At 60.9% G+C, this 57,310-nt stretch carries 43 protein-coding genes, 1 tRNA gene and 1 pseudogene (1 of these 45 only partly in view); 11 read left to right on the top strand and 34 right to left on the bottom strand.

What is annotated here, in order from left to right; translation table 11 throughout:
- Positions 1-81: 81 nt before the first annotated feature.
- Both ACFQND_RS03845 and ACFQND_RS03840 read left to right on the top strand, forming a co-directional pair.
- Positions 82-654: pseudogene (locus tag ACFQND_RS03845) on the top strand (LuxR C-terminal-related transcriptional regulator); the annotation flags it as partial.
- 134 nt (positions 655-788) lie between these two features.
- On the top strand, positions 789-2,042 hold the full coding sequence (locus tag ACFQND_RS03840; protein WP_377412346.1) for a sensor histidine kinase: 1,254 nt from the start codon (positions 789-791) through the stop codon (positions 2,040-2,042).
- 113 nt (positions 2,043-2,155) lie between these two features.
- Here the strand turns inward: ACFQND_RS03840 and ACFQND_RS03835 are convergent.
- The 10 genes from ACFQND_RS03835 to uvrB form a co-directional block, all read right to left on the bottom strand.
- A tRNA-Val gene (locus ACFQND_RS03835) sits at positions 2,156-2,230 on the bottom strand.
- Positions 2,231-2,282: 52 nt separating this feature from the next.
- A complete protein-coding gene (gene dnaQ, locus ACFQND_RS03830; RefSeq protein ID WP_371437396.1) occupies positions 2,283-2,987 on the bottom strand; it encodes a DNA polymerase III subunit epsilon in 705 nt (234 codons plus the stop codon).
- Between the two features lie 102 nt (positions 2,988-3,089).
- Positions 3,090-3,428: an ISC system 2Fe-2S type ferredoxin gene (gene fdx / locus ACFQND_RS03825; protein ID WP_371437397.1), complete on the bottom strand. Its 339-nt coding sequence runs from the start codon at positions 3,426-3,428 to the stop codon at positions 3,090-3,092.
- Positions 3,429-3,465: 37 nt separating this feature from the next.
- Positions 3,466-5,328 (bottom strand): Fe-S protein assembly chaperone HscA, encoded by a 1,863-nt coding sequence (gene hscA / locus ACFQND_RS03820; protein WP_371437398.1) that lies wholly within the window; start codon positions 5,326-5,328, stop codon positions 3,466-3,468.
- A gap of 25 nt (positions 5,329-5,353) precedes the next feature.
- Entirely contained in the window at positions 5,354-5,875 is a 522-nt protein-coding gene (gene hscB, locus ACFQND_RS03815) for a Fe-S protein assembly co-chaperone HscB (protein WP_371437399.1), read from the bottom strand.
- Between the two features lie 153 nt (positions 5,876-6,028).
- Positions 6,029-6,352 carry an iron-sulfur cluster assembly protein IscA gene (gene iscA, locus ACFQND_RS03810; protein WP_074575253.1) on the bottom strand — a complete coding sequence of 108 codons (324 nt, stop codon included), beginning with the start codon at positions 6,350-6,352 and terminating at the stop codon, positions 6,029-6,031.
- Positions 6,353-6,391: 39 nt separating this feature from the next.
- Entirely contained in the window at positions 6,392-6,790 is a 399-nt protein-coding gene (gene iscU, locus ACFQND_RS03805) for a Fe-S cluster assembly scaffold IscU (protein ID WP_371437400.1), read from the bottom strand.
- Between the two features lie 42 nt (positions 6,791-6,832).
- Positions 6,833-8,050: an IscS subfamily cysteine desulfurase gene (locus ACFQND_RS03800; protein WP_371437401.1), complete on the bottom strand. Its 1,218-nt coding sequence runs from the start codon at positions 8,048-8,050 to the stop codon at positions 6,833-6,835.
- A gap of 105 nt (positions 8,051-8,155) precedes the next feature.
- Complete coding sequence (iscR, locus tag ACFQND_RS03795) at positions 8,156-8,692, bottom strand: Fe-S cluster assembly transcriptional regulator IscR (RefSeq protein WP_371437402.1); 537 nt, start codon at positions 8,690-8,692, stop codon at positions 8,156-8,158.
- A 258-nt stretch (positions 8,693-8,950) separates the two neighbouring features.
- On the bottom strand, positions 8,951-11,080 hold the full coding sequence (gene uvrB, locus ACFQND_RS03790; protein ID WP_371437403.1) for an excinuclease ABC subunit UvrB: 2,130 nt from the start codon (positions 11,078-11,080) through the stop codon (positions 8,951-8,953).
- 76 nt (positions 11,081-11,156) lie between these two features.
- On the opposite strand from uvrB, the gene ACFQND_RS03785 reads away from it, so the two are divergent.
- Positions 11,157-12,353, top strand: coding sequence for an amino acid aminotransferase (locus tag ACFQND_RS03785; protein ID WP_371437404.1), 1,197 nt, complete (start codon positions 11,157-11,159; stop codon positions 12,351-12,353).
- 155 nt (positions 12,354-12,508) lie between these two features.
- On the opposite strand, the gene ygiD is transcribed toward ACFQND_RS03785, so the two are convergent.
- Positions 12,509-13,363 (bottom strand): 4,5-DOPA-extradiol-dioxygenase, encoded by an 855-nt coding sequence (ygiD, locus tag ACFQND_RS03780; protein WP_371437405.1) that lies wholly within the window; start codon positions 13,361-13,363, stop codon positions 12,509-12,511.
- Positions 13,364-13,678: 315 nt separating this feature from the next.
- Here ygiD and ACFQND_RS03775 point away from each other — a divergent pair, with 315 nt between their 5' ends.
- Both ACFQND_RS03775 and rsxB read left to right on the top strand, forming a co-directional pair.
- The gene (locus ACFQND_RS03775; RefSeq protein ID WP_371437406.1) at positions 13,679-15,109 is read left to right on the top strand and encodes a polyhydroxyalkanoate depolymerase; all 1,431 of its coding nucleotides are present in this window, start codon (positions 13,679-13,681) and stop codon (positions 15,107-15,109) included.
- A 40-nt stretch (positions 15,110-15,149) separates the two neighbouring features.
- The gene (gene rsxB, locus ACFQND_RS03770; RefSeq protein ID WP_371437407.1) at positions 15,150-15,833 is read left to right on the top strand and encodes an electron transport complex subunit RsxB; all 684 of its coding nucleotides are present in this window, start codon (positions 15,150-15,152) and stop codon (positions 15,831-15,833) included.
- A 24-nt stretch (positions 15,834-15,857) separates the two neighbouring features.
- Here rsxB and ACFQND_RS03765 read toward each other — a convergent pair whose 3' ends face one another.
- From ACFQND_RS03765 to ACFQND_RS03740, 6 genes are all read right to left on the bottom strand, one after another.
- Positions 15,858-16,298, bottom strand: coding sequence for a CBS domain-containing protein (locus ACFQND_RS03765; protein ID WP_371437408.1), 441 nt, complete (start codon positions 16,296-16,298; stop codon positions 15,858-15,860).
- A gap of 25 nt (positions 16,299-16,323) precedes the next feature.
- Positions 16,324-17,379 carry a 2-oxoacid:ferredoxin oxidoreductase subunit beta gene (locus ACFQND_RS03760; protein ID WP_371437409.1) on the bottom strand — a complete coding sequence of 352 codons (1,056 nt, stop codon included), beginning with the start codon at positions 17,377-17,379 and terminating at the stop codon, positions 16,324-16,326.
- Positions 17,376-19,223 carry a 2-oxoacid:acceptor oxidoreductase subunit alpha gene (locus ACFQND_RS03755; protein ID WP_371437410.1) on the bottom strand — a complete coding sequence of 616 codons (1,848 nt, stop codon included), beginning with the start codon at positions 19,221-19,223 and terminating at the stop codon, positions 17,376-17,378. Before ACFQND_RS03755 ends, ACFQND_RS03760 begins: the two co-directional genes overlap by 4 nt.
- Positions 19,220-21,070, bottom strand: a complete 1,851-nt coding sequence (locus ACFQND_RS03750; protein ID WP_371437411.1) for an FAD-dependent oxidoreductase — start codon at positions 21,068-21,070, stop codon at positions 19,220-19,222. The genes ACFQND_RS03755 and ACFQND_RS03750 overlap by 4 nt, the downstream gene beginning before the upstream one ends.
- Positions 21,071-21,182: 112 nt before the next feature.
- Positions 21,183-22,220 carry a D-cysteine desulfhydrase gene (locus tag ACFQND_RS03745; RefSeq protein ID WP_371437412.1) on the bottom strand — a complete coding sequence of 346 codons (1,038 nt, stop codon included), beginning with the start codon at positions 22,218-22,220 and terminating at the stop codon, positions 21,183-21,185.
- Positions 22,221-22,262: 42 nt separating this feature from the next.
- Positions 22,263-22,898, bottom strand: a complete 636-nt coding sequence (locus ACFQND_RS03740) for a response regulator (protein ID WP_371437413.1) — start codon at positions 22,896-22,898, stop codon at positions 22,263-22,265.
- A gap of 107 nt (positions 22,899-23,005) precedes the next feature.
- Here ACFQND_RS03740 and ACFQND_RS03735 point away from each other — a divergent pair, with 107 nt between their 5' ends.
- Together ACFQND_RS03735 and ACFQND_RS03730 are read left to right on the top strand one after the other, a co-directional pair.
- A complete protein-coding gene (locus tag ACFQND_RS03735; RefSeq protein ID WP_371437414.1) occupies positions 23,006-24,829 on the top strand; it encodes an ATP-binding protein in 1,824 nt (607 codons plus the stop codon).
- A 212-nt stretch (positions 24,830-25,041) separates the two neighbouring features.
- Entirely contained in the window at positions 25,042-29,349 is a 4,308-nt protein-coding gene (locus ACFQND_RS03730; protein ID WP_371437415.1) for an autotransporter domain-containing protein, read from the top strand.
- Here the strand turns inward: ACFQND_RS03730 and ACFQND_RS03725 are convergent, their stop codons facing one another.
- The 8 genes from ACFQND_RS03725 to scpA form a co-directional block, all read right to left on the bottom strand.
- On the bottom strand, positions 29,350-29,853 hold the full coding sequence (locus tag ACFQND_RS03725; protein ID WP_371437416.1) for a VOC family protein: 504 nt from the start codon (positions 29,851-29,853) through the stop codon (positions 29,350-29,352).
- Positions 29,850-30,884, bottom strand: a complete 1,035-nt coding sequence (gene bioB, locus ACFQND_RS03720; RefSeq protein ID WP_371437417.1) for a biotin synthase BioB — start codon at positions 30,882-30,884, stop codon at positions 29,850-29,852. Before bioB ends, ACFQND_RS03725 begins: the two co-directional genes overlap by 4 nt.
- The gene (locus ACFQND_RS03715; protein ID WP_371437418.1) at positions 30,881-32,929 is read right to left on the bottom strand and encodes an acetyl-CoA carboxylase biotin carboxylase subunit; all 2,049 of its coding nucleotides are present in this window, start codon (positions 32,927-32,929) and stop codon (positions 30,881-30,883) included. The genes bioB and ACFQND_RS03715 overlap by 4 nt, the downstream gene beginning before the upstream one ends.
- 63 nt (positions 32,930-32,992) lie before the next feature.
- Entirely contained in the window at positions 32,993-34,399 is a 1,407-nt protein-coding gene (locus ACFQND_RS03710; protein ID WP_371437419.1) for a DUF389 domain-containing protein, read from the bottom strand.
- An 84-nt stretch (positions 34,400-34,483) separates the two neighbouring features.
- Positions 34,484-35,104, bottom strand: coding sequence for a glutathione S-transferase family protein (locus tag ACFQND_RS03705; protein ID WP_371437420.1), 621 nt, complete (start codon positions 35,102-35,104; stop codon positions 34,484-34,486).
- Positions 35,105-35,143: 39 nt separating this feature from the next.
- On the bottom strand, positions 35,144-36,676 hold the full coding sequence (locus ACFQND_RS03700) for an acyl-CoA carboxylase subunit beta (RefSeq protein ID WP_371437421.1): 1,533 nt from the start codon (positions 36,674-36,676) through the stop codon (positions 35,144-35,146).
- Between the two features lie 32 nt (positions 36,677-36,708).
- On the bottom strand, positions 36,709-37,746 hold the full coding sequence (gene meaB, locus ACFQND_RS03695) for a methylmalonyl Co-A mutase-associated GTPase MeaB (protein ID WP_371437422.1): 1,038 nt from the start codon (positions 37,744-37,746) through the stop codon (positions 36,709-36,711).
- Positions 37,743-39,911: a methylmalonyl-CoA mutase gene (gene scpA, locus ACFQND_RS03690; protein ID WP_371437423.1), complete on the bottom strand. Its 2,169-nt coding sequence runs from the start codon at positions 39,909-39,911 to the stop codon at positions 37,743-37,745. Before scpA ends, meaB begins: the two co-directional genes overlap by 4 nt.
- 217 nt (positions 39,912-40,128) lie before the next feature.
- Here scpA and ACFQND_RS03685 point away from each other — a divergent pair, with 217 nt between their 5' ends.
- Positions 40,129-40,764 (top strand): GntR family transcriptional regulator, encoded by a 636-nt coding sequence (locus tag ACFQND_RS03685; RefSeq protein WP_371437424.1) that lies wholly within the window; start codon positions 40,129-40,131, stop codon positions 40,762-40,764.
- Between the two features lie 251 nt (positions 40,765-41,015).
- Entirely contained in the window at positions 41,016-42,866 is a 1,851-nt protein-coding gene (locus ACFQND_RS03680; RefSeq protein WP_371437425.1) for an AMP-dependent synthetase/ligase, read from the top strand.
- A 12-nt stretch (positions 42,867-42,878) separates the two neighbouring features.
- On the opposite strand, the gene ACFQND_RS03675 is transcribed toward ACFQND_RS03680, so the two are convergent.
- The 5 genes from ACFQND_RS03675 to dusA form a co-directional block, all read right to left on the bottom strand.
- Positions 42,879-44,441: a SpoVR family protein gene (locus ACFQND_RS03675; RefSeq protein ID WP_371437426.1), complete on the bottom strand. Its 1,563-nt coding sequence runs from the start codon at positions 44,439-44,441 to the stop codon at positions 42,879-42,881.
- Positions 44,438-45,712 (bottom strand): YeaH/YhbH family protein, encoded by a 1,275-nt coding sequence (locus ACFQND_RS03670; protein ID WP_371437427.1) that lies wholly within the window; start codon positions 45,710-45,712, stop codon positions 44,438-44,440. Before ACFQND_RS03670 ends, ACFQND_RS03675 begins: the two co-directional genes overlap by 4 nt.
- 52 nt (positions 45,713-45,764) lie before the next feature.
- Complete coding sequence (locus tag ACFQND_RS03665) at positions 45,765-47,687, bottom strand: PrkA family serine protein kinase (RefSeq protein WP_371437428.1); 1,923 nt, start codon at positions 47,685-47,687, stop codon at positions 45,765-45,767.
- Positions 47,688-48,161: 474 nt separating this feature from the next.
- Positions 48,162-49,112 carry a DMT family transporter gene (locus tag ACFQND_RS03660; RefSeq protein ID WP_371437429.1) on the bottom strand — a complete coding sequence of 317 codons (951 nt, stop codon included), beginning with the start codon at positions 49,110-49,112 and terminating at the stop codon, positions 48,162-48,164.
- Complete coding sequence (dusA, locus tag ACFQND_RS03655) at positions 49,105-50,157, bottom strand: tRNA dihydrouridine(20/20a) synthase DusA (protein ID WP_371437430.1); 1,053 nt, start codon at positions 50,155-50,157, stop codon at positions 49,105-49,107. Before dusA ends, ACFQND_RS03660 begins: the two co-directional genes overlap by 8 nt.
- A gap of 135 nt (positions 50,158-50,292) precedes the next feature.
- On the opposite strand from dusA, the gene ACFQND_RS03650 reads away from it, so the two are divergent.
- Positions 50,293-52,116 (top strand): M14 family metallopeptidase, encoded by a 1,824-nt coding sequence (locus ACFQND_RS03650; RefSeq protein ID WP_371437431.1) that lies wholly within the window; start codon positions 50,293-50,295, stop codon positions 52,114-52,116.
- A gap of 30 nt (positions 52,117-52,146) precedes the next feature.
- Here the strand turns inward: ACFQND_RS03650 and ACFQND_RS03645 are convergent, their stop codons facing one another.
- A complete protein-coding gene (locus tag ACFQND_RS03645) occupies positions 52,147-53,235 on the bottom strand; it encodes a PA0069 family radical SAM protein (RefSeq protein WP_371437432.1) in 1,089 nt (362 codons plus the stop codon).
- Positions 53,236-53,398: 163 nt separating this feature from the next.
- Between ACFQND_RS03645 and ACFQND_RS03640 the strand changes: the two genes are divergently transcribed.
- Positions 53,399-53,746, top strand: a complete 348-nt coding sequence (locus ACFQND_RS03640) for a DOPA 4,5-dioxygenase family protein (protein ID WP_371437433.1) — start codon at positions 53,399-53,401, stop codon at positions 53,744-53,746.
- 111 nt (positions 53,747-53,857) lie between these two features.
- On the opposite strand, the gene ACFQND_RS03635 is transcribed toward ACFQND_RS03640, so the two are convergent.
- The 3 genes from ACFQND_RS03635 to ACFQND_RS03625 all read right to left on the bottom strand — a co-directional run.
- The gene (locus ACFQND_RS03635; RefSeq protein WP_371437434.1) at positions 53,858-54,943 is read right to left on the bottom strand and encodes an acyltransferase family protein; all 1,086 of its coding nucleotides are present in this window, start codon (positions 54,941-54,943) and stop codon (positions 53,858-53,860) included.
- Between the two features lie 22 nt (positions 54,944-54,965).
- Positions 54,966-55,919: an NAD(P)H-dependent flavin oxidoreductase gene (locus tag ACFQND_RS03630; protein ID WP_371437435.1), complete on the bottom strand. Its 954-nt coding sequence runs from the start codon at positions 55,917-55,919 to the stop codon at positions 54,966-54,968.
- A gap of 93 nt (positions 55,920-56,012) precedes the next feature.
- Positions 56,013-57,310, bottom strand: partial view of an acyl-CoA dehydrogenase gene (locus ACFQND_RS03625; RefSeq protein WP_371437436.1) — the 3' portion only. It continues 493 nt past the right edge of the window; 1,298 of the gene's 1,791 nt are visible here — the last part of the coding sequence; its start codon lies beyond the right edge, outside the window; it ends in the stop codon at positions 56,013-56,015.

Below are 57,310 nucleotides of genomic sequence, written 5' to 3'. Positions count from 1 at the left end.
CTTGACCTTCTGAGCCCGCTGGCATTCGAGCAGCTTCGTACTGGAAGCTGAAATGTGTCTACGAAAACGGGTCAAGTCCACACTGATATCGTTGCACAAGGTGGTAGCCTGCGCGAAGGTCGGCACCTGATCGCACAGCACGCATTCGACGTCATGCTGGTCGACCTTAACCTGGGTGATGGCAACGGCTTTGATCTCATCAAATACATGAAGGTTCTGCACCCCAATGCAGAAGCAGTGGTTATATCTGTCCTGGAAGACGAACAACAGGCACTGCACGCCTTTGAGCTGGGCGCCACCGGCTATCTGGTCAAGAACTCCTGGTTTGGCAATTTTCCGGAGGCGGTGCTTCAGGTTGTAAACGGCGGCGCCTCGATCACGCCCAATCTTGCCCGGCGCCTTCTACGGAAACTGCAAAGCTCAGCCGAAGGTGTGTCCTCCTCCGAGCATGGACACCAGAAAGACCAGTTATCCGAGCGCGAGAAATGTGTTCTGACGATGATTACCGCCGGCTACACCAGCGTGGAAATCAGCTCAAAACTCAAGATCAGTGCCGAGACAGTCAACACCCATATCAAACACATTTACGGCAAGCTGCATGTCCATAACCGGGCGCAGGCCGTGAGTTCTGCAGCCCATCGCGGGCTGATTTAGGGCTGCATATGCTGGCGATAAACCAAAAAGTTTCAGTGCTGGCCGGAGGCCTGGTCAGCACGGCACTTTCAATGCTTGCATCCAAAACACCCCCTGCAACACAACCTGCCCGCCCCAGGTTGTACGACCTTGCCATGGGCGTGACGGTTGTCATGTGGCTGCTTTATTTGCTGGTCACCGAGTCGCGGCACCTGGCGATTAGTTCTCCGCTGGCAGGACAGGCGCTTTCGGCCTACGCTGCTTACGCGGCGCATCTGTTTTATCAGCTGTCAATCATCGGCATCGCTTTTGTGCTACTGGCTTGCGCAGGCATCACGCAGCTCAGGTTCTGCCTGATACTGGCGGCACAGGCTGTTGTTGGCATTGCAGTGCTGGACTGGTATCAGTCGTACGGCGCTTATGCCGATGACCTGTCAAACAAGGCCAGCCAGGCATGGGCGTACGAGGTCTGGGCTACAGTCAATCTGGCCACGGCGGTATGGCTGACCGTGGTTGTGGCGACCAGAATGCATGGCATTAACAGCCCCCGCGGCTGGCTCGTCCTGGCGGGATGCCTTGCTGGTTTTGGCCTGGGCCTGAATCATGTTCTGGTGATGAGCCAATTTGGAACCCATGCAACGGTCTCCGACTACCTGTACGCAATATGTGTAGTTGTCATCTGGTATCTGGTGACCCGAAAGTTCGCTTCAGTTTCCAGTCTGGCTGGCCCAGCATCAGACTTTCAGTCATCCTCTGTTTTTGGGCCGGACACGGACTACGGCCCGATTCAAAATGAAGTTGCTTTGGCATTAGCCCTGGAACGTCACCGTATTTCGCAGGATCTGCACGACGGCGTCGGCTCGCAAATTGTGGGGATTTTGTCGTCTCTGGAAAACAGCGCTCCAGAGCAGCAGCACCTGGTCCTTGCGCTGGAGCAATGCCTGATCGACCTGAAAATGACGGTGGATGCGCTGGACGGTGCCGATGAAAATATTGTCGAAGCGCTGGGCGGCCTGCGTTACAGGTTTCAGCATACCCTCGACAGGCTCAACATCAACATGATCTGGAACCTTGAACCCTGCCGCCAGCTTGAAGAAGTGCGCGGAGTGGAAAGCCAGCAGGCCCTGCGCATCGCCCAGGAATGCCTGGCCAATGTGATACGCCACGCGCAAGCCTCCATCGTTGAGGTCGCATGCATGTTTGATCCGCAGACCAACCACATGATCCTGGACGTGCGCGACAACGGGAAAGGCATCGCCTACATTCCCGAGGGAACACACACAGGAAAAGGACTTCAGGGCATGCGCCAGCGCGCGCACCACATGGGCGGAAAGCTCATGATTTCAAGCAAAACCGGGGCGGGTACATGCGTCCGGCTTATCCTGCCGTTAAGAAGCACGCTTGCCTGACCAAGGAGGGACAAGCGAAAAGTCATCAGGGCATGCCTGGCAGCACTTCACCCCAGGAAGCCAGAAACAAAAAAACCTCACAAATCAAACATTTGTGAGGTCTCTTTTCTTAATGGTGGGCGGTGCAAGTTTCGAACTTGCGACCCCTGCAGTGTGAATGCAGTGCTCTACCCCTGAGCTAACCGCCCTATCGGTCAGCCTATGATTATATGCTGTTTCATGCCGTTTTTTTTAAAAAAATCAGGCCGGCACAGCACGCCAAACCGTTTTTCCTTTGCTGGCTTTGTCGATATCGGCCAGTAGCTTCTCGTGATCGGCAATTTCCTGCTCATTGGCCACAAGCAGGGGAAGCTCAAACTTGCTCAGATCTACGACCGGCAGATCCTCTCCAGTTTGCGTCGCGCCACCAACATCCATCATCAGGCTGTTTTGCCCGCGTGTCAGGTTGATGTAGACATCAGCCAGCAGCTCGGCATCCAGCAAAGCGCCGTGCAGCGTACGCCCTGAATTGTCAACTTCCAGGCGATCACACAGGGCATCCAGCGAGTTGCGTTTGCCCGGGAACATCTCCTTGGCCATCATCAGGCTGTCGGTGACCTTCGCCACACAGTGCTTGATGCCCTGCCGGCCTATCAGCTCCAGCTCCTTGTTCAGGAAACTCACGTCAAACGGCGCGTTGTGGATGATGATCTCGGCATCCTGAAGGTAGTCCAGCAATTCGTCCGCAATGGCGGCGAACTTCGGTTTGTCCTTCAGGAATTCATTGCTGATCCCGTGAACCTTGAGGGCATCCTCATGGCTGTCGCGCCCGGGGTTCAGGTAGAAATGTTTGTTGTTGCCTGTCAGCTTGCGGGCCATCAGCTCAACGCAGCCGATTTCAATAATGCGGTCGCCGTTTTCAGCGGACAAACCGGTGGTTTCAGTGTCTAGAACAATTTGGCGCATTGTGTGATGGTAACGGAGCGATGAAGGGTCGCCGCCGGGCCGCCCCAAGGCGACCGAGCCCCCTCGGGGAGCAACGAGGACACGCAGTGCCGAGCGTGGGGGCTAATGAAGCTCTTTGGCATGGTTGATGGAGTACTTCGGTATCTCCACCGTCACGTCCGCCTGCGCCAGGATGGCCTGGCAGCTCAGGCGCGAATTGGGCTCCAGGCCCCAGGCACGGTCGAGCAGGTCTTCTTCGGTCTCATCAGGCTCGTTGAGCGAGTTGAAGCCTGCGCGCACCACCACATGGCAGGTGGTGCAGGCGGCGCTCATATCGCACGCATGCTCGATATTGATCTTGTTGTCGAGCAGGGCCTCGCAAATGGACGTGCCGGCGGGCGCGCTTATTTCAGCGCCCTGCGGACAATATTCGGGATGGGGCAATATCTTGATGATGGGCATGCTGTCTGTCCTTTTATGGCCTGTGGCTGGCAAGCACCTAGACGGCCTCTATGTTTTTTCCGGCCAGGGCTTTTTGGATGCCCCGGTTCATGCGTTGCGCGGCAAAGGCCTCCGTGCCTTTGGCCAGCGCCTGGGTCGCCGCTTCAATGGCTGCGGCATCGCCGTGAGTACGCGTATCGGCCAGGCCCGCCATCAGGCTGTCAATCTGCGCCCGCTCATTCGGGTTGAGCAGGTCGGCGTCTGCTGCCAAGGCGCTCTGTGTGGCCAGGATCATGCGGTCCGCATCTACCTGCGCCTCGGCCAGCGCGCGTGCCTGCACGTCCTGTTGGGCGGTTGAAAAACTGTCCTGCAACATGCGGGCAATTTCCTCGTCCGACAGGCCATAGGACGGTTTCACGTCAATGCGGGCTTCAACGCCGCTGACCTGCTCTTTCGCGCTGACGCTGAGCAGGCCATCGGCATCGACAGTGAAAGTCACGCGTATGCGCGCCGCGCCCGCGACCATGGGCGGTATGCCGCGCAGCTCAAAACGGGCCAGGCTGCGGCAATCGGCCACCAGGTCGCGCTCGCCCTGCACCACATGCAGGGCCAGTGCGGTCTGGCCGTCCTGGTAAGTGGTGAAATCCTGCGCCATCGCTGTGGGAATTGTCTGGTTGCGCGGCACTATGCGCTCGACCAGTCCACCCATGGTTTCAATGCCGAGTGACAAGGGGATTACATCAAGCAACAGCAGGTCGGCGCCGGTATTGTTGCCTGCCAGCTGGTTGGCAGAAATCGCGGCGCCCAATGCCACCACTTCGTCGGGATTGAGGTTGGTCAACGGCTCACGACCGAAGAAACTGGCAACCGCCTTGCGTACCTGAGGCATGCGCGTTGCCCCCCCCACCAGCACAACACCCTGAACCTCGTCCTTGAGCAGTCCGGCATCACGCAAGGCCTTGCGTGCCGCAGCGAGCGTGCGCTGGGTAAGGTGCGCCGTAGCGGTTTCAAAGTCTTCCGCTTTCATTTCAAAATTAAGCTGTGCCTTGGCAAGTTGCACCGAAAACGGCACAGACCCTGTGGCCGACAGCGCCTCCTTGCAGGCGCGTGCGGCGCGCAGCAGCGCCGCCTTGTCGGTGGGCGTCAGGGTATCAGCAGCCAGGCCAGCCTTGGCCAGCGTCCACTCGACCAGCGCACGGTCATAGTCATCACCGCCCAGTGCGGAGTCGCCACCGGTGGCCACCACCTCAAACACGCCCTGCGTCAGGCGCAGGATGGAAATATCGAAGGTTCCACCGCCCAGGTCGTAAATGGCGTAAATGCCCTCACTGGCGTTGTCCAGGCCATAGGCGATCGCAGCCGCCGTGGGCTCGTTGATCAGGCGCAGAACATTCAGGCCCGCCAGTTGCGCGGCATCCTTGGTGGCCTGGCGCTGGGCGTCGTCAAAGTACGCGGGCACGGTGATGACCGCGCCGTAGATGTCCTCATCAAAGGTGTCTTCTGCCCGGAAACGCAAGGTGGCGAGAATTTCAGCGCTGATCTCGACCGGGCTTTTCTCGCCGGCAACGGTTTGCAGCGTGACCATGCCGGGTTTGTCGATCAACTGGTAGGGCAACTGTGAGCGGTTGCCTATGTCGTTAATGCCACGCCCCATCAGGCGCTTGACGGAAGAAATGGTATTGCGTGGGTCCTCGACCTGCGCGGCCAGAGCCTCAAAGCCGATTTGGCGGCGCTCCGCATCAAGGTAGCGCACCACGCTGGGCAGGATCACACGGCCTTCAGCGTCGGGAAGGCATTCGGACACGCCATTGCGCACGCTGGCGACCAGCGAATGTGTGGTGCCGAGGTCTATGCCAACGGCAATGCGTCGCTGGTGTGGGTCCGGCGTCTGGCCGGGTTCGGATATCTGGAGAAGTGCCATGTCGTTTTCTTGGGGGGACTCGTGCTTATTGTCCCAGTTGGTCGATGCGCGCATCGACCTCGCTGGCAAAACGCTCTATAAACATAAGGCTTCTGACCTGCTGGGCCGCCGCCTGGAAATCTTTTTTGACGTCAATCATTTGCTCTATTTTTGATAGCTGCTCGCGCCCGTTGGACGCCGACCGGGAGGCTATTTCATCCAGATCTTCAATGGTTTCGGCATCATCGAGCGCTTCCCGCAACTCCATTTGCCGCATCAGGAAATCAGCCGGCATGGCGGTATTGGTCTCCGCATTGATCGGTGCGCCATGCAGCTCGCACAAATAGCTGGCCCGCTTCAGGGGATTCCGTAGCCGCTGGTATGCCTCGTTGATGCGCACCGACCACTGCAGGGCCACGCGCTGGGCTGCGGCGCCCTGCGCGGCAAACCGGTCGGGATGCGCCTCGCGCTGCAGCTCTTTCCAGCGCGCGTCGAGGGCGGCCGGGTCCTGTGCAAATTGCACAGGCAGGTCAAAGAGTTCGAAATCGTTGGATTGGAGGGAAGGCACGCTGGGCAGGAAATTTTTGTGATGGAAAGCGTAGCGAGCGGAAGTCAGGCTAGGCGCTCAGCGCGCAGAAACCGGAACGTACTCAGGTACGTGAGGATTTCGAGCACTGCGCAACGACGCATGACGGCCGCGCAGTAGCTTTGCACACAAAAATCAAACCCGGAAGCTTTCTCCACACCCGCAGCGGTCGCGCTCATTGGGGTTGATGAACTTGAAGCCTTCGTTCAGGCCTTCGCGCACAAAATCAAGCTTGGTGCCATCGATATAGGCCATGCTTTTGGGATCGACCAGCACCTTGACGCCATTGTCTTCAAACACCACGTCTTCGGGTGCGATCTCGTCGGCATACTCAAGCTTGTAAGCCAGGCCCGAGCAGCCAGTGGTCTTGACGCCCAAGCGCACGCCCACACCCTTGCCGCGCTTGGTCATGTAGCGGGTCACGTGGCGGGCTGCGGCGTCGGTAAGGGTTACGGACATTGGATCACCCGAAAATCAGTTCACGTTGCCTTGAGCAGCTCACGCCGCAACAGCTTGCGCGTGTTTTTGCTTGTAATCATTCACAGCGGCCTTGATGGCGTCTTCCGCCAGGATGGAGCAGTGAATCTTGACGGGCGGCAAGGCCAACTCTTCAGCGATGGCGCTGTTCTTGATGCTTGCTGCTTCGTCCAGCGTTTTGCCCTTGACCCACTCGGTCACGAGCGAGCTGGAGGCAATCGCCGAGCCGCAGCCGTAAGTCTTGAAGCGTGCGTCCTCGATCACGCCGGTGACCGGGTTGACCTTGATCTGCAACTTCATCACGTCGCCGCAAGCGGGGGCGCCGACCATGCCGGTGCCTACCGTTTCGTCGCCCTTTTCGAAGGAGCCGACATTGCGGGGGTGTTCATAGTGGTCTACCACTTTTTCGCTGTATGCCATTTTGTGTACCTCTTAAAGCTGTTTGCGCTGCGCCAATGCTGCCTAGTGAGCAGCCCACTGGATGGTGGACAGGTCCACACCATCCTTGAACATCTCCCACAGCGGGGAGAGCTCACGCAGCTTGGCCACGTTTTCCTTGATAGTGGCGACCGCGTAATCAATCTCTTCTTCGGTGCTCCAGCGGCCAATCGTCATGCGCAAGCTGCTGTGTGCCAGTTCGTCGCTGCGGCCCAGGGCACGCAACACATAGCTGGGCTCCAGGCTTGCCGAGGTGCAGGCCGACCCGCTCGACACGGCAAGGCCCTTGATGCCCATGATCAGCGATTCGCCCTCGACGTAGTTGAAGCTCATGTTCAGGTTGTGCGGAACACGCTTGTCGGCATGGCCGTTGAGGAAAACTTCCTCGACATCCTTCAGGCCATTGAGCATGCGCTCATGCAGGACCCGGATGCGCTTGTTCTCTTCGTGCATTTCAGCCTTGGCGATGCGGTAGGCCTCGCCCATGCCCACGCACTGGTGCGTCGGCAGCGTACCCGAACGCATGCCGCGCTCATGGCCGCCGCCGTGCATTTGCGCTTCCAGGCGAACGCGCGGCTTGCGGCGCACGTACAGCGCGCCTATGCCCTTGGGTCCGTAGGTCTTGTGCGAGGTCAGGCTCATCAGGTCCACCTGCAAAGTCGCCAGGTCGATATCTACCCTGCCGGTCGCCTGCGCCGCATCGACGTGGAAAATAATGCCCTTTTCACGGCACAGGGCGCCTATCGCGGCGATGTCCTGGATCACGCCGATTTCGTTGTTGACGAACATCACGCTGACCAGGATGGTGTCGGGCCGGATGGCGGCCTTGAGCACATCCAGATCGAGCAAGCCATCGGCCTGCACGTCAAGATAGCTCACCTCGAAACCCTGGCGCTCCAGCTCACGGCAGGTGTCCAGCACAGCCTTGTGCTCGGTCTTGACCGTGATGATGTGCTTGCCTTTGCTCTTGTAGAAATGCGCTGCGCCCTTGAGCGCAAGGTTGTTGGACTCGGTCGCGCCGCTGGTCCAGACAATCTCGCGCGGATCCGCGCCAATCAGGTCGGCAATCTGCTCGCGGGCTTTTTCAACCGCGGCTTCTGCTTCCCAGCCCCAGGCATGGCTACGCGATGCCGGATTGCCGAAATGCTCGCGCAACCAGGGAATCATGGCATCCACCACCCGCGGGTCGCACGGGTTCGTGGCGCTGTAGTCCATGTAAATGGGGAAATGTGGAGTTTCCATCTGGCTAGCTCTTTAATATGAACGGCTGGCTGGCAGCTTCTTAAAAAAACAGGGGTAATGCAGGCAGGTCAAAACCGGCAGGGCTCACCGAGAGCCCCACCACGATCAGGATTTTGAAAAGGCATTACCCAAAGCGAACACGGAATTCGGCGCATTCACGCGCATGGGCTTGGCCACAGGCGCTGTAAAAATGGCCTTTTTCACCATGGGGGTGTTCTCGATCACCACGCCTTTGGCCAACTGGTCTTCAACCAGCTTTTGCAAGGTCACGGAATCCAGAAACTCGACCATGCGGCTGTTCAGCGATGCCCACAGCTCGTGCGTCATGCAGCGGCCGGCTTCACCCAGACAGTTTTCCTTGCCGCCGCATTGCGTGGCGTCAATGGGTTCATCGACCGACACAATGATGTCAGCTACGGTGATGTCGGAAGCCTTGCGGCCCAAGGTGTAACCGCCGCCCGGCCCACGGGTGGACTCGACCAGTTCATGGCGGCGAAGCTTGCCGAACAACTGCTCAAGATAAGACAGGGAAATTTGCTGGCGCTGGCTGATGGCAGCCAGGGTGACAGGGCCATTGTTCTGGCGCAGACCCAGATCAATCATGGCAGTGACCGCAAAGCGGCCTTTGGTTGTGAGGCGCATAACAAGCTCCTTTAAATGGCTTGACTGTCATCAACTTTCGTTGTGGCCCTGAAAACTTGTGGCTCCCAGGGAACTCTTCCTCCAGCCGCCCAGGCCAGTCAACCGTGCATCGCGGGGGCTTTTTGTTATGTAAGTGTTCCTGACTGAATTCGTCAAGTATACCACCGACGACTGTTCGATGCTGCGGAGCAGCCAAAAAAGTGCGGGCTAACCCGTAGAAGCACCTTAACTTTGCACCAAATAGGTGCAAATATGGCATCAGCCCCGGTTCGAGCCCGCAGCAGGCAGCGGCACCACATTGTCCGTTCCGGGCGCGCCAAAAGCCTGCTCCTTGAGGACATGCAACTGGTCCCTGAACTTGGCGGCCTTTTCAAACTCGAGGTTTTTCGCGTGCTCGACCATCTGCTTTTCAAGCCGCTTGATCTCGCGCGCGATGTCTTTCTCACTCATGTCCTCGACCAGCGCCTTTTGCATCTGCAGTTTGTCCGCTTCCTTGCCGGATTTTTCGCTGTAGACCCCGTCGATCAGGTCCTTGATGCGCTTGACCACGCTGCGCGGCGTGATGCCGTGCTCCAGGTTGAACGCAATCTGCTTGTTGCGCCGGCGCTCGGTCTCGCCCATGGCTTTTTTCATTGAGTCGGTGATCCGGTCAGCGTACAAAATCGCCCTGCCGTTCAGGTTGCGCGCGGCCCGGCCAATGGTCTGGATCAGGCTGCGCTCGGCGCGCAAAAAGCCTTCCTTGTCGGCGTCCAGGATGGCCACCAGCGACACCTCGGGAATATCCAGGCCCTCACGCAGCAAATTGATGCCCACCAGCACGTCAAAGGCGCCCAGGCGCAGGTCACGCAGGATCTCCACGCGTTCGACCGTGTCCACATCGCTGTGCAGGTAACGAACTTTTACACCGTTGTCCGTCAGGTAATCGGTCAGCTGCTCGGCCATGCGTTTGGTCAGCGTCGTGATCAGCACACGCTCGTTTTTATCCACGCGTATGCGGATTTCCTGCAGGACGTCATCCACCTGGTTGGTCGCTGGCCGGACTTCAACCTCCGGATCCACCAAGCCGGTGGGGCGCACCACCTGCTCGACCACCTGGCCGGAGTGCTCCTGCTCATAGGCGGCCGGGGTGGCGGAGACAAAAATCGCCTGCCGCATCTTGGTTTCAAATTCTTCAAACTTGAGCGGACGGTTGTCCAGCGCGCTGGGCAGGCGAAAGCCGTATTCCACCAGCGTGGTCTTGCGTGCCCGGTCGCCGTTGTACATGGCATTGAGCTGGCCGATCATGACGTGGCTCTCGTCCAGGAACATCACAGAATCCTTCGGCAGGTAGTCGCACAGTGTGGACGGCGGCGAACCCGGCGCCGCACCGCTCAAATGGCGGGTGTAGTTTTCGATGCCCTTGCAATGGCCGATTTCGCTGAGCATTTCCAGGTCAAAGCGCGTGCGCTGCTCGATGCGCTGCGCTTCGACCAGCTTGCCTTCCGAAATGAACTGGGCCACACGCTCGGACAGTTCCAGCTTGATGGTTTCAACCGCCATCATGACCTTGTCACGCGGCGTCACGTAGTGGCTTTTCGGGTAGACCACAAAACGCGGCACCTTTTGCCGGATACGGCCCGTCAGCGGGTCAAACAGCTGCAGAGACTCGATCTCGTCATCAAACAGCTCTATGCGCAGCGCCAGTTCGGAATGCTCGGCCGGGAAAACATCAATCACATCGCCGCGCACCCTGAAGGTGCCGCGTGAAAAGTCCTGGTCATTACGCGAGTACTGCATGCGGATCAGGCGCGAAATCACGTCACGCTGCCCCATCTTGTCGCTGACGCGGGCGATAAAACGCATCTGCGTGTAATCCTCGGGCGCGCCAATGCCGTAAATGGCGCTGACCGTGCCGACAATGATGGTGTCGCGGCGCTCCAGCACGCTTTTGGTGGCCGACAGGCGCATCTGCTCTATGTGCTCGTTGATCGCCGAGTCCTTTTCGATGAACAGGTCACGCTGCGGCACATAGGCCTCGGGCTGGTAATAGTCGTAATAACTGACGAAATATTCCACCGCGTTTTTCGGGAAAAACTCGCGAAACTCACTGTAAAGCTGCGCCGCCAGCGTCTTGTTGGGCGCAAACACAATGGCCGGACGCCCCAGGCGCGCGATCACATTAGCCATGGTGTAGGTCTTGCCGGAGCCCGTCACGCCCAGCAGGGTCTGGAACACCTCACCGTCATTGACACCCTCGACCAGCTTTTCAATCGCCACGGGCTGGTCGCCTGCGGGCATATAGGGCTGGAACAGCTCGAACGGCGAGTCGGGAAAGGTGGCAAACGTGCCCGCAGGCGGTGAATTGGGTGAATCAAAGGTATCAGTAATGATTTCCAAAGCTTCTGGCATAAAAACCTCTGTCAAGCCCCGCTAAAATTGAGAGCAACCGAGCAGCATACGACTTTTTTACTTTTTAAGGATATCCATGTCTTTGTTTACCGCAGTCGAAATGGCCCCACGCGACCCCATCCTGGGTCTCAACGAGCAATTCAATGCCGACACCAACCCCAACAAGGTCAACCTGGGCGTGGGCGTGTATTACGACGACAACGGCAAGCTCCCCCTGCTGGCCTGCGTGCAGGCTGCCGAAAAACTGATGATGGAATCCCCCAAGGCACGCGGCTATCTGCCGATCGACGGGATTGCCGCCTATGACGCTGCCGTCAAGTCGCTGGTGTTCGGCGCCGACAGCGAGCCTGTCAAAAGCGGCCGCGTGGCCACCGCCCAGGGCATTGGCGGCACCGGCGGCCTGAAAATCGGCGCCGACTTCCTGAAAAAGCTGCTGCCCACTGCCAAGGTGCTGATTTCCGACCCGAGCTGGGAAAACCACCGCGCCCTGTTCACCCAGGCCGGTTTTGTCGTTGAAACCCACCCCTACTACGACGCAGCCAAACGCGGTGTCAATTTCGAAGGCATGCTGGCCGCCCTGAATGCCGCCGAAGCCGGCACCATCGTGGTACTGCACGCCTGCTGCCACAACCCGACCGGCTACGATATCACCGCCGCGCAGTGGGATGAAGTGATTGCCGTCGTCAAGGCCCGCAAGCTCACGCCTTTCCTCGACATGGCCTACCAGGGCTTCGGCCACGGCATCAAGGAGGACGGCGCCGTGGTCGGCAAGTTTGTCGCCGCCGGCCTGTGCTTTTTTGTATCGACGTCGTTTTCCAAAAGCTTCAGCCTCTACGGTGAGCGCGTGGGCGCGCTGTCCGTTTTGTGCGAAAACAAGGAAGAGGCCGACCGCGTGCTGTCCAACCTCAAGCTGGTCATTCGCGCCAACTACAGCAACCCGCAAATCCACGGCGGCACTGTCGTCGCAACCGTGCTGAATACGCCCGCCCTGCGCGCGCAGTGGGAGCAGGAACTGACCGAGATGCGCGTGCGCATCAAGGCCATGCGCCAGAAGCTGGTCGACGGCCTGAAAGCCGCCGGCGTCAAGCAGGACATGAGCTTCATCACCACGCAGATCGGCATGTTCAGCTACTCGGGTTTGAACAAGGACCAGATGGTGCGCCTGCGCAGCGAATTCGGCATTTACGGCACCGACACCGGCCGTATGTGCGTGGCTGCGCTGAACAGCAAAAACATCGATTACGTCTGCGCATCGATTGCCAAGGTCATCTGACCCGGCGTTTCCGGCGCCTGCCGGAGCCCTGAACGCCTGAAAACAGCCTTTCAGGCAACAAAAAACCGCCCCAAAAGGCGGTTTTTTACATTAAATCGGCCCTTGACCCTTGATTAGCAAGCGCAGCCAGCTATCAAAAATATAGCGACCTCAACTCATCCCCAGATGGCGGAGCGCATGGAAATCGAGCCACCCTGGAAGTTGGTGTTGAAAAACCGCATCGGCTCCTTCGCATCCACGGCGCCTGCCGCATACAGCAGGGGCAGGTAGTGCTCGTGGGTTGGGTGCGCCATTTTGGCCACCTGCCCCAGTTTCTGGAAATTCTGCAAAGCCGCCAGGTTGCCCTGCTGCAGGTAGCCGCCAATCGTCTGGTCAAACTCCAGCGCCCAGTCGTAGGCCTGGTTGCCGGACGCGCCGCGCTGCATCTGGCGCAGGTTGTGCACGATGTTGCCGCTGCCCACGATGAGCACTCCGCGGTCGCGCAGCGCCATCAGCTGCCGCGCCAGCGCGTAATGCTCCTCGGGCGCACGGCTGTAGTCCATGCTGAGCTGGATCACCGGTATGTCGGCATCCGGGAACATGGGCTTGAGCACCGACCAGGTGCCGTGGTCCAGGCCCCATTCGTTCATGTCAAGGCCCAGCGGCGCCGAGGCGCGCTGCCGGACCAGATGGCTGATGGCCTGCGCCGCTGCCGTGTCACCGGGCGCGGGGTACTGCTGGTCAAACAGCTCCTGCGGGAAACCGCCGAAGTCATGGATGGTTTTGGGCTTGTCCATTCCGGTCAGCCACCAGCCCTCGGTCAGCCAGTGGGCCGAGATGCACAGGATCAGCTGCGGCCTTGGCATTCTCGAGCCGAACTCAGCCCCCAGCGCCTGCCAGCTGCGCCTGTACTCGTTATCGCCAATCGCGTTCATGGGGCTGCCGTGGCCCAGGAACAGCACCGGCATCCGGTCGGATTTCCTGAGGGAGGCAATGCGCTCTATGGCGGTGGTGTCATGGATGGGAAGCATGGTCATTTTCCTGGGGCGGTGTAGTAATCAGGGAAGCGCGCCCCATATCTGTTGATATTGCGGGGCATTTGTAATGCTGGAATGTTAAGCCGTTCAGATAAAACCGGGTCAGCAGAGGACAAGGCATGGACGACCATTTAGTGCACCAGAAAGCGGCAAAAGTGGCCGCCGGGACGCGACAGCGTTAAAAACGCCCTTGTTCGGCCATTGAATTGGTAGTTATCCTCAATCTGGTGCGGCCAGCGCCTGTTATATTGCACTGCAACATAATCTGTTTGCTTATTAATTTAAACCAGAACTTCCCAAGGTTTGCCCATGCTGTATCAAGTTTATGAAACCCAGCGCACGCTGATGGAACCCTTTGTTGACTTTGCACAAGCCGCGGCAAAGCTCTACGGCAATCCCCTGTCGCCCATGGGGCAAAACCCGTTTGCCCAGCGCATGGCCGCCGGTTACAGCCTGATTTACAGGCTCGGCAAGGACTACGAAAAGCCGGCCTTCGACATCCAGACCATCGATGTGGACGGCACCAATATTGCCATTCACGAACGGGTTGAAATCGACAAGCCGTTTTGCGAGCTGCGCCGCTTCAAGCGCTTCTCCGATGACACCGCCACGCTCGCAAAACTCAAGGGTCAGCCTGCAGTGCTGATCGTGGCTCCCCTGTCCGGCCACTACGCCACCTTGCTGCGCGACACCGTCAAGACCATGCTGAAAGACCACAAGGTCTATATCACCGACTGGAAAAACGCACGCACCGTACCCCTGTCCGACGGCGAGTTCCACCTTGATGACTATGTCAACTATGTGCAGGAGTTCATCCGCCACCTGCAGGAAATCTACGGCAACTGCCACGTCATCAGCGTATGCCAGCCCACCGTTCCGGTGTTTGCAGCCATTTCCCTGATGGCCTCGCGCGGCGAAACCACGCCGCTGTCCATGACCATGATGGGCGGCCCCATCGATGCGCGCAAGTCGCCAACCGCCGTCAACAACCTGGCCATGAACAAGAGCTACGAGTGGTTTGAAAACAATGTGATTTACCGCGTGCCCAGCAACTTTGCCGGTGCCGGGCGCCGCGTCTACCCGGGCTTTTTGCAGCACACCGGTTTTGTGGCCATGAACCCGGACCACCATGCCAAGAGCCACTTCGACTATTTCAAGCACCTGGTCGCGGGCGACGATGCCAGTGCTGAAGTACACCGCAAGTTCTACGACGAGTACAACGCCGTGCTTGACATGGACGCCGATTACTACCTGGAAACCATCAAAACCGTGTTCCAGGAGTTCCAGCTCGTCAACGGCACCTGGGACGTCAAATCGGTGGACGGCAAAGTCGAGCGCGTCAAACCCGGCGACATCAAGACCACCGCCGTGATGACCGTAGAAGGCGAGCTGGACGACATTTCAGGCTCAGGCCAGACCCGCGCAGCACTCGACATGTGCAGCGGCGTACCGGCTGGCCAGAAAACACACTTTGAAGTCAAGGGTGCCGGCCACTACGGCATTTTCAGCGGCCGCCGCTGGCGCGAACTGGTCTACCCGGAGATCAAAGCCTTCATTCTTGCGCATAACCAGGCTCCAGCCCAGGTAAAACGTGCGCAACCAGCTATCAAAAAAGTAGCAAAACCCGCTACCCGCGCCACCGTCAAGCCAACGGCCAAACCGGTTGCCAGCGCGCCGGCCAAAACAGCCGTGCGGTCCGCCGGCAAACGCGCAACGGCAAAGACAGCAAGCAGCAGCTAATTGTTGAAGCGCACCAGGCGGACTGCCCGACAATAGCCGGGTGAACGCCACGGACCAAAGCACTCTCTTCAGCCGCATCCACGCTGCACTGCCGCAAACGCAGTGCACGCGCTGCGGCTACCCCGACTGCGCGGCCTACGCGCAGGCTGTTGCGGCCGGCGAGGCCGCCATCAACCAGTGCCCTCCCGGCGGCGCAGAAGGCGTTGAGCGCCTTGCAGCCATCACCGGCCTGCCCGCCCTGCCCCTGAACCCCGCCAACGGCAGCGAAGGCCCACGTTCGGTCGCCGTCATCGACGAAGCCTGGTGCATAGGCTGCACCCTGTGCCTGCCCGTCTGCCCAACGGACGCCATCCTGGGCAGCAACAAGATGATGCATACCGTCATTGAGCCCTACTGCACCGGCTGCGAGTTGTGCATCCCGGTGTGCCCGGTCGATTGCATCAGCCTGGAAAACGTTACGGGCGAGCGCACCGGCTGGGCAGCCTGGTCAGAGCCCGACGCCGTTCTGGCCAGAACCCGCTATGAAATCCATAGCTTACGGCGCATACGCAGCAAGGACGAGAATGATAAACGGCTTGAAGAAAAGGCGCAGGCCAAGCTCGCCGACCTGCCGGCCCACACACAACACACCGATCCGGCCGTGATCGACAAGAAGCGCGCCGTGATCGAAGCCGCCCTGGCCCGCGCACGCGCCAAACGCGATCCCGGCACAAGCGGCGGTTAGGCCTCTTAGGCAGCCCGCCTGCGCTCAACCCAGCGCATCGTTGAGCGAATCCCGAAATTCAGCCAGGCTGGCGGCGCTGTCAATCTCGCGCGGCAAGGCATCACGGATAGAAAAAACACCCAGGATCTGGCCGGCCGAAGAAACAATCGGCAGATGCCGGAAGCCGCGCTCCAGCAGGATCAGCACGGCATCCGACACGGTCATCTCGGGCGGGACACATTGCGGGTGGTGCGTCATCACCTCGGACACCAGCGTCTTCGCGGCATCCAGGGACTTGGCCAGCACGCGGGTCATCAGGTCGCGCTCGGTCAGGATGCCCTGCATGACGCCAGTTGCATCGATGATCAGCACGCTGCCGCAGTTGGCCCGGGTCATGACACAGGCAGCCTCCCAGACGTTGGCCTGCGGCGGCAGGCTGACCACATGCCGGTGCGGGATGGATTGAAACACGGTACGTTCAGCCATGGTGGCCCTCCTGTCGAGAGACAACTCAGCGCAGGGATTGGTTGACCTTGTCCAGGGCCTGCGCACCCGGGCACAGCGAGCTGGCGTCCAGCCGGTTCAGCGGCGTCTCGCTGGTGTTCAGCGCCACATGCAAATCGGTCGCCAGCGGGTCCAGGTAAAGCAGCCCGGTGACCACCTCGCCGCGGGCCTGGTGCGCATTCATGTAGCTCAGGGCCGCATACCGGTCGGTCGGATCGTAGTCCTCCCGCAGCTTGCGAAAACGCAGGCTGGAGCCGTCGTGTTGCACCACCTCGACCACCTCGCCCGGTGCATAGCTGGTGGTGATCTCGTCACGCGCACTGATGAAGTCGATGCGGCTGACCGCCTCATTGTGCTCGCGCACATAGTCGTAGCTCTTGGTGCTGCCTGCATGGTTGTTGAAGGCCACACAGGGGCTGACGATGTCAATGAAGGCCGCTCCGCCGTGCGCGATGGCCCCTTTGATCAAAGGCACCAGTTGCGCCTTGTCGCCGGAAAAGCCGCGCGCCACATAGCTGGCACCCAGTTGCAGCGCCAGGGCCACAAGATCCAGCGGGTTGTCGCTGTTGACCACACCTTTCTTGCTTTTTGAACCCTGGTCCGCCGTAGCCGAAAACTGCCCCTTGGTCAGGCCGTAGACGCCGTTGTTCTCAACGATGTAGACCATGTTGACACCGCGCCGCATCGCATGGGCGAACTGGCCCAGGCCAATCGACGCCGAATCGCCATCGCCCGACACACCCAGATACAGCAACTCGCGGTTGGCCAGGTTGGCGCCTGTCAGCACCGAGGGCATGCGGCCATGCACGGTGTTGAAGCCATGGGATGCACCGAGAAAATAATCCGGCGTCTTGGAGCTGCAGCCAATGCCCGAAAGTTTGGCGACGCGGTGCGGCTCGATATCCAGCTCCCAGCAGGCCTGGATGATGGCGGCCGAGATCGAGTCGTGGCCGCAGCCCGCGCACAGCGTGGAGATTTTCCCTTCGTAATCGCGCCGGGTGTAGCCGACCTTGTTCTCGGTCAAGGAGGGGTGGTGCAGCCGCGGTTTCGCCAGGTAGGTCATGATGCGCTCGCTTTCGACATGTTCGGCGGGTTCACCCCATCGGCCTGCAGATGTTGCGAGATGGCCTGGGTGATGAATCGTGCGGTGATGGGCGTGCCGTCGTAATGCAGTACCCGCACCAGTCGCGCCGGATCAATATCCAGCTCGTTGACCAGCAGGCAGTGCATTTGTGCATCGCGGTTTTGTTCGACCACAAACACCTGATCGTGTTCGGCCAGGAACTGCGTGACACTGGCCGGAAACGGAAAGGCTCGCAAGCGCATGGCGTCCAGATGGATGCCGGCTTCGCCCAGCACGTCCAGCGCCTCATGCATGGCGGGACTGGTGGAGCCGAAATAAATAACACCCAGCCGGGTCTTGCGCACGGCGGGACGCAGCACTGGCTGCGGCACCAGCGTGGCGGCGGTCTCGAACTTTCTCAACAGCCGCTGCACGTTGTAGATGTAGTCCGGGCCGCGTTCGGAATATTGCGCATAGGCATTGCGCGTGGTGCCGCGCGTGAAATAACTGCCCTTGGTCGGATGTGTGCCGGGCAAGGTGCGCCACGGGATGCCGTCGCCATCGACATCCTTGTAACGGCCAAAGTCCTTGCCGGCCTCCAGTTCCTCGGCCGTCATAACCTTGCCGCGGTCATAGCTGCGGCTGTCGTCCCAGTTGAAGGGTTCGCACAGGCGCTGGTTCATGCCTATGTCCAGGTCGGTCATCACAAACACCGGCGTTTGCAGCCGGTCCGCCAGGTCCAGCGCCGCCGCCGCATGTTCAAAACACTCATGCGGGTCTTCGGGCAGCAGCAGCACATGTTTGGTGTCGCCATGCGAGGCATACGCGCAAGAGATCAGGTCGGCCTGCTGGGTACGGGTCGGCATGCCGGTGGAAGGCCCGCCGCGCTGCACATTGATGATGGTGACCGGTATCTCGGCAAAGTAGGCCAGTCCCAAGAACTCCGTCATCAGCGACACACCGGGGCCAGAGGTGGTGGTGAAGGCGCGCGCGCCGTTCCAGCCGGCGCCTACCACCATGCCTATGGAGGCGATTTCGTCTTCGGCCTGCACGATGGCGTAGTTGTGCTGGCCGGTCGCGGGGTCCACCCTGTATTTGGCGCAATAAGACTGAAAGGCCTCCGCCACCGACGAGGACGGTGTGATCGGGTACCAGGCCGCCACGGTGGCGCCGCCATACACACAGCCCAGCGCCGCAGCGCTGTTGCCATCGACAAATATCTTGTCGCCCACCTTGTCGCTGCGCTGCACTCGAATACCCAGCGGCGCCTGCAGGTGTTCGCTGGCGAAGTCGCGCCCCAGGTGCAAGGCCTGCACATTGGAAGCCAGCAACTTCTCTTTGCCCTTGTACTGCTCGGCAAACAGTTTTTCCAGTACCTCGGCTTCTATCTGCAACAGCACCGAGAGCGCCCCCACATAAATAATGTTTTTGAACAGCTGGCGCTGGCGCGGGTCTGAATACACCGCATTGGAAATCTCCGTCAGCGGCATGCCGATGACATTAATGTCGTTGCGAAATTTCTCCGGAGGCAAGGGCCGCGTGCTGTCGTAAAACAGGTAACCGCCCGGCTCCAGTTCGGCCAGATCGGCGTCCCAGGTTTGCGGGTTCATGGCCACCATCATGTCGATGCCGCCGCGCCGGCCCTGGTAACCCTTGTCGGAAACACGCGCCTCATACCAGGTCGGCAGGCCCTGGATGTTGCTGGGGAAAATATTGCGCGGGCTGACCGGCACGCCCATGCGCAAAATGGCCTTGGCAAACAACTCATTGGCCGAGGCCGAGCCCGAGCCATTGACGTTGGCAAACTTGATGACAAAGTCGTTGACGGCTTCTATTCTTTTCATGCGGGAACCCCTCCTGCGCGAACCACAGGTTTGCCTGCATCACGGCAGGCCGGCCCGGCTTGTGTGGTCTGCAACAAAAACTTCTGCATGTCCCAGGCGCCGGTCGGACAGCGCTCGGCGCACAGGCCGCAATGCAGGCAAACATCTTCGTCCTTGACCATGACACGCCCGGTCTTGAGTTCACCCGAAACATACAGGTCTTGCGCCAGGTTCAGCGCCGGCGCTTTCAGGCGGGTGCGCAAGTCGGCCTCGTCGCCGTTGTTGGTAAAACTGATGCAATCCATGGGACAGATATCGACACAGGCATCACACTCGATACAGGCCGGTGCGGTGAACACCGTCTGCACGTCGCAGTTCAGACAGCGCCCGGCTTCCTTGAAGGCCGTGGCCGCATCAAAGCCCAGCTCTACCTCCACCCGGATATTCGCCAGCGCCACCTCGGCCTTGGCCCAAGGCACCTTGAAACGCGCGTCGTTCGATGTGTCGTTGTCATAACTCCACTCATGGATGCCCATTTTGGTGGACATCAAATTGGTCATGGGATCCGGCCGCTGGCGAATGTCTTCGCCATTGAGAAAACGATCGATTGACACCGCCGCCTCGTGCCCGTGCGCCACCGCCGTGATGATGTTTTTCGGGCCCAGGGCCGAGTCCCCGCCAAAAAAGACCTTGTTCACCGTGGACTGGAAAGTGTCTTTGCCCAGCACCGGCAAACCGTGTTTGTCGAAGCTGATGCCGCTGTCACGTTCTATCCAGGGGAAAGCATTCTCCTGGCCCACGGCGATCAGCACGGCATCGCATTCAACCAGCACATCCGGCTCGCCGGTAGGCACCAGGCTGCGTTTGCCCTCTGCGTCATACACCGCCTTGACCACTTCGAAAGTCATGCCGGTCAATTGACCATGGGTGTGTTCAAACGATTTGGGCACGTGAAAGTTGATGATGGGAATACCCTCGTGCTGGGCATCTTCTTTTTCCCAGGGCGAGGCTTTCATCTCGTCGAAGCCACTGCGCACAATCACTTTCACGTCGCTGCCGCCCAGGCGCCGCGCCGACCGGCAGCAGTCCATCGCCGTGTTACCGCCCCCCAGCACAATCACACGTTTGCCTATGCTTGTGATGTGACCGAAGGACACGGACGCCAGCCAGTCGATGCCGATGTGGATGTTGTCCGTAATATCCCTGCGGCCGGGAAGCACCAGGTCGCGCCCGCGCGGTGCGCCGCAGCCCACAAACACCGCGTCGTAACCGCCATCGGTTTTATCCTCCAGCAGGCCCTTCATCGATTCGATACGCTGGCCGCTTTTGAAAATCACGCCCAGGTCCAGGATGTAACCGGTTTCTTCATCAATCACTGATTCGGGCAGGCGAAAACGCGGGATTTGTGTGCGGATAAAACCGCCGGCCTTGGCCTCGCCATCAAACACCGTGACCTCGTAACCCAGCGGCGCAAGGTCACGCGCCACGGTCAATGAAGCCGGGCCGGCACCTATGCAGGCGATACGTTTGCCGTTTTTCGGCGACAGCTTGGGCATGCGTTTGCTGACATCGTCTTTCATATCAGCCGCAACACGCTTGAGCCGGCAAATCGCCACCGGCTCGGGCTGTTCGCCGCCGCCCTCCTCGACCCGGCTGCGTCGGCATGCCGGCTCGCACGGCCGATCGCAGGTACGGCCCAGAATGCCGGGAAACACATTGGACACCCAGTTGACCATGTAGGCATCGCTGTAGCGACCCTGGCCAATCAGGCGTATGTATTCGGGAACGGGGGTGTGGGCCGGACAGGCCCACTGGCAATCGACGACCTTGTGGAAATACGAGGGCTTGGCTACGTTGGTTGGCTGCAAGTGCGTCTCCTTGCCCCCTGCGGCACCGCGACAACGGTCAGGAGGCCAAGCCAGTTTACGCCGCAGCTACCCAAAAGCGCTCTCGGGTGAATCCCTCATTCCGGCAACGATCTCAGCCCGGCAAGTCCTTCAGACCTAGCACCTCGGCCTCATAGGCATGTAAAGACGGTGCACCACCGGTATGGATAAACAGCACGTTCTCGTTTTTTGCAAAGTACCCCTTGCGCGCAAGGCCAATCAGGCCGGCCATGATTTTCCCGGTATAGACCGGGTCCAGCAAAATCGCCTCGGTGCGCGCCAGCATCTGCACGGCCTCAACCATCGCCTGGTTGGGTACCGAGTATTTGGGCCGCCACCAGTCGCCAAAACTCACGACAGCCTCACGCGGCACGGTCATACTGAGGCCCAGCAGATCACTCACGGCCTGCGCCTCCTTGTGTACCAAGGGGTCCTGATCCACCGGGTCACGGCTCACACCTATGCCGACGATAGGAATGTTGATGCGGTTGCCGAGAAAACCTGCCAGCAAACCGCCGTGCGTACCCGAGCTGCCCGAACCGACGACGATTTTGTCGATCTGCACGCCCTGCTCAAAAAATTGCTGCTGCAGCTCCTGCGCGCAGGCCACGTAACCCAGTCCGCCAATCGCATTGGAACCGCCGCCCGGCACGATATAACCCTTGCGGCCCTGCTTCGCCAGGTCATCCGCTACTTTCTGCATGGCCTCCATCATGTTGCTGCCGGCGGGCACAACGGTGATGGCTTCCACGCCCATCAGGCGGAACAAAAAGTTGTTGCCACTGGCGTCTTCGCGGTAGCTGTCGGGCACACGTTCTTCAATCACAAAACGGCACTTCATGCCCTCCTTGATGGAGGCCGACAAGGTGGCACGGCAATGGTTGGATTGCGGTGCTCCACAGGTGATCAGCGTATCGGCCCCCTGGGTCAGGGCATCTGCGGCCAGGAACTCCAGCTTGCGCGTCTTGTTGCCGCCCGGCGTGAGGCCCAGCATGTCGTCGCGCTTTATCCAGACGTTTGGGCCTTGGCCGTTCGGGCAGCTTGCCGCAAGAGCGTTGGTGAAGTGGGGCAAGAATTCCAGCGGCGTGGCGTCCTTTGTATAGCGACGGCGGGGGAAGCGGCTTAGGTCCATGGACGGTCTCCGGTTAGTGTTTCTCGAGAGCTGACGCGGTAGTCAGACCAGCCCGGCGCGAATCGCAAAGGCGGTCAACTGCGCACTGTTATGCAAACCGAGCTTTAGCATCAGGTTGCGCCTGTGAGTGCGTACGGTTTCGCGTTGCAGCAGCAGGGTTTCGGCAATGCGTTTGCTGGAGGCGCCCTCTGCCACAGAACACAGCACCTGTTTTTCGCGCTCTGTTAGTTTGCCCAGCTCGGCCAGGGCATCGATGCCCTGGCCCTGCCGCAATGCGGCAATGGATTCTGAAAAATGCAGGTCACCTTCGGCCAGTGCGCGTATGGCGGCAAGCAATTCGCCAGCCCCTGCACTCTTGTGCAGCGCACCTTGCGCCGGGCTGGCAAAAATGCGTTCAATGTCAGACCGGTCCTGGCTGCCGGTGATCAGCAGAACGCGGGTCGGGCTGTCCGCCGCATGCAGGGCCCGGGCCACGGCCACACCGTCTTCGGGCGGCAGCTGGAAGTCGATCACCGCCACGTCGGGCACCAGCGCCAGCGCCTGGGCAATGGCCGTGTCGCTACCGGCTGTCGAGGCCACCACTTCGATGTCATCGCAGGACGCCATCAGGGCGGCCAGCCCCTCGCGGACAAGGTCATGATCGTCGGCCAGCAAGAGATGGATGGGAGTTTGCGTCATGTCATGAAAGCGGGGAATAAACTACGATCTACGGGGTTGCGAAAGCGGGTGACACTGCTGTGCGCCTGCCCGCATTGCGGCGCTAACCCTGAGGGATTCTACGCACCATGACGCCTTCGCATTCCGTCTTGTTCGAACAGGTACAGACGCTGTACCGGCAGTCTGGAACAACCTTTATCGGCACGCTTCTGGCAGGCGCCGTCGCTGCGATAGTGCTACAGCCATCGGGTCATACCGACCCGGCTGCCAGCCAACTGCTCTGGAGCTGGCTGGCAGTTGTCGCGCTTCTGACCGCCAGCCGTTTTGCCATGGTGCGGCGCTTCTTCAAAAAAGTGCGGACTGCACCCAACCAGAGGATGGACGACGCCCGCGCTCGCAGTGCAGCTCACGCCTTCGCAACCAGTTCATTCATGTCGGGCTGCCTTTGGGGCATCCTCGGGCTGATGGCGTTTGATGCGCATGCCTATGTGCCCACGCTGTTTCTCGGCTTTTTGCTTGGCGGCATGGTCAGCGGCGCGCTGGGTTCGCTCTCTGTGTACTACCCGGCTTTCGTCGCCTACGCAATTCCTTCGGTGCTTCCGTTTGCCGTGCGCTGCATCGGCGAAGGTCAGCGCGAGTTCGCCGGATTCGGCCTGCTCACCCTGGTCTTCATGCTGGTGTGCCTTGGATACGGACGCGGTCTGAACCGCAGCCTGCGCAACTCCATCGAACTGCGTTTTGAGAATGCGCAGCTAGTGCGCGATCTGGCAGCCGCGCGTGACCGGGCCGAGCTCGCCAGCGCAGACAAGACCGCGCTGCTCGCCGCTGCCACGCATGACTTGCGGCAGCCCGCCTATGCCGCCAGCCTATTCGCAGCCGGCCTTAAAACCACGCTGGCCAGGGCCTTCACCGGCAGCGAACAGCCCGCCGCCGTGCAGGCCCAGCGCATGGCAGGCCAGCTCGAAGCCAGTGTCATGGCCTTCAATGGTTTGCTGGAGGGCCTGCTCGACCTGGCGCAGCTCGATGCTGGCGCCACGCCGCTGGCCGCGTCACCGTTGCGTGTCAGCGCACTGCTGGATGCCGTCGCCAGCACGCTCGCTGCCACCGCCGCGCAACGCCACGTCCGGCTGCGCGTGCTCGCCCGGCCCGACCTCTGGGTGAGCGCGCCGCCCGATGCCTTGCAGCGCATCGTACTCAACCTCACCAGCAACGCCATCAAGTTCACCACAGGCAGCAGCGTGCTGCTGTTTGCGCGCCTGCAGTCCGGCCGCGTACACCTCGGCGTGGCCGACAGCGGCCCGGGTATTTCAGAGGCCGACCAGCAGCGCCTCTTCAATGCCTTTGTGCGCTTGCCGCAAAACCGGGACCAGGCCGGGCTGGGCCTGGGCCTGGCCATCGTCAAGCGGCTGGCCGCGCAGATGGACGCACAGGTGGCGCTGAAGTCCGCCCCCGGCCGCGGCAGCCTCTTCAGCATCGCCCTGCCGCGGCATGCAGGCGCTCGGCCCGTTCCGCAGACGTTGGCAGCAGGCGAGGCGTCGCCCGGCGCCGCCTTCAGCGGCTGGCAGGCGCTGGTGCTGGACGACGACCCGATGGCACTCGCTGCCACCACGCAGGTGGTGCGCGACCTCGGCCTGCCGGTGCAGCCGTTTGACAGCGCCGAAGCAGCGCTCGCCTGGCTGGCGCAGGCAGGCAGTGACGCAAGCCGGCAACCGCACCTGCTGGTGACCGACCTGCACCTGGGCGACACCGAAGGCCGCGACGGCCTGCTCGTGCTGGCCGCCTTTCGCCAGCGCCTGCCGGGCCTGCGCGCGCTGGTCGTCACCGGCGAGACCGCGCCCGCGCAGCTGCAGCGCATCGCCGGCAGCGGTGTGGCCGTGGTGCGCAAGCCCTGCCAACCGCAGGCGCTGCAAGCGGCCCTGCGCGACGTGCTGTCTTCAGCACCATCCGCGTAAAAAATACCCCACGCCACACCCGCGGCTTGCGGGCTGACCTCAACGGCACCGTCACTCCGCTGCACGGGAGGCGCGGCATGTCACAAGGGTATCGGGACTGCACGGTGACCGTTGTTCACAGGCGGCATCTAACCCTTTTGCGGTATTTACGGCCGTGCTGCGCCCGTTTTTAATCGCGAGGGCATGTTTTCCCATCACGCATTTCCCGCACCATGAACACCTCGCGCCGCCATCGCCACACCCCGCCACGTTTCACCGCACAGGCAACGGCGTGCGCACTTGCCTGTGCGGCGATAGCAAGTTTTGCGCCTTTGCCAGCCTTCGCGTGCCAAGGCTTGGGCGGAGACGTTCCGGGTACGGGCGGCGTGTCGCTGGCCAACGGCAATGGCGGGAATGGCGGGACAGGCCAGTACGGGACGGTTGCCGGCGGAGCCGGCGCAGCCGCTTTACATAACGCTGCCACGTCCGCCAGCTTGGCTGGCGCGTTCATAGCCGACGCCGGAGGAAACGGTTTGGGGGCCGCCGCGAGCGGCGCCGGTGCTGGCAACGGGGGGGGCGCTGGCGGATTCGGCGTGGTTGCCAGCAATATGGGCACCTTCAGTGTTTCTGCGACCACCCAGGTTGCCGGCGGCGCTGGCGGCACCGGCGGCGCTGGCCTGAATTCTTCACTCGGATGCGGTGACGCTGGCGGCGGGGGAGGTCAAGGTGGCGGCGGGATCTTGCTGACAGACGCAGTCACGCTCACCAACAGGGGCAGTATTTCGGGTGCCGCAGGCGGCGATGGCGGTGTGGGCAATGCAGCAGGCTCCGGCAACCCGGCAGGTGTGGGGGGTACAGGTGGCGCTGGCGGCGCCGGCGTCGTGGCCAGAACCGGCGCAACCGTCACCAACGCCAGCGGCGGAACGGTGACCGGGGGCCACGGCGGCGCGCAAGGCGTTGGCAGCCCCGTAGGAAGCATCGCCATCGGTGGCGTGGGCGTCAGTTTCAGCGGCGACGGCAACAAACTGGTCAACGCGGGCACCATCACTGGAGGCTTCTCGGGCGACAACAACACCCGCGCCAATGCGGTTTCCATCACCGGCACCAACAACACGGTCGAGCTGCAGTCCGGCTATGTCTTCAACGGCAATGTAGTGGCCGCCGGCAGTGGCAACACATTTACGCTGGGCGGCAACACGGATGCTAGCTTCGACGTGTCGACATTCGGGCCCGGCAACACATACCAGGGCTTTGACGGCTTCACCAAAACAGGCAGCAGTGTCTGGACGCTGACGGGCAACGGCGATGCCGGAGCGAGCCTGCAGCTCACGGCCGGCGGACTGACCCTGGGCACGGGCCTGGCCGCAGCCTCGCTGTCCCGCAGCACCGGCACCGGCGCCACCGTCTCCGGCAGCGCCGGCACCGTGCTAACCGTGTCCGCCCTTTCTTCCATCAATGGCATCAATGGCGGCACCGGCAGCAACGGCGCCGACAGCGCACCGGGCGCAGGTGGGCAGGGCAGCAACCACGGGCTGGCGGACGGCAGCGCCAACGACGGCGGCAACGGCGGACAGGACGCCCCGGGCGCACCAGGCCAGCCTGGCAATGCGAGCAGTGGCGTCGGTGCAGGCGGCAAAGGCGGCTACGCCGGTGGCGGGACCATTTACGACGCAGGCGGCGGCGGTGGCGGCGGTGGCGGGGTGGCCATCGATACGACTGGCAACCTGGTCAACAACGGCACGATCACCGGTGGAGCCGGTGGCAAAGGCGGCTCAACGTCCAGCATCAAAGGTTATGGCGGCGGCGGCGGCAGCGGTGGCGCTGCCGTCCACGCCGGCAGTGGCGCGACCATCACCAACGCATCCGGCGCCACCCTGATGGGCGGGCGTGGCGGCGACACGGGCAACCACATCCTCGCCACTGACGCCGGTGGCGCTGGCGGCGCGGGCATCGTGGCCAGCGGGAATGCGACCGTGATCAACGCCGGCACCATCGCCGGAGGCGCAGGTGGCAGTGCCCCGGGCGGCATTGCCGGCGCAACGGGCAACGCCGTGAGTTTTTTCGGCGGCGGCAATGTGCTGGACGTCCGCGCTGGCGGGAGCTTCACCGGCAACATTGTCAGCAGCAGCGGCACCACCAACGGCGGCGACACCTTGCGGCTCGGCGGCGATGCCGACGCAGTGGGCGGCAACATCTTTGCCATTAACAATGTTAGCGGTTTCAACGTCTACGAAAAAACAGGCGCGAGCACCTGGACGCTGACCGGCACGGGTACCGCCAGCCAGAACTGGAATGTCGCTGGGGGCACACTTGCTGGCGACAGTACCAGCCTGCAAGGCAACATCACCAACAACGCCGCTGTCAACTTCGACCAGGCCTTCAACGGCGTCTATGCCGGCACCATCAGTGGCTCCGGCTCGTTCACCAAAAGCGGTACCGGCGTGCTGACACTTTCGGGCGCCAACGTCTACTCCGGTGGCACAACGGTTTTAGCGGGCACGCTGCAGGGCGACACCGCCAGCCTGCAGGGCAACATCACCAACAACGCCACCCTCACCTTCAATCAGGCAGCCAACGGCAGTTACAACGGCATCATCAGTGGCACGGGAACACTGAACAAGACAGGGGCCGGCGTTCTGAACCTCACCGGCGCCAACCTCTACACCGGTGGCACCACGGTTTCAGCCGGGACGTTGCAGGGCGACAGCACCAGCCTGCAAGGCAACATCACCAACAACGCGGCCGTCACTTTTGCCCAAACCACCACCGGCACCTACGCCGGCGTGGTGAGCGGCACGGGCGCCTTCAACAAGCTGGGCGCAGGCAACCTGATCCTCACCGGCACCAACACCTACAACGGCGCGACTACCGTCAATGCGGGAACGCTCTCGGTCAATGGCTCCATAGCCAACTCCGCCGTCACCGTCAACAACGGCGGCACGCTGGGCGGCAACGGCACGCTGGGCAGCACCAGCATCCTGAGCGGTGGTGTATTGGCCCCCGGCAACTCCATCGGAACGTTGAACGTGGCCGGCAACCTGAGCTTTGCGGCTGGCTCTATCTATCGCGTCGAGGTCAATGCCGCCGGCGCCAACGACCGCATCAATGCAACCGGCACGGCAACCCTCACCGGCGGTACCGTGGACGTGCAGGCCGGTGCAGGCACCTATGCGGCCAACACGCAATACACCATCCTCAACGCTGCCGGTGGACGCACCGGCAACTTTGCTGGTGTGACCAGCAACCTCGCTTTCCTCACACCAACCCTCACCTATGACTCCAACAACGTCTTTCTCATGCTTGCGCGCAACGACATCAGCTTTAGGGCAGTTGCCGTCACGCCCAACCAGATCGCCACGTCAATCGCTTTGCAGAATGCCAACGCGGGCGCCACTGGCGACATGAGTACGGTGCAGACGGCGTTGACAGGGCTATCGGCAGCGCAGGCGCGCGCCGCCTACGACTCGGCCAGCGGAGCGGGCATCGTTGCCTTGCGGCAGGCTGGTGCCGGCTTTGCAACCAGCTTCGGCAGCCAGTTACAGGCACGACTCGGTGCACAGGCTGTGAACAGCTCTTCATTTACCACCACCTTCAGCAGCCAGCCCATGTTGCTGGCCGCGAACAGTCACCTCCCCGAGCTGATGGCACCGGGATCTGACTCGGGGCCGCAGAAGTTCTCGCGTGCTGGAGGCTCATCACTTTCAGCCTCACCCCGCACAGCAAACCAGGGCCTGTGGGTTCGCGGCTATGGCGGCTATGGCAATACCGACAGTGACGGCAACGCTGCAGCCAGCCAGCTTCGCAGTTCGGGTTTGAGTGTGGGCTTTGATCAGGAAGTGAAAGACGGCCTCCGCCTGGGTGCAGCGGCCACAGCTGGCACGTCTCGCCTGTCAACGGACAACAACGAAACCGGAAAGAGCCGCAATTCAGCAGTGGCGCTTTATGGAAGCTACGCCAAAGGTCCCTGGAACTTCAGCGGTTCAGCCAGCGTGAGCTGGGGCAAGAACCACATGGACCGCAATGTGGTGGTCGGTGAGATCAACCGCGTTGCTTCGTCTGACTTTGACGGCAACACGCTGGCGGCATACGGAGAGGCAACTTACAGCCTGCCCATGAACGGCTGGACCTTGCACCCGCTGGCGGGTCTTTCCTTGAGCAGGAACAAGACAGACGGCTTCACGGAGACCGGAGCCGGTGCACTCAACCTTCAAGTCGCGGGGCAAACCATCAACTCCGCCAAATCGATGCTAGGTGTCAAAGCCAGCGTCGACGCAGGCAGCATCCGCTTCGAACCTCGCATGATCTGGGCGCACGAGTTCGGCGACCTGAACACGCCGATGACGGCGCAGTTTCAGGGGGCTGCCACCGCATCACCATTTACTGTATCGGGTGCCGCCCTGAAACGCGACACATGGATCCTCGGCCTGGGCGCGGCAGGCAGCATCAGCAAGGGCATGGACCTGTTTGCAGACATGCAGGCCGAACACAACGAGCAACAGCGCAACCTGGTGGTGCTGGTGGGACTGCGCAGCCGCTGGTGATCACGCAGCCATTGCGGCGAACGCCTTGATGACATCAGGCGGCGCCTGCACCATCTCAATAAGCACGCCCTCGCCCGCAATCGGAAATTCATCATTGGCCTTGGGGTGCATAAAACAGATGTCAAAACCCGCAGCGCCCTTGCGTATGCCGCCGGGCGCAAACCGCACGCCCTGGGCTGTCAACCACTCCACCGCCCTGGGCAGGTCGTCAATCCACAGGCCAACATGATTCAGCGGCGTGGTGTGCACTGCTGGCTTTTTGTCGATATCGAGCGGCTGCATCAGGTCAACTTCTACCTTGAACGGGCCGACACCCATGGCACAGATGTCTTCATCGACGTTCTCACGCTCGCTGACAAAGTTGCCGGTGACTTCGAGCCCCAGCATATCTACCCATAAGGTCCGCAGACGATCCTTGCTGGGCGCTCCTATGGCGATTTGCTGGATGCCCAGGACTTTGAATGGCCTGCCTTGCACATTGTCAAATGGACGGGATGTGGTCATGCGCAGGCCTCCTGTTCTTGCGTGCGGCGTGCGTTGAGGCCGAGCTTGCGCAGCAGCAGCGTATCAGTTTCCACATCAGGGTTTCCGGTAACAAGCAGCTTGTCACCATAAAAAATCGAATTGGCGCCAGCCATAAAACACAGGGCCTGCACGGCCTCGCCCAGTTGCTGGCGTCCGGCCGACAGGCGCACACGTGCCCGGGGCATGATGATGCGGGCCACCGCAATCACGCGCACAAAATCCAGCGGATCAATCGGTGGCGCATCGGCCAGCGGCGTGCCCGGCACGCGCACCAGGCTGTTGATGGGCACGGACTCGGGGTACGGAGACAGGTTGGCAAGCTGGGCCAGCAGCCCGGCCCTGTGCACAGGCGCCTCGCCCATGCCTACGATGCCGCCGCAGCAAACACTGATGCCGGCTCCGCGCACATGCTGCAAGGTATCCAGCCGGTCCTGGTAGGTACGGGTATCGACGATCTCACCGTAGTAATCGGGTGCAGTGTCGAGGTTGTGGTTGTAATAGTCCAGCCCCGCATCGCGCAGCTGCTGCGCATGTTGGGGCCCCAGCATGCCCAGTGTGGCACAGGTCTGCATGCCAAGGCCCTTTACGGCGGACACCATCGCGGCGACCTTCTCCACATCGCGGTCCTTGGGCGCGCGCCAGGCGGCGCCCATGCAAAAGCGCGTAGCACCCGCATCGCGTGCCGCGGTGGCCGCGAGTACGACTTCGTCCACCGTCATGATTTTTTCGGCCTTGACGCCGGTATCGAACTCTGCCGACTGCGGGCAGTAGCCGCAGTTCTCGGGGCAGCCGCCGGTCTTGACGGACAGCAAGGTGGCCAGCTCGATGTCGCCCTCGGGCCAGTGCTGGCGATGCACCGTCTGCGCCTCGTACAGCAAGGCCATCAGGGGTTTGTCGAGCAGGGCCTGCACGGCCGCTACACTCCAGTGGCCGGCAGGCAATGCCGGTTCAGAGTCTCTTGCAACCGGCCGGTGGACTTTGATCTCCCGGGTTATGGTCTCAGCCGTCATGCGAACTCCACAATCGGCTGGTCAACGCTTAACGACTCGCCCTTGGTCGCCAGCACCTTGCCGACCACGCCATCGGCAACCGCAAACAGCACGTTTTCCATTTTCATGGCTTCAATCACAGCCACGCGTTCACCGGCCTGCACTTTCTGGCCGACCTGCACGGCAACATCCACCAGCAGGCCGGGCATGGGCGACAGCACAAAGCGGCTCATGTCGGGCGGTGCCTTGTAGGGCATCAGGGCATGCAGCGCGGCAGCGCGCGGCGACAGCACCAGCGCATCCAGCCTTGTGCCGTTGTGGGCGATGCGGATGGCCAGCGGGCTGCGTCCCACGCCCCGCTCGACCTGCGCGGCAAACGGCTTGCCGTTCACCGTTCCGCGGATGCGGGCGCCACCCAGGTGCCAGTTGCTACATATTTCATAGCTGGCTGCGCCTGTGTCGACTGCGCTGGAGCCCGATTCGGCTTGATAATCACGCACGGTCACCGGATGCTGCGTGTTTTCGCCCGTTGCCCCCAGGTTCACCACCACAAACTTCTCACCCACCGTCACGCCATGGCCGGGCATCTGTCCGCTGATGCCGGCTGCACGGCCCAGCATGCGGCGGTTGACATACGCCGTCAGCGCCACGAGAAAATCCGGGTCCTCATGCGGCACGTCTTCGGCATGAAAGCCCTTGCTGTAGTTCTCTGCAATAAAGCCGGTGTTGAAATCGCCCGCAACGAACTTCGGATGCGCCAGCAGCGCAGCCTGGAAGGGAATATTGCTGGAGATGCCGCGAATCACAAACGCGTTCAGCGCCTCGCGCATTTTGGCAATCGCATCCAGCCTGTCCTTGCCGTGCACGATGAGCTTGGCAATCATGGAGTCGTAGAACATCGGGATCTCGCCGCCATCCTGCACGCCGGTATCGACACGCACGCCATACAACTGCGAGGTATCGGCAGCAAACATGCTTTCCTTTGGCGGCTGGAAGCGCACCAAACGGCCGGTGGACGGAAGGAAGTTGCGGAACGGGTCTTCAGCGTTGATGCGGCACTCGATGGCCCAGCCATTGCGCTGCACATCTTTTTGGGCCAGGGGCAGTTTTTCACCCGCTGCAACGCGAATCATCAGTTCAACCAGGTCCAGGCCGGTGATGCACTCCGTCACCGGGTGCTCGACCTGCAGGCGGGTGTTCATTTCCAGGAAATAAAAGGATTGATCCTTGCCGACCACAAACTCCACCGTGCCAGCACTCTGGTACTTCACGGCCTTGGCCAGCGCCACGGCCTGCTCGCCCATGGCCTTGCGTGTGGCATCGCTGATAAAAGGCGATGGTGCCTCTTCAATCACCTTCTGGTGGCGGCGCTGGATGGAGCATTCACGCTCGTTCAGGTAAATCACATTGCCGTGGCTGTCGCCGATCAGCTGGATCTCAATGTGCCGCGGCTCCTCGACAAACTTCTCGATGAAAACGCGGTCATCCCCAAAGCTGTTGCGTGCTTCGTTGCGGCAGGAGGTAAAACCTTCCAGCGCCTCCTTGTCATTAAAGGCCACGCGCAGGCCTTTGCCACCACCACCCGCACTGGCCTTGATCATCACGGGGTAGCCAATGCCCCTGGCAATCTCAACGGCCTTCTCGGCGGTTTCAATCGCATCATTGACGCCAGGGATGCAATTCACGCCTGCCGCACCCGCCAGCTTTTTGGACTCGATCTTGTCGCCCATGGCGGCAATCGAGTAGTGCTTGGGGCCAATGAAGATGATGCCTTCTTCTTCGACCCGCTTTGAGAAACCGGCGTTCTCGCTCAGGAAGCCATAACCCGGATGCACCGCCTGGGCGCCAGTCTGTTTACAGGCGGCAATGATTTTCTCGGCCTGCAAATAACTGTCGCGGCTAGGGGCCGGGCCGATGTTGACGGCTTCATCGGCCAGCTCGACATGGCGCGCGTCCTTGTCGGCATCGGAATACACCGCGACGGTTTTGATGCCCATCTTGCGGGCGGTGAGGATGACCCGGCAGGCGATTTCACCCCGATTAGCTATCAATATCTTGTCAAACATATATTTTCTCCATTGGGAAGGATTCCCTGTTCATGAGGTTTCCGGTCAACAGGGGACCGTCGTTTATTTGCCCGTCTTTTTGCGAGCAGCCTGGGCCGGTTGCAACTGCTCCATGACGACCAGATCCGTGACGGCCAGGCGAACTGCCAGCCATTTTTCAAGCCGGTTGCGGTCGTCCCGGCTCAGCTTGCGGGAAGTTTGAAGCACCACAACAGTAGATGGCGTCTTGTCCGTGCCTTGAGTGCTCTGCCAGCCCTGGGCAAAGGTAAGGGCCTCAACCTGGGGTACCTGCGCATGGGCTTCGGCATACAGGCTGCTGGCCTTTTTCTCCTCCGCTTCCCGGCTGCGCAACTGTTCTTCCAGCGCCTTGATGCTGAGGTCTTTTTCCTTGATCTGCTGCGACAACACGCGTGTGTATTCGTCACGGGCATCCTCCGGCTTGACCGGAGAAGCCCCTTCAGCACGGGCATCGCCGGCGTAATGAATGTCCAGACGTGTCTCCTTCAGGCCTTCGCGCTCCATCAGGACTCTCGCACTGGCCGCCAGGGCCGGATCATTGCGATTCCCCACCACCGTCAGCCGAAGCATTCTGTCTTTCGGATCAGGCGTCGACTCAATGATCGTGTAGCGCTCATCGGCCTTCAACGTGCTGATGACTTTTCTCGCACTCTGCGCGAAGATTTCATCTTGAACCAGGCGCCAGCCCAGGTAAATGCTGGGAACCAGCACAACCGTCAGACCAACGGCGATGATGCGCCGTGTCCGGGTCAGCACCGCTTCCGACACCTGCTCGCGCGAGGGCAACTTCAGGCCCTTGACGATCACCAACGCCGCCGTGGCGATAAACACGCCATTGATGACAAACAGGTAAAGCGCGCCGGCCAGGATGTCCCAGCGGCCATGCGCCAGGCCAAAACCTGCCGTACACAGCGGCGGCATCAGCGCCGTGGCGATGGCCACACCGGGCACAACGTTGGAGATGCTCTTTCGCGTGAGCGCAATCACACCGGCTGCACCGCCAAAAAAGGCAATCAGCACATCCCAGATCGTGGGTGAAGTCCGAGCCAGCAATTCAGAGCCGGCGACGTTCAGGGGGCTCAGACCAAAATAGATGGCCGAGGTCGCCAGACTTACCAGAGTGAATATCGCGAGATTCCGCATCGCTTGCCGGATCAACACAAAATCGTTGATGCCCGCACCATAACCAATGCCGATGATGGGACCCATCAGCGGCGAGATCAGCATGGCGCCAATAATGACTGCCGTCGAGTTGACGTTCAGGCCTACCGAGGCGGTCAGTATGGCGAAAAAAAGCACCCACAGGTTGGTGCCAGCAACACGTACACCCGCGCGCACATCGCCGTCAATCTGCTGCGGCTCGGCCTGGTCGCGCCGCAGGTTGAACAGGCGACTCAGGTCCAGCTTTTCGCGCGCTGGTGGTGCCAGGCTTTCAGAGGCGGGTGTTTCCATGTTTCCTCCAGGTGCAAACCGGATTGGCTATCAGGATTTGGGTTAGCAATTCTTCACTCACTGGTGTTGATGAGGTCGCGCGCCCTACTTGAGGCCCAGTTCCTTGCGCATGGCCATGTTTTTAGCCTCTGCGCGCTGGTATGCCGGGCGCTCATCAAGCCGTTCAACATAGGCCACGAACTCCGGCCTGGCCTCGATCTGATTGAAGCCCAGCATGAAACGCAGGGTGCCGCCCAACACCACATCCACCATTGAAAAATCATCCCCAAGGACAAAGCGCTTGCCAATGATGGCACTTTCCGTTGCGGCGATCATTGAGGCGTAGTTGCCCCACCCAGCGGCGATTTCCTTGACAGTCCAGTCCCCGCCCTTGGCCATGACGGCGGGTTCGATCACGCTCGGAGCAAAGAGTGCCCAACGCAGGTAAGTACCGCGCTTCGGGTCATCGAGTGCAGGAGCCAGCCGGCCAGGTGCATAGCGATCAGCCAGATAAAGTGCGATGGCCGAAGCCTCTGTGACCACAACATCGCCATCAACCAGGGTGGGGAGCTTGCCCATCGGGTTCTTCGAGATGAGCTCAGCGCTTTTCTGGTCCCCCTTCATGATGTCGATCACCTTCAGCTCATACGGCACACCCGCCTCCTCCAGCGCCCAAATGGTGCCGGCGGCTCGGGAGTATGGGTGGTAATAAAGACGGATAGACATACAAGTGGTCCTTTTTCGGTGCCAGCCAGTTTCGGCGCTTTAGAGGGGGATGTTCCCGTGCTTGCGCCACGGGTTCTCAAGCTTCTTGTCCTTGAGCATCACCAGCGAGCGGCAGATGCGCTTGCGCGTTTCGTGCGGCAGGATCACATCGTCAATAAAACCGCGCGCACCGGCGACAAAGGGGTTCGCGAAGCGGGCCTTGTACTCGGCCTCTTTGGCAGCCAGCTTGACCGGGTCTTTGCGGTCTTCGCGGAAGATGATTTCCACCGCGCCCTTGGCGCCCATCACGGCGATCTCGGCATTGGGCCAGGCAAAGTTGACGTCGCCACGCAGGTGTTTGGAGGCCATCACGTCATAAGCGCCGCCATAGGCCTTGCGGGTGATGACGGTGATCTTCGGCACGGTGCATTCAGCGTAAGCGTAAAGCAGCTTGGCCCCGTGCTTGATGATGCCGCCGTATTCCTGCGAGGTGCCTGGCATGAAACCGGGCACATCGACAAAGGTGATGACCGGGATGTTGAAGGCATCACAAAAGCGCACAAAGCGTGCCGCCTTGATCGAGCTCTTGATGTCCAGGCAACCCGCCAGCACCAGCGGCTGGTTGGCGACGATGCCGACCGTCTGGCCTTCCATGCGGGCAAAACCGATGATGATGTTTTTCGCGTACTCGGGCTGGATTTCAAAAAAGTCACCGTCGTCCACCGTCTTGACGATCAGCTCTTTCATGTCGTAAGGCTTGTTCGGGTTCTCGGGCACCAGCGTGTCCAGGCTCAGGTCCATGCGCGTGGCCGGGTCGGCACTGGGCCGCACCGGGGCTTTTTCGCGATTGTTGAGCGGCAGGTAGTTGTAGAGCCTGCGCAGCATCAGCAGCGCTTCCACATCATTCTCAAACGCCAGGTCGGCCACGCCGCTTTTGGTCGTGTGGGTGACGGCGCCGCCCAGCTCTTCAGCGCTCACCTCTTCATGGGTCACGGTCTTGACCACTTCGGGGCCGGTCACAAACATATAGGAGCTGTCTTTGACCATGAAGATGAAATCAGTCATGGCCGGCGAATACACCGCACCGCCCGCGCTTGGGCCCATGATCATGCTGATCTGCGGGATCACACCGCTGGCCATCACATTGCGCTGGAACACATCCGCATAACCGCCCAAAGACGCGACACCTTCCTGGATGCGGGCGCCGCCCGAGTCATTCAGGCCAATCACCGGCGCCCCGACCTTCATGGCCTGGTCCATTACCTTGCAGATTTTTTCAGCATGGGCTTCCGACAGGGCGCCGCCAAACACGGTGAAGTCCTGGCTGAAGACAAACACCAGGCGGCCGTTGATCATGCCGTAGCCTGTGACCACGCCATCGCCCGGTATTTTGGTGTTCTCCATGCCGAAGTCGGTACAGCGGTGCTCGACGAACATGTCCCACTCTTCAAATGTGCCCTCGTCCAGCAACACCTCCAGCCGCTCACGCGCAGTAAGCTTGCCCTTGCCATGTTGGGCGTCAATACGTTTCTGGCCACCGCCCAGGCGTGCTGCCGCGCGCTTTTTTTCGAGTTGTTCGAGGATGTCTTGCATGGTTTACCTTCTGTGTACTTTAAAGATGCTACTTATTTAATAGCTGCTTGCGTTGGTTCTGATTGGGCCGCAAGCAGATTTCGTGCTGCAGTGGAGGCAGGGAGTTGACCGTTTTCAACCTGCGCCATCAATGCCGGCAACATGGCACTCACCGCCGGGTCATGCCGGAAGGCCTGTTTCAGCCCCGCGTCGATGCGCTCCCACATCCACGACAGGGACTGGTGCCGGCGGCGCGCAGCCAGTTGGCCGTTGCTGGTTTGAATAGTCCTGAACTGCGTCACCGCATCCCAGAAAACATCCACCCCTTTGTTGTGCAAGGCGCTAAGCTGCACCACCCGCGGGTGCCAGAGCTTGTCGTAGTTGGCCGCCTGGTCGCCGCCCATGGCGTTGTTGACCAGGCCAAACAGGCGCATGGCCGAGGTGATCTGCGCCTCGGCACGCATGGCGGCATCGGCATCAATATCGGCCTTGTTGATGATCACCAGGTCGGCCAGCTCCATCACGCCTTTTTTGATGGCCTGCAAATCATCACCGGCGTTGGGCAATTGCATCAGCACAAACATGTCGGTCATGTTGGCCACGGCGGTCTCGGACTGGCCTACACCTACGGTTTCGACAATCACCACGTCGTATCCAGCCGCTTCACAGACCAGCATGGCCTCACGGGTTTTTTCAGCGACGCCACCCAGCGTACCGCTCGACGGACTGGGACGGATGTAGGCACGCTCGTGCACCGACAGGTGCTCCATGCGGGTTTTGTCGCCCAGGATGGAGCCACCTGAAACGGTGGACGAAGGGTCTATGGTCAGTACCGCAACACGATGCCCCTGCGCAATCAGATACAGACCCAGTACTTCGATAAAGGTGGATTTACCCACGCCAGGCACACCGCTGATGCCAAGTCGAAATGCCTTGCCCGTTTGCGGCAACAAGGTGGTCAGCAATTCGTCGGCCTGCACACGGTGGTCTGCGCGCGTGGATTCGAGCAGGGTGATGGCTTTTGCAATGGCCCGGCGCTGCGCGGCAGCGTCACCGCGCAGGACCGCATCAACCAATGCGCTGGCAGTCACTTCAGGGCAGCCCTGATCTGCTCCAGCACATCCTTGGCGCTGGCCGGAATCGGTGTGCCCGGGCCGTAAATGCCTTTGACGCCTGCGTCGTAAAGCATTTCGTAATCCTGCCGGGGAATCACACCGCCCACAAACACAATGATGTCGTCAGCGCCCTGCTTTTTGAGCTCCGCAATGATGGCCGGCACCAGCGTCTTGTGGCCAGCGGCCAGCGTGGACACACCGACCGCGTGCACGTCGTTCTCAATCGCCTGACGGGCGCATTCTTCGGGTGTCTGGAAAAGCGGGCCCATGTCCACGTCAAAACCCAAATCCGCAAAAGCAGTGGCCACCACCTTGGCGCCGCGGTCATGGCCGTCCTGGCCCAGCTTGGAAATCATCACTCGCGGGCGACGGCCTTCGCTTTCCGCAAAGGCGTTGATTTCGGTCTTGAGGGTTTCCCAGCCTTCGGCCGAGTCATAGGCAGCTGCATACACACCGGTCACCTTTTGTGTATCGGCGCGGTGGCGCCCGTAAACTTTTTCAAGTGCATCGCTGACCTCGCCCACCGTGGCGCGCAGGCGCACGGCCTTGATGCACAGGTCCAGCAGATTGCCATTGTTATTTTCTGCGGCGGCGGTCAATGCGTCCAGCGCGGCCTGCACAGCGGCGTTGTCTCGTTTGGCCTTGATGGCCTTGAGGCGGGCAATCTGGCCGTCGCGCACCGCCACGTTGTCGATGTCACGTGATTCGATGGCGTCTTCAGTCTTGAGCTTGTATTTGTTGACACCAACGATGACGTCCTTGCCGCTGTCGATACGGGCCTGCTTGTCTGCCGCTGCGGCTTCGATCTTGAGCTTGGCCCAGCCGCTGTCCACGGCCTTGGTCATGCCGCCCATGGCTTCGACTTCCTCGATGATGGCCCAGGCTGCGTCGGCCATGTCCTGCGTGAGCTTTTCCATCATGTAGCTGCCGGCCCAGGGGTCAATCACATTGGTAATGTGGGTTTCTTCCTGGATGATGAGCTGCGTGTTGCGGGCGATGCGGGCACTGAACTCGGTGGGCAGCGCAATCGCTTCATCAAACGAATTGGTATGCAGGCTTTGCGTGCCGCCAAACACGGCGGCCATGGCCTCTATGGTCGTTCGCACAACGTTGTTATAGGGGTCCTGCTCGGTCAGGCTCCAGCCCGAGGTCTGGCAATGGGTGCGCAACATCAGGCTCTTGGGGCTTTTGGCGTCGAACTCCTTCATGATGCGGCACCAGAGCAGGCGCGCGGCGCGCATCTTGGCCACTTCGAGGTAGAAATTCATGCCAATCGCCCAGAAGAAACTCAGGCGCCCGGCGAAACCGTCAACGTCCAGGCCCTTGGCAATCGCCGTCTTCACATACTCCTTGCCATCGGCCAGGGTAAAGGCCAGCTCCAGCGCCTGGTTGGCACCGGCCTCCTGCATGTGGTAACCCGAGATGCTGATCGAGTTGAACTTGGGCATGTGCTGCGCCGTGTACTCGATGATGTCGCCGATGATGCGAATGCTGGGCGCGGGTGGGTAGATATAGGTGTTGCGGACCATGAACTCCTTGAGGATGTCGTTCTGGATGGTTCCGCTCAACTGGTCCTGGCTTACGCCCTGCTCTTCGGCCGCGACCACGTAGCCCGCCAGCACCGGCAGCACCGCACCGTTCATGGTCATGGAGACGCTGACCTTGTCCAGGGGAATCTGGTCAAACAGGATTTTCATGTCCTCGACGCTGTCGATCGCCACGCCGGCCTTGCCGACGTCGCCCGTCACGCGCGGGTGGTCGCTGTCGTAACCGCGGTGCGTGGCCAGGTCAAACGCCACCGACACGCCCTGGCCGCCGGCAGCCAGGGCCTTGCGGTAAAACGCATTCGACTCTTCGGCCGTGGAAAACCCGGCGTACTGGCGAATCGTCCATGGCCGCACCGCGTACATCGTGGCCTGCGGGCCGCGAATGAAAGGTTCAAAACCCGGCAGCGTGTTTGTATAAGGCAAGTCCTTGATGTCTTCCGCCGTGTACAGCGGCTTGACGCTGATGCCGTCGGGCGTTTGCCAGTTCAGGGCATTGACGTCCCCGCCCGGTGCCGATTTGGCTGCGGCTTTTGTCCAGGCATCAAGACTGGAGGAATTGAAATCGGGCTGGGGGGAGGATTTTTTGGAGTTCATGCAAAGCTCTGGGCACGGTACACAACATTAAAGCGCAGGTGGACTGTGGGATGGACGATAAAAACTGGTCGCAGGCTGTTCGCTTTTCGGCAGTTCTCAAAGTTTACATCATTTATAATTATTGATGCAAAATTCAGTTTTACGATAAACTGCCACCATCTGCACCCGGAAAACCCAGTCGCACCCCGCTCTTCCTTTCTCACAAGTCAAGTCACCCATGGCCGCAGTTTCACTGACACCACGCGCGTTGTACGAAGAAGTCGCCGAGCTGTTACGCCAGCGTATCTTCAACCGCGAACTGGCGCCCGGCAGTTGGATCGACGAACTCAAGCTTGCCGAGGAATACGGCATCAGCCGCACACCGCTACGTGAAGCGCTGAAAGTTTTGGCCACAGAAGGCCTGGTAACCATGAAGGTACGGCGCGGCGCCTATGTCACCGAGGTCAATGAAAAGGACCTGTCCGACGTCTACCACCTGCTGGGCCTGCTTGAAAGCGATGCCGCCAGCGTCGTGGCGAGCCGGGCAACGGCAGCCCAGCTCAAGGAATTGCAGGACCTGCACAACGAACTGGAAAAAGCCGCCGGCGACCGTGCACGCTTTTTCGAGATCAATGAAAAATTCCACAGGCGCCTGCGGGAAATTGCAGACAACCGCTGGCGCGACCAGATGGTGGCGGACCTGCGCAAGGTTATGAAGCTCAATCGCCACAACTCGCTCCTCAAGTCCGGCCGCATCGAAGAGTCGCTGGTCGAACATGCAGCCATCATGCAGGCGCTGACCGCGCGCGACGCCGATGCTGCCGCGCAGCGTATGCGCGAGCATTTCGCCAACGGGCTTGAGGCGGCAGCCTAGCCAGGCACCCCGCGACCGACAAGCCTAAGGGTTCCGCTATATTTTTTGTAGCTGGTTGCGCTTATCCTGCAATGGCTGCGAATCAATTTTCCTGAGAAAACCCCCAGACACCATTTGCACGGCCGAGGGAGATACGGCATGGGCACTATGATCAAGGGTTTACCCTTGATCCTGAAATCGATACACCCTCACACGTCGCCATACGCCGGGCACCTCCGTCCCGCCGGCACGACGCCTGAACCATTGAACCCATGAATCCCGCTACACCCGACATAGGCGGCATGCAAACGCTGCCCCAACTACTGGCCTTTCGCGCCGGACTCAGCCCGCAGGGCGAGGCTTACCGCGCCTTCGACAACGCCAGCGGCGGCTGGCTCAGCCTGAGCTGGGCCGACACCTTTGCGCGCGTGGCCCGCTGGAGCCACGCCCTCGCCGCCAGCGGCCTGCCGGGCGCGGCGCGTGTGGCCATCCTGCTGCCCAACGGGCTGGACGCCATGAGCATGGACCAGGCCGTGCTGGCCACGGGTTGCGTGCCCGTGCCCCTGCACGCCATAGACAACCCCGGCAGCATCGCCTACATATTGGCCGACTGCGAAGCCTCGTTGCTCATCGTGGACCATGCCGCGACGTGGGACAAAATCCGCGCCGTGGGCGTGCCGTTTCCGAACCTGAAGGCCGTGGTGGTACAGGAGGATGGCAAGCCTGTAGCACCCTTGGCAGATACAGGCGATACGGTCAGCGTGCTGCGCCTTGCCGATTGGCTGGCCCTCGGCAAGGACAACACACCATTGCCCGCACCGCCCACACCGGACGACCTGGCCGCCATCGTCTATACCTCGGGCACCACCGGCAAACCCAAGGGCGTGATGCTGACCCACCGCAATGTCGTCGCCAACGTACAAGCGGTGATGGCGCGCGTGCTTCCCACGGCAGAGGATGTCTTCCTGTCCTTCCTGCCGCTGTCGCACACATTCGAACGCACGGCCGGTTATTACCTGGCCATCGCCACCGGCAGTTGCGTGGCCTACGCGCGATCGGTCGCCCAGCTGGGCGAAGACCTGAAAATCGTGCGGCCCACGGTACTAATCTCCGTGCCGCGCATCTACGAACGTGTCTATGCAAAACTCCTGGAAAAGCTTGCGCCATCGCCCCTGAAGATGCGACTGTTCGCGGCAGCGCAAACCATAGGCTGGCGGCGCTTTTGCGCAGCGCAGGGCCTGCCTGCGCCTGGCAAATCAGAAGAAAGCGCTGCGGCGCCATGGACTGCCCTGCCCTGGCCACTGCTGCTGCACCTGGTGGCCAAACCGCTGCTGGCGCAATTTGGCGGCCGGGTGCGCGTGGCCGTCAGCGGTGGCGCGCCGCTGTCGCCGGCCATTGCCCATTGCTTTCTCGGCCTGGGCCTGCCGCTGCTGCAGGGTTATGGCCTGACCGAAACCTCACCGGTGGTGGCCGCCAATGGCCTGGACGACAACGATCCGGCCACCGTGGGGCGTGTGCTGTCCGGCATCGAAGTCCGTATCGGCGACAACCGCGAACTGCAGGTGCGCGGCCCGTCCGTCATGAAGGGCTACTGGAAACGCCCGGAAGACACCGCTAACATCGTGTCGGCCGACGGCTGGCTGGCCACTGGCGACCAGGCCGGAATCACCGACGGGCGCATTCGCATCCTGGGCCGCATCAAGGAAATCATCGTCACCTCCACTGGCGAAAAAGTGCCGCCTGGCGACCTGGAGCTGGCGATCACCGCCGACCCGCTGTTCGAGCAGGCTTTTGTGGTCGGTGAAAACCGCCCCTTCATTGCCTGTGTGGCAGTGCTGCAGCGCGACGAATGGCAACGGCTGGCGCATGAACTCGGGCTGGACCCGCAGGACCCGGCAAGCCTGCGCCAGCCTGCCGCAGAAAGGGCCGCTCTGGCGCGTATCGAGCGCCAGACAGGAAGCTTCGCGCGTTACGCGGTGCCGCGCGCAGTGTGCCTGACGCTGGAACCCTGGACCCTGGAAAACACCTTCATGACGCCTACGCTCAAACTCAAGCGCAAGCAGCTCATGGCGCATTTCGAAATGCAGATCGACGCAATGTACAGGCGGCAAGCCTCGCGCTGACGCAACAAAGCCTCAGGCATGCGGCGGTGACGCATCCCACTGCCTGAGCACCTTCTCCTCCTTGTCCACGCTCTCGAGCTGGACACGAAAACCCCAGAGGCGTGCGACATGCTTGATGACTTCCTGCACGTCATCCGTGAGCGGCCGGTTATTGTGGCTGGAGTGGCGCAAGGTCAGGGAACGGTCGCCGCGCACATCCACATTCCAGACCTGGATGTTGGGCTCGCGGTAGCTCAGGTCAAACTGGCGCGACAGCGCCTCGCGTACACGCCGGTAGCCCGCTTCATCGTGGATGGCAGCCACTTCAAGTTCGGACTGGGCGGCGTCATCAAGCACGGAAAAAAGGCGTAACTCGCGTATCAGGTGCGGTGAGAGGTATTGCCCAATAAAACTCTCGTCCCGGTAATCCCGCATGATGCGATCCAGCGTCTTGAGCCAGTCCGAGCCGGCGATGTCGGGAAACCATTGCCTGTCCTCTTCCGTGGGTGTCGTGCAGATGCGCTTCAGGTCGCTGAACATGGAAAAACCCAGGGCATAGGGGTTGATGCCGCTGTAGGCAGGATGCGCGACCGGCGGCTGGTAAATGACGTTGGTGTGCGAGCGCAGGCATTCGATCATGAAACCGTCGGTCAGCAAGCCTTCGTCATACATGCTGTTGAGCAAGGTGTAATGCCAGAACGTGGCCCAGCCCTCGTTCATGATCTGGGTCTGCCGCTGCGGATAAAAATACTGCGCGATCTTGCGCACGATGCGAATCACCTCGCGCTGCCATGACTCCAGCAGGGGTGCATTTTTTTCTATGAAATAAAGAATGTTTTCCTGCGGCTCAGGCGGAAAACGGCGGTTGACTTTTTCCGCCTCCTTTTCAGCATATCTGGGCACCGTCCGCCACAGGTCGTTGAGTTGTTGCTGCAGGTAGGCCTCGCGGTCCTTGCGGCGCGTTTCCTCTTCCGCCAGCGAGAGTTTCTGCGAGCGCCGGTAGCGGTCCACACCATGACTCATCAGCGCATGGCAGGAATCCAGCAACTGCTCGACCGCATCCCAGCCCTGCTGCTCTTCGCATTCGGCGATATAGGCCCGCGCGTACACCAGGTAGTCGATGATGGAAGTGGCATCGGTCCACATGCGGAACAGGTAGTTGCCCTTGAAGAAGGAGTTGTGGCCGTAGCAGGCGTGCGCCATCACCAGCGCCTGCATGGGCATGGTGTTTTCTTCCATCAGGTAGGCAATGCAAGGATCGGAGTTGATCACCACCTCATAGGCCAGCCCCATCTGGCCGCGGCGGTAACTTTTTTCGGTGGCGATGAACTGCTTGCCGAAAGACCAGTGCCGGTAGTTCACCGGCATGCCTACCGCTGCATAGGCGTCAATCATCTGCTCGGCCGTGATGACTTCCAGCTGGACCGGGTAGGTGTCAAGGCCAAACGCCCTGGCCGTCCGCGCAATCTCGGTGTGGTAAACCTCGATCAGCTCAAACGACCAGTCCGACGGGCTGGGCAGGCGCGCGCGCCGCTCCGCCACACCGGGCAGGCCAGGTGCAGGTTCATGCCCATGCTTGCGGCTTTCCCTGGTCATGCTGTGCTCGTGCCTTTCTTGAACAGGTCCCGGAACACGGGGTAAATCTCCGCTGCCTCGTTGATCTTGCGCATGGCGAAATTGCTGTTCGTACCAAGCACTTCGGTGTACTCCTGCCAGAGGTTCTGGTCTTCATCACCGACCTGGACATAAGCAAAGTAGCGGGTGAGCGGTAGCAGCTTGCCCGTCAGCAGTTCACGGCACTTGGACGAATCCTGGTGCCAGTTATCGCCGTCGGAGGCCTGCGCGCCATAAATATTCCACTCGGCCGGCGAGTAACGCGCCTGGATGATCTGGTGCATCAGCTCCAGGGCACTGGACACCACGGTGCCGCCGGTTTCGGCCGAGTGGAAAAACTCCTCTTCAGAGACTTCCGAGGCCTGCGTATGGTGGCGAATGAAGATGACGTCGGTCCGTTCGTAATGCCGCTGCAAAAACAGGTACAGCAGGATAAAAAACCGCTTGGCGATGTCCTTGCGCGCCTCGTCCATGGAGCCCGAGACATCCATCAGGCAAAACATCACCGCTTTGGCCGTCGGCAAGGGCACCCGGACCCGGTTGCGATAGCGCAGGTCGAAGGGATCAAAAAACGGGATACGCCTGAGCCGGCGACGCAATGCCTCGATCTGCACCTGCAGCCCCTCAATTTCCCCGGGCATGCCGGGCCCGAAACGCAGGGCGGTGGCCAGCTGTGCCTCCAGTTCGCGCAGCTTGCGCCGGGTTTCACCACCCAACGCGATGCGCCGGCTCAGGGCCACCCGCATGGAGCGCACCACATGCAGGTTGGTCGGCGTGCCTTCCGTGACAAAACCGGCGCGCCGGGATGTCCACTCCGGCGCATCCGGCAAAAGCTGGGTACGCACCAGGTGCGGCAACTCCAGGTCGTCGAAGAAATACTGCATGAACTCTTCACGCGTGATGCGGAACACAAAATCGTCTTCGCCGGCCCCATCCTGGCTTGCATCCCTCCCGCCGCCGCCCGCGCCACCACCCTGCGGGCGGGCTATGCGGTCTCCGCGCACGTACTCGCGGTTGCCGGGATGAACTGTTTCCCGCGTGCCGCCGGGGCCGTGCCCGAACACCGGCTCGGACACGTCGCGTTTCGGCAAGGTGATGTCTTCGCCCTGCTCGATGTCACGGATGCTGCGGCCGGCCACCGCGCGGCGAACGGCGTCCCTGATCTGCGCCCGGAAGCGGCGCAGGAAGCGCTCCCGGTTGCCTATGGACTTGTTCTTGCCCGACAGGCGTCTGTCAATGACTTGCTGCAGCATGGTGATTCCCGGTGGGATGCCAATGGCGCGGCTGCGCTGGATGCCGTAACCGTCAGGAACTCTTGCGAACCCGCAGGTACCAGTCACACAGGAGGCGAACCTGCCTCGTGGTGTAACCCTTGTCGACCATGCGGTTGACAAAATCCTCATGTTTTTGCTGCTCGTCCGCGCTGGCCTTGGCATTGAAGGAGATCACCGGCAACAGGTCTTCGGTGTTGGAGAACATCTTCTTCTCGATCACGGTACGCAGCTTCTCGTAGCTGGTCCAGGTCGGGTTTTTGCCCGCGTTGTTGGCACGCGCACGCAGCACGAAGTTGACAATCTCGTTGCGGAAGTCTTTCGGGTTGCTGATGCCGGCAGGTTTTTCAATTTTTTCCAGTTCGGCATTGAGAGCCGAGCGGTCGAAGATTTCACCGGTGTCGGTGTCGCGGTATTCCTGGTCCTGTATCCAGAAATCGGCGTAGGTGACATAGCGGTCAAAAATATTCTGGCCATACTCCGAATAGGACTCGAGGTAGGCGGTCTGGATTTCCTTGCCTATGAATTCGGCATAACGCGCGGCCAGGGTTTCCTTGATGAAGGCCAGGTACTTCTGTTCGGTTTCCGGAGGGAACTGTTCGCGCTCTATCTGCGTTTCCAGCACATACATCAGGTGCACCGGGTTGGCGGCGATTTCAGTCGAGTCGAAGTTGAATACCTTGGACAAAATCTTGAAGGCAAAACGCGTCGAAATGCCGCTCATGCCTTCGTCCACACCGGCGTAATCGCGGTACTCCTGGTAACTCTTGGCTTTCGGGTCGGTGTCCTTGAGGTTTTCGCCGTCATACACCTGCAGCTTGCTGAACATGCTGGAGTTCTCCGGCTCCTTCAGGCGCGTCAGCACCGCAAACTGCGCCATCATCTTCAACGTGCCGGGGGCGCAGACCGCGTTCAGCAGCGATGAATTGCGAACCAGTTTTTCATAAATCTTGACCTCTTCCGAAACACGCAGGCAATATGGCACCTTGACGATGTAGATACGGTCCAGGAATGCCTCGTTGTTCCGGTTGTTCTTGAACGTTGTCCACTCGCTTTCGTTGGAGTGGGCCATCACGATGCCATCAAAGGGAATCGCACCGAACCCCTCGGTGCCCTTGTAGTTGCCCTCCTGCGTGGCGGTCAGCAGCGGGTGCAACACCTTGATGGGGGCCTTGAACATCTCGACGAATTCAAGCAGGCCCTGGTTGGCCAGGCACAGCCCGCCGGAGTAGCTGTAGGCGTCCGGGTCGTCCTGGGCGTAGGTTTCCAGCTTGCGGATGTCGATCTTTCCCACCAGTGAAGAGATGTCCTGGTTGTTCTCGTCGCCGGGCTCGGTCTTGGAGATGGCGCACTGTTTCAGGATGGACGGGAAACGCTTGACCACGCGGAACTTGCGCACGTCGCCGCCGTACTCCTCAAGCCGCTTGACGGCCCACGGCGACATGACCCGCTGCAGGTAGCGCGGTGCAATGCCGTACTGGGACTCAAGCACCGGTACGTCCTCGGCATTGTTAAAAAGGCTGAGCGGCGACTCGTTGACAGGCGAGCCCTTGAGGGCGTAAAAAGGCACTTTCTCCATCAGCTGTTTGAGGCGCTCGGCGATGGAGGACTTGCCGCCGCCTACAGGCCCGAGCAGGTAGAGGATTTGCTTTTTTTCCTCCAGGCCCTGCGCCGCATGGCGGAAGTAGGACACCACCTGCTCTATCGGGTCTTCGAGCCCGTAAAAATCGCGGAAGGCCGGATAGATCTTGATGACCTTGTTGCCGAAGAGCCGCGACAGGCGCTGGTCATGCCGGGTATCGACCATTTCCGGTTCGCCCACCGCCGCGAGAATCCGCTCGGCCGCCGTCGCATAGACGAGGCGATCTTTTTTGCAGGCATCGAGGTACTCCTCGATGGACAGTTCCTCTTCCCGGGTTTGCTCGTAGCGCGTCAGGAAATTGCGGACGACATTCATAGGGCCTCCTATGCACGCGGCAACTGAAGCACTGCTGACCCCTGGAGAAAACCGCTTCAGTTTGCCGCGTAATGATTCGACTGTTTGCCTTTGATCGTTGTGCCTTATAGATTGCGGGGTCAGATGAAAAGTTCCGTTACCTCAGGCTACAGCGTACAACGTTATGCGACAGCCTGCAAAGGAAAACCGAGCTGAATTTTTTTTTTGTTACAGCAAGCAGAAAGGTGCACGATCTGCCGGAACACAAGGCCCCTGGGCGTAAAACGATTCAGGAAAGCACGTACCCGCGAACGGGACCATGGCCACCAGGATCACAAAACGCTTCTCTTTTGATAGCAGCCTGCGGCCACTGCGCTTTGGCCAGCAGCCTCTTTTAACGAGGCTTGGATTTTGGGCTCGCGGGACCGCAGGTCCAACCGGAACAACAGCGACTCACACACAGCGGTAACCCGCCTCCCCGAAGAATTGCTTTCGCTACTTGCTGACCGTGTGCGGACTGATCCCGGTAGCGGCTTCGGTCTTGCGAAAACCCGCACCGGACACGAGAAAAACGCCCGGCAGGATCAAGGCAGCGCCGACAGCATGATGCAGGCCGGGTGCTTCACCCAACAATGCCCAGGCCACAAACGCGGTGTAGAGCGGCCCGAGATAAAGCGCCACGGCTACGCGGCTGGCCCCAATCACTTTTTGCGCCCAGCCATAAATCCAGTAAGCGCCCAGGCCGGGAATCACACCGGCAACGGCAATGAGCGTCCAGGCCCTGGTGCCCCATTGCGTCAGCCCGGGCACAGTGGACTCCCACATGGCACAGGGAGCAAGCAATATCACGCCCCCCGCACAACAAGCCGCCAGCCGGGCCGTTGCGCTCAGGGTGCTTGGCCATTTCTTTTGCAGCAGGGCATAAGCTGCCCACGCAAATGTGGCGCCAACAATCCACGCATCACCGGGTACAAACTGCACGCTGCCCAGTGCAGACCATTGCCCTTTAAGCACCACGTGAAGCACACCAGCCATGGCCACCACCACCCCCGTAGCCTGCAACTTGCTGAAGCGCTCGCCAAGCCACAAGGCTGCACCAAGCCCTATCAATACAGGTGATGCAGAGTAGATAAGCGCAATGTTGACGGCCCCCGTCGAACGTGCCCCCAGGTAGACCCAGGCACCGCATACCAGCATGCCGAGAAAACCAAGAACAAGATATTGCCACCAGGTCCGGGCAAGCTCGGATCGCTTTTGCCAGAGTTCGCCGCCTGACAGGGCAAACAGCACAACAGCCGCGAGCAACCACCGACCCAAGGCCAGCGCATAGGGCCCGATCACGCCGGGCGCCATGCGCGCCACAACATAGTTGGCAGTCCAGAGTACCGGTATGAACCAGATCACCAGCAGGGCCAGCCTGACCTGGCGCGGCGTCGCCTCAGGCACAGGCGGCTTCTGCAGTGTTCATGTTTGGTTCGGGCGAGCTGTGCGCCAGAGCCATCACATCGCGCGGATGCAGGCCCTTGAGCTTATGGTCACTCCAGACCTGGCGCCAGCGGCGGCTACCCGCCAGGCCATGGCGCAGGCCCAGCATATGGCGGGCAATGGCGCTCCACGGCGTGCCATGCGCCGCGAACTCGCGCGCCATGTAATCGCACATCTGCTCTTCCACCTGTTCGCGCGTCAATACTGACGGCTCTGCCCCGAAAAAATCCGTGTCCCAGGAAGCCAGCCACCAGGGGTTGTGATAGGCCTCGCGCCCTATCATCACGCCGTCCAGTTTTTGCAGTTCACCTGCAACTTGCGCACCGGTCGTGAGGCCGCCGTTGATGGCGATCGTGAGGCCCGGAAACTCCTGCTTGAGTTTATGCACCATCTCGTAACGCAAGGGCGGCACTTCACGGTTTTCTTTCGGGCTCAGGCCCTTGAGCCAGGCATTGCGTGCATGCACGATAAAGACCTCGCAGCCCGCTTCGCTGACAGTGCCTACAAAATCACGGACGAATTCGTAACTCTCGCCCTTGTCGATGCCTATGCGGTGCTTGACCGTGACCGGTACATCCACAACATCCACCATGGCCTTGATGCAGTCGGCCACCAGCTGCGGTTCGGCCATCAGGCAGGCGCCAAACGCACCGCGCTGCACACGCTCACTCGGGCAACCGCAGTTCAGGTTGATCTCGTCATAGCCCCATTGCTCGCCGAGCCTGGCGCAATGCGCCAGGTCGGATGGCTCACTGCCGCCGAGTTGCAGCGCGACCGGATGCTCCTCGGCATTGAAGCGCAGGTGCCGTTCCACATCGCCATGGATCAATGCACCCGTGGTCACCATCTCGGTGTACAACAACGCGTGGCGGCTTAGCAAGCGGTGAAAGTGACGGCAATGCCGGTCAGTCCAGTCCATCATGGGTGCAATGGACAAACGCCAAGGGTTTTCGGCAATGGGGAAAACCGTCTCAGGCACGGTTACAGGAGAAGACTGCGGGAACATGGGCCTATTTTCCCAGAAAGCGGGAAACCCGCGTGAGGGCAGCCAAACAACCGGAAAACCACGCCCCAAGGCAAGTAACATAAGCAAAGAAAACCGTACACCCCACTACGCAAAATTTGCAGGGACCCCATGAACATGCCATCGTTGAACCAAGCCCGCCACTGCCGTTTTCCCGCGAAAGCGCTGGTAATGGTGACCACGGTGCTGCTGGGTGCCTGCACATCGGTGCCCCTGCCGCCCTGGCCATCGGCGTCTCCTCCCCCGACCAGTACACGTCCCGCACTGCAGGCATCTCCTCCAGCCCCCCAGCCCGCAGTACCGGCAGAGCCCCCCCTTGGTGTACAGGTCTCTCCCGTAGCCCGTGTACCGCCAATAACCAACCCAGCCACCAGCCTGGCCGCAGATGCATCCGCCCCGTATGGCGCAGCGGTTGCCGCGCGCTTTCCTGCACCGTCGGTGATTTACGGCACACCCGGGTTGCAGGCCGGCCGCAGCACCTTCACGACACAAGCGGAAATCCAGACCTGGCTGCGCGACCAGGCAAACGCGGCATCCCGCACGGCAGGTGTGGCCGCAGCCGTGGTGCCTGCCGGCAGGTCGCAACGCGGCGAAGCGCTGGAGGCCCTTGTGCTGGCCCGCGCTACGAACACAGACCCCGCAACCCTGATGGCCAACGGGCGGCCCACGGTGTTGCTGGTCGGCCAGCAGCATGGCAACGAGCCCGCTGGCAGCGAGGCCATGCTGGTCATCGCAAGAGAGCTCTCACAGGGCCTGCTGCAACCCCTGCTGGAACGCATCAATGTGGTGATTGTTCCGCGCGCCAACCCGGATGGTGCGGCCGGTGACCACCGCGTGACGGCCAATGGCATCGACATGAACCGCGACCACCTGCTGCTCAACACACCCGAAGCGCAATCGCTGGCGAAACTTTCGCGTGACTATCACCCGACCGTGGTGGTAGATGCCCACGAATACACAGTGGTGGGCCGCTACCTTGAAAAATTCGGCACGATACAGAAGTTCGACGCCTTGCTGCAGTACGCCACCACGGCCAACCTGCCGGAATTTTTGACCAAGGCTGCCGAAGAGTGGTATCGCCGGCCCCTCATCACCGCGCTCAAGGCCCAGGGCCTGAGCACCGAGTGGTACTACACCACCTCCAGCGACCTGGCCGACAAAAAAATCTCCATGGGCGGCACGCAAGCCGATACCGGCCGCAATGTGGACGGCCTGAAAAATGCCGTCAGCCTGCTGATAGAAACCCGTGGCGTAGGCATTGGCCGGCTGCACATCCAGCGGCGCGTTCACACGCATGTCACGGCCATCACCAGCGTGCTGGCCAGCACGGCCCAGCGCGCCTCCGAACTGAACCAGCTACGGCCCTATATCGACAGGGAAGTCAGCGGCCTCGCCTGCAGGGGTGAAGCGGTTGTCGATGCGGCCGCCACCGCGTCCCGCTACGAGCTGCTGATGCTGGACCCGGTCAGCGGGGCTGACAAGGCCATTGCAGTGGACTGGAATTCGGCACTTGCGCTGCATACCGTCAAGGCACGCGCCCGGCCTTGCGGCTACTGGCTGTCTGCAAGTTCCAGCGCAGCGGTAGAACGGCTGCGTTTGCAGGGCGTGCAGGTGCAACGCCTGGCCGAACCCGGTTCCATGCTGGGCGATGCCTACCACGAAACATCCCGCTCCACGGGTGAACGACTGGATGTACGCGGCACGATTGCCGATGGCAACAACAAGATCACCCGGGTCCAGGTCAGCCTTGCGCGGGGTGTGGTGGACGTGCCGCGCGGCAGTTACTACGTTCCGCTTAACCAGCCCCTGGGCAACCTCGTGCTTGCTGCGCTGGAGCCCGACACCCAGAGCAGCTACTTTGCCAATCAGTTGCTGGACGACCTGAACAGCACGGTGCGGGTGATGGCACCACCCACGGTCAAGCTGGAAGACATGCCCTGAATCCACGCTGACTACAGCGCGCAGCGAAAGTCAAAACAGGTAGGCCTGACCTGGGCTGGCCGCCGGCCTGAACTGGCTTAAATCGAGTTCCACGCGCTCACGGTTAAAGCCCAGGCGGTGGCAGGTTTTTTCAAAGCGCTGGCGTATCAGGTCGGCCCAGAGGCCATCGCCTTTCATGCGGGAGGCAAAGTTGCTGTCGTAATCCTTGCCGCCGCGCATCTCCTGGATACGCGCCATGATGCGTGCGGCCCGCAGCGGGTAGTGCAGATCCAGCCACTGCCTGAAGATGGGTGCCAGTTCCCACGGCAGGCGGATCACGGTGTAGAACGCCGAGCGCGCGCCGGCTTCCCATGCGGCCTCCAGCACCTGCTCCATGTCGTCGTTCACAAACGGGATTTGCGGCGCCACACTCACGCCCACAGGTACACCGTGCTCGGCCATGGTCCGTATGGTGCGCAGGCGGCGTTGCGGTGATGCGGCACGCGGCTCCATCCTTCGGGCCAGATCGCCGTCCAGTGTGGTGATGGTGACGTACACAGCGGCCAGCCGGTCCCGGGCCATCGGCGCCAGCAGGTCCAGGTCACGTTCTATACCGGCCGACTTGGTGATGATTGAAAACGGATGCCGGACCTGCTGCAGCACTTCAATAACGCCGCGCGTCAGCCGCAGTTCCCGCTCTACCGGCTGGTAGCAGTCGGTGTTCGAACCGATGTTGAGAAGGCGCGGAACGTAGCGGGGTTTGGCCAGGTCGCGGCGCAATACTTCGGCGATATTGCGCTTCGCGATGATCTTGGTTTCAAAGTCCAGCCCCGGCGACAGGTTCAGGTAACTGTGCGTGGGCCGGGCATAACAATACACACAGCCGTGCTCGCAACCGCGGTAGGGATTGAGGCTGTAGTCAAAAAAAATATCGGGTGAATCGTTGCTTGAAATGGCACTGCGCGCATCCTCAAAAAACACTTCCGTCGCCAGCCGGGGCGCTTCGCCTGCGGCGTTCTCTTCAAGCGTTCTCCAGCCGTCATCGTAGGCATGGCGAGCGTCTTTCTCAAACCGGTGCGCAATGCGCGTGGCCGTACCCCGGCCCTTGATGGCATGGATGGGGATGATGGTGTCACTCATGGCCTGGCGCCCTGTGCTGGTCTGGTGGGCAGCTGCTTTTGGCACCTACCCTTCCCAATATTACTGTATAAAATTACAGTATATAGAATTTAAAACCCTGGCACCGTCGGCACTCATGGCTTGACATGACAATGAGGCAGTCTTAAATCCAGCCTCTTTTGCCATGATCCAGCGCCCCGAGAACATATACGACAACTACCACGCCCATGTGTATTTCGGCCCTGCCACCGTGGCGCAGGCCCGGACCCTGTGCGAGCAGGCCGGCAGGCTTTTCGATCTGACGGTGGGCCGGGTGCATGAGCGCGAAGTCGGCCCGCACCCGCACTGGAGTTGCCAGCTGGCGTTTGACAGCACGCAGTTCGACCGTGTCATCCCGTGGCTGGAAAAAGAGCGCCATGGCCTGAATGTGTTTGTGCACGGCGTCACCGGCGATGACCTGGCAGACCACACCACCCACGCTTCATGGCTGGGCCAGCCAGCAGCGCTGAAGCTGGAAATGTTCAGGCGCTGATGCGCGCGGAATGTCGGGCGCCTGATTTGCTATCAAATCAATAGCTGGTTGCGCTTTATCCTCGATGGCCAGGGGCATTTTTCGCCAATAATCCGGCGCTGGCGACCGCTTTCAGGATGAAATCAGGCCTGCCTGGGACAATCGCCGCGAAGGTGCGTGCCGCGACTCCACTCCCCGGTACAGTGCCCAGCCCGCCAGCAGAGACAGAAAAAATGCCGACAGCATGCCCAGCGCGTTGGCCAGCACCCCCGTTGGCCAAAAACGGCCGACCAGCGCGTTAACGAGCAGGCACACCGGGAAGTGAATCAGGAACACTGAATACGACATCTGGCCCAGCCGCGCCAGCCATTGCCGGCCCTGCAACCAGCACACCGGCCGCATACCGGCATTCTTTTGCAGGCAGAACAGCCCAAGCGCCACCACCAGTGCCAGGGCAATCCGCCCCCTGAAATCCAGAACCAGGGCTGCCATGCCCAACAAGGCCATGGTCCACAGCCACGGGCCGCCACGCCTGTCATTCGACGCCCAGAAAGCCAGCATGCCCAGCGCATAAGAACCGAAAAAGTACAGGGCGGTCATGTCCAGGCCGGCCTGGCGGTTAAAGACAAACAGGGACAATACGGTGAGCAGCAGCACCAGCCCCACACCAAAGCGTGCGGACGTCGCCGGCCATCGGCGTGACAGGCTGCGCTGCACGCAAAAAATCAGTACGCTGAGCACAAACAGCTGCATGTCGATGGCCACGTACCAGACCCCCGCCGACAGGGCCTCCTGGCCCATCACGTCCTGCAGGAGCAGCACATGGGCAAGCAACTGCCACAAAGTGGGCGCGCCGGACACGGATGGATCGTCAAACCAGGGCCGCACCAGAGCAGACACCAGCACGCTTATGGCCAGCGCAACAAGGTAAGGCACGACCAAACGCTGGTAACGGCGAACAATCAGCCGGCCCGGCTGCGTGAAGCTGGCCACACCTTGCGGCGCCAGCGAAGCAGCCGCAAGAAAACCGCCCACCACCAGAAACACCTGGACGGCCATGCGGCCATAGTCGTACAGCCAGCCGATCAGGCCCGGCATGCGGGCATTCACCACGTCCGACATGGGCCCATAAAAAGCCAGGTGGTGCCAGACGATCAGCATACAGGCCACGGCCTTGAGTGCATCAATGCCCGGTAAACGCCTGTCTTGCTGGTTCATGAATGGCGTAAAGCTGCCGGCGTTACAGCGCCAGCCGCTGGCGCGCTTCCTGGTATTCGCGTTTGAGCTGCGCCACAAAAGCCGCCGCGCTTTGCACCTTGTTCACGGAGCCAATACCCTGCCCGCAGCCCCAGATTTCTTTCCAGGCCTTGGGTTTTTCGGCGCCGAAATTCATCTTGCTCGGATCGCTTTCCGGCAGGTTCTCGGGGTCCATGCCGGCGGCGCGAATCGACGGTGCAAGGTAATTGCCATGCACGCCTGTAAAGAGGTTGCTGTAGACGATGTCGTCGGAGCTGCCGTCAACAATGGCCTGCTTGTAGGCATCGGCGGCACGTGCTTCGTCGGTGGCAATGAAGGCCGAGCCGATGTAGGCAAAGTCGGCGCCCATGGCCTGTGCGGCCAGCACCGCACCGCCGGTCGAGATGGACCCGGACAAGGCAATCGGACCATCAAACCACTGGCGGATTTCCTGGATCAATGCAAACGGGCTTTTGACGCCCGCGTGGCCGCCCGCGCCGGCTGCCACCACGATCAGGCCATCAGCACCTTTCTCAATCGCCTTGCGGGCGAACTTATTGTTGATGACGTCATGCAGCACCACACCGCCGTAGCTGTGTGCTGCGGCGTTGATGTCTTCACGCGCCCCCAGGCTGGTGATGATGATGGGCACCTTGTACTTCACGCACAGGGCCATGTCGTGCTCCAGCCTGTCATTGGATTTGTGCACGATCTGGTTGATGGCAAACGGTGCGGCAGGCTTGTCGGGATTGGCCTTGTTCCAGGCCGCAAGCGCTTCGGTGATTTCAATCAGCCACTCTTCGAGTTGCTCTGCAGGCCGGGCATTCAGTGCGGGCATGGAGCCCACCACGCCGGCTTTGCATTGCTCGATCACAAGCTTGGGATTGCTGATGATAAAAAGCGGCGAGCCAATGATGGGCAGCGGCAGCTTGTTCAGCGGTGCGGGAAGTCTGGACATGGTGTCTTTCATCAAAATCAGGCGGAATTCATGAAAATTCAGGCTGTAGCCCGCATCTAGCAGGCGCAGCCAGCTATGCTATTTATAGCAATATCAGAACGCTTCGAGCGCCAGCGCCGTCACGCAGTCCGCGCCTTCGACAATGCTGTCGCGCATGCCGGGGGCCTTGGTCAGCAGATGGTCGGCGTAGAAGCGGGCGGTGGTGATCTTGGCCTTCATGAAATCGGCATCAACCCCCTTGGCCAGTTGCTCCTGGGCCACCAGCAGGGCGCGCGCCATTTGCCAGCCGGCCACCAGATTGCCGGCCAGCATCAGGTAAGGCACGCTGCCGGCAAAAACGGCGTTCGGGCTGGCCTTGGTGTTGCCGGCGACAAAGTCGACCACATCCACAAAAGCTTCGCGTGCGGCCTTCAGGCGTTTGGCCACAGCCACGGCATCGGCACTGCCCTGCTTGTTCAGCGCGGCTTCGGTGGCCTGGATCTGCCCGGCAATCGCCTTGGCGGTCTGCCCGCCGTCACGCGAGGTCTTGCGGCCCACCAGGTCGTTCGCCTGGATGGCCGTTGTGCCTTCGTAAATCGTCAGGATTTTGGCATCGCGGTAGTACTGCGCCGCACCGGTTTCCTCAATAAAACCCATGCCGCCATGCACCTGTACGCCCAGCGAGGTGACTTCCAGGCTCATCTCGGTGCTGTAGCCCTTGACCAGCGGCACCATGAACTCGTAGAAAGCCTGGTTCTGCTTGCGCACTTCGGCATCGGGATGGTGATGGGAGGCGTCATAAGCCGCCGCCGCAACCGAAGCCATGCCGCGGCAGCCTTCGGTATAGGCGCGCATGGTCATCAGCATGCGCTTGACGTCCGGGTGGTGAATGATGGGCGCGCTGGCTTTGATGGAGCCGTCGACCGGTCGGCTTTGCACACGGTCCTTGGCAAAAGTCACGGCCTTCTGGTAGGCCATCTCGGCAATCGCAATGCCCTGCACGCCCACGGCGTAACGCGCCGAGTTCATCATGATGAACATGTACTCAAGGCCGCGGTTTTCTTCGCCGACGATATAACCAATGGCACCGCCGTTGTCACCGTACTGCAGCACGGCGGTAGGCGAAGCCTTAATGCCCATCTTGTGTTCAATGCTGACACAATGCACATCGTTGCGCGCGCCCAGCTTGCCGTCCTTGCCCACCATGAACTTGGGCACCACAAACAAGCTGATGCCCTTGACCCCTTCAGGCGCACCGCTCACACGGGCCAGCACCAGGTGCACGATGTTCTCGGCCATGTCGTGCTCACCATAGGTGATGAAAATCTTGGTGCCAAAGACCTTGTAGGTACCATCCGGCTGTGGCTCGGCGCGGCTGCGCACCATGGCCAGATCGGAGCCGGCCTGCGGCT

Source organism: Polaromonas aquatica, from assembly GCF_042659145.1.
In the GTDB taxonomy this organism is placed as follows: domain Bacteria; phylum Pseudomonadota; class Gammaproteobacteria; order Burkholderiales; family Burkholderiaceae_C; genus Polaromonas; species Polaromonas aquatica.
This window is presented reverse-complemented; position numbering and strand designations above follow the sequence as displayed.

What these genes read in the sequence shown, in the direction of transcription:
- ACFQND_RS03840 (WP_377412346.1), top strand. Translation starts at nt 789, where the DNA reads ATGGGCGTGACGGTTGTCATGTGGCTGCTTTATTTGCTGGTCACCGAG.
- dnaQ (WP_371437396.1), bottom strand. Translation starts at nt 2,987, where the DNA reads ATGCGCCAAATTGTTCTAGACACTGAAACCACCGGTTTGTCCGCTGAA.
- fdx (WP_371437397.1), bottom strand. Translation starts at nt 3,428, where the DNA reads ATGCCCATCATCAAGATATTGCCCCATCCCGAATATTGTCCGCAGGGC.
- hscA (WP_371437398.1), bottom strand. Translation starts at nt 5,328, where the DNA reads ATGGCACTTCTCCAGATATCCGAACCCGGCCAGACGCCGGACCCACAC.
- iscA (WP_074575253.1), bottom strand. Translation starts at nt 6,352, where the DNA reads ATGTCCGTAACCCTTACCGACGCCGCAGCCCGCCACGTGACCCGCTAC.
- iscU (WP_371437400.1), bottom strand. Translation starts at nt 6,790, where the DNA reads ATGGCATACAGCGAAAAAGTGGTAGACCACTATGAACACCCCCGCAAT.
- ACFQND_RS03800 (WP_371437401.1), bottom strand. Translation starts at nt 8,050, where the DNA reads ATGGAAACTCCACATTTCCCCATTTACATGGACTACAGCGCCACGAAC.
- iscR (WP_371437402.1), bottom strand. Translation starts at nt 8,692, where the DNA reads ATGCGCCTCACAACCAAAGGCCGCTTTGCGGTCACTGCCATGATTGAT.
- uvrB (WP_371437403.1), bottom strand. Translation starts at nt 11,080, where the DNA reads ATGCCAGAAGCTTTGGAAATCATTACTGATACCTTTGATTCACCCAAT.
- ACFQND_RS03785 (WP_371437404.1), top strand. Translation starts at nt 11,157, where the DNA reads ATGTCTTTGTTTACCGCAGTCGAAATGGCCCCACGCGACCCCATCCTG.
- ygiD (WP_371437405.1), bottom strand. Translation starts at nt 13,363, where the DNA reads ATGCTTCCCATCCATGACACCACCGCCATAGAGCGCATTGCCTCCCTC.
- ACFQND_RS03775 (WP_371437406.1), top strand. Translation starts at nt 13,679, where the DNA reads ATGCTGTATCAAGTTTATGAAACCCAGCGCACGCTGATGGAACCCTTT.
- ACFQND_RS03765 (WP_371437408.1), bottom strand. Translation starts at nt 16,298, where the DNA reads ATGGCTGAACGTACCGTGTTTCAATCCATCCCGCACCGGCATGTGGTC.
- ACFQND_RS03760 (WP_371437409.1), bottom strand. Translation starts at nt 17,379, where the DNA reads ATGACCTACCTGGCGAAACCGCGGCTGCACCACCCCTCCTTGACCGAG.
- ACFQND_RS03755 (WP_371437410.1), bottom strand. Translation starts at nt 19,223, where the DNA reads ATGAAAAGAATAGAAGCCGTCAACGACTTTGTCATCAAGTTTGCCAAC.
- ACFQND_RS03745 (WP_371437412.1), bottom strand. Translation starts at nt 22,220, where the DNA reads ATGGACCTAAGCCGCTTCCCCCGCCGTCGCTATACAAAGGACGCCACG.
- ACFQND_RS03740 (WP_371437413.1), bottom strand. Translation starts at nt 22,898, where the DNA reads ATGACGCAAACTCCCATCCATCTCTTGCTGGCCGACGATCATGACCTT.
- ACFQND_RS03735 (WP_371437414.1), top strand. Translation starts at nt 23,006, where the DNA reads ATGACGCCTTCGCATTCCGTCTTGTTCGAACAGGTACAGACGCTGTAC.
- ACFQND_RS03730 (WP_371437415.1), top strand. Translation starts at nt 25,042, where the DNA reads ATGAACACCTCGCGCCGCCATCGCCACACCCCGCCACGTTTCACCGCA.
- ACFQND_RS03725 (WP_371437416.1), bottom strand. Translation starts at nt 29,853, where the DNA reads ATGACCACATCCCGTCCATTTGACAATGTGCAAGGCAGGCCATTCAAA.
- bioB (WP_371437417.1), bottom strand. Translation starts at nt 30,884, where the DNA reads ATGACGGCTGAGACCATAACCCGGGAGATCAAAGTCCACCGGCCGGTT.
- ACFQND_RS03715 (WP_371437418.1), bottom strand. Translation starts at nt 32,929, where the DNA reads ATGTTTGACAAGATATTGATAGCTAATCGGGGTGAAATCGCCTGCCGG.
- ACFQND_RS03710 (WP_371437419.1), bottom strand. Translation starts at nt 34,399, where the DNA reads ATGGAAACACCCGCCTCTGAAAGCCTGGCACCACCAGCGCGCGAAAAG.
- ACFQND_RS03705 (WP_371437420.1), bottom strand. Translation starts at nt 35,104, where the DNA reads ATGTCTATCCGTCTTTATTACCACCCATACTCCCGAGCCGCCGGCACC.
- ACFQND_RS03700 (WP_371437421.1), bottom strand. Translation starts at nt 36,676, where the DNA reads ATGCAAGACATCCTCGAACAACTCGAAAAAAAGCGCGCGGCAGCACGC.
- scpA (WP_371437423.1), bottom strand. Translation starts at nt 39,911, where the DNA reads ATGAACTCCAAAAAATCCTCCCCCCAGCCCGATTTCAATTCCTCCAGT.
- ACFQND_RS03685 (WP_371437424.1), top strand. Translation starts at nt 40,129, where the DNA reads ATGGCCGCAGTTTCACTGACACCACGCGCGTTGTACGAAGAAGTCGCC.
- ACFQND_RS03680 (WP_371437425.1), top strand. Translation starts at nt 41,016, where the DNA reads ATGAATCCCGCTACACCCGACATAGGCGGCATGCAAACGCTGCCCCAA.
- ACFQND_RS03675 (WP_371437426.1), bottom strand. Translation starts at nt 44,441, where the DNA reads ATGACCAGGGAAAGCCGCAAGCATGGGCATGAACCTGCACCTGGCCTG.
- ACFQND_RS03670 (WP_371437427.1), bottom strand. Translation starts at nt 45,712, where the DNA reads ATGCTGCAGCAAGTCATTGACAGACGCCTGTCGGGCAAGAACAAGTCC.
- ACFQND_RS03665 (WP_371437428.1), bottom strand. Translation starts at nt 47,687, where the DNA reads ATGAATGTCGTCCGCAATTTCCTGACGCGCTACGAGCAAACCCGGGAA.
- dusA (WP_371437430.1), bottom strand. Translation starts at nt 50,157, where the DNA reads ATGTTCCCGCAGTCTTCTCCTGTAACCGTGCCTGAGACGGTTTTCCCC.
- ACFQND_RS03650 (WP_371437431.1), top strand. Translation starts at nt 50,293, where the DNA reads ATGCCATCGTTGAACCAAGCCCGCCACTGCCGTTTTCCCGCGAAAGCG.
- ACFQND_RS03645 (WP_371437432.1), bottom strand. Translation starts at nt 53,235, where the DNA reads ATGAGTGACACCATCATCCCCATCCATGCCATCAAGGGCCGGGGTACG.
- ACFQND_RS03640 (WP_371437433.1), top strand. Translation starts at nt 53,399, where the DNA reads ATGATCCAGCGCCCCGAGAACATATACGACAACTACCACGCCCATGTG.
- ACFQND_RS03635 (WP_371437434.1), bottom strand. Translation starts at nt 54,943, where the DNA reads ATGAACCAGCAAGACAGGCGTTTACCGGGCATTGATGCACTCAAGGCC.
- ACFQND_RS03630 (WP_371437435.1), bottom strand. Translation starts at nt 55,919, where the DNA reads ATGTCCAGACTTCCCGCACCGCTGAACAAGCTGCCGCTGCCCATCATT.